This window comes from Bradyrhizobium sp. 62, assembly GCF_023073035.1.
GTDB lineage: Bacteria > Pseudomonadota > Alphaproteobacteria > Rhizobiales > Xanthobacteraceae > Bradyrhizobium.
Genome location: NZ_JADPIT010000015.1, coordinates 1 through 45,835, shown reverse-complemented (window position 1 = coordinate 45,835; position 45,835 = coordinate 1). Strand labels below are relative to the sequence as shown.

Below are 45,835 nucleotides of genomic sequence, written 5' to 3'. Positions count from 1 at the left end.
CGCCAGCCAGTTGTCGATGCGATTGGCAACAGCCGGCGCGACGCTACGCGGGAATACGATGGTCGAAACCAGGCTGGCGCAGATGATGCCGAGCGAGATTTCCTCGAGCCTTGCCACCGCGGTGTCGAAGATGGCGCCCGGCTCGGACACCGAAGGAAAGCCGATCAGCGCCACCGTATACCCGGCCAGCATGAAGACATAGCTGCGCGGTGTGCCGTCGAGCAGCGAAAGGTAAAGACAGAGCCCGACCCAGAGCGCGATTGCCAGGCACAGCAGCTCGGGTGCATCGATCAGGTTCGGAACGAGCGCCACCGTCATGACCGCGCCGACCAACGTGCCCATCACGCGGAAGAAAGCCTTCGAGCTGGTTGCGCCCGCCAGCGGCTGCGAAGTGATGTAGACGGTCGCCATCGCCCAATAGGGCCGCGGCAGATCCATTGCCAGCGCGATGACGAGCGCCAGGATTGACGCGGCGAACGTCTTCAAAGCGAAAATGAGGTCCGCGTGGCGGACCAGGAAGGGCTCATCTGCGCGCATGGCTATTTCGCTTTGGCGTCGGTCTTCATGGCTCGCAGGCGGCTTACCCGCGGTCCTATGCGCTGGAGAGTCGCGAAGGTGACCGCAAGTTCCTCGGAGCCGGCATCAGCAAGCTGGCCCGCACCCGGCAGGGCCCGAGGGCGGCGCGGGTTCCCGACGGCCTGCTGACATCTCGGCGGGCCGCTTGCGCGCGGTCCCTCTGGCGGCGACAGCCCTCGCCTCAGTTCGCTACGTAGACATCGGGATCGAAGCTGGAGCTCGGCTTCTTGAAGGCGTTGCGCAAGGCCGGCGACATCGGGACGTTGTAGTTGAGGCCGCTCGGCGGCGTCGGCGATTCCAGCCACTTCTTGTAGAGGACCTCGATCTCCTGGCTGGCGTACAGCTCCGCGGTCGCGCGGTCGGCGAGCGCTTTGAACGGCGCGTCCTCCCGCCGCAGCATGATCCCGTAAGGCTCGGGCTTCGAGAACGTCTCCTCGCTGATCATGAAGAGCTGTGGTTCCTTCGAGCGCGCGATCGCGACCGCGAGCTGCACGTCGTCAAGCGCGTAAGCCTGGGCGCGATCGGTTTCCAGCAGCAGGAAGGCCTCGGCCTGGTCCTTGGCCGGCATCACATTGATGCCGAGATTGCGCTCGGTGTTGACCTTGGCGAGCTGCGTCAGGTTGACCGAGCCGGCCACCGCCGTCACCGCTTTGCCCTTGAGATCGTCGATGGTGTTGATCTTTGCGGCTTTCTTGGCTGCAAATCGCGTGGCGCTGAGGAAGTGCGTGTTGGTGAAGGCGACCTGCTTCTGGCGATCGGCATTGTTGGTGGTCGCCGAGCAATGCAAGTCGAGCGTCCCGTTGACCATCAGCGGAATCCGGTTCGACGACGTCACCGCGAGGGTGTCGACGGCGATGTCGGGCATGCCGAGCTGCTTCTTCACCGCATCCACGATTCTAAGGCAGATATCCATGGCAAAGCCAACCGGCTTCTGGTTGCCGTCGAGATAGCTGAACGGGACCGACGCCTCCTGATAGCCCAGCGTGATCTTCTTCGTCTCCTTCACCTTCTGAAGCGTACCCGACAGGTCTTCGGCGGAGGCGGCAGTTGCAAGGCATGTGAGGGCCAGGACAACAGTGGGTAAACGCATCGGGAACTCCTCGAGGAGGCTCGCGCCTCCATGCCGGGCGCAGCGATCGCATCGGTGATAGCGCAGGCGCGCAGCAGCCGCCAGACGAGCTTGCTTCTATCAGCTATCGCGGCTTGCGATATGGTGACCGGCCTTTTGTCCGCCTGGAGTCGAGGCGCCTCAAGCGCCAGGATGGCTGTTACGCGTCGATGCCGCGCTGGACCAGGATCCGCTCGGCGCTGTCGTTCCAGACGTCCATCTTGGTGATCTGGCCATTCCGCACCACGAAGCGGTCGACGTAGCGGTTGCCCTCGAACGCGGTCCCATCCATCCATTCGCCGTAGAGCGTGCCGACGCTATAGACCACGGTCTCGCCGTCGCCGGGGCAGACGTCGAACCGATCCATCTTCTTCTTGACCCAGCGGTAGCGCTTGGCGTTGAACCCGGTCGGGCCCCGCGGATGATCGAACTCGCGCCCGCCGGTAAAGGTGATCACCGTGCCCGGCGCCATATAGGCCGCCGCGGCGTCTGGATCGGGGATCATCGACGCCGTGAGATAGGCTTCAACGATCTCGGCGTCGGACGACGGACCGGCTTCGGCTTTTGCGGCAGCGGATATGGCTCAATCTCCCGGGCTTGCGGAATACTAACGCCACTCTCGGGGAATACGTGCATATATTTTGAACATTTCCGTCGCTACACTGCCGACAATCTGGAGCCGCCAAACGCGGCCGAATGCACTAAATTCCTTCCGCAAGAGCCATGACCGCGCAACCCGCCTTTGACCTCATCTTTCGCAACGCCTTGCTGCGTGGTGCCGCCGACCCGATGGACATCGGCGTCACGCGCGGCCGGATCACCGCCATCGAACCGACGCTCGCCTGCGAGGCCGTCGAGGTCGATGTCGGCGGGCGTCTCGCCCTGCCCGGCTTCGTCGACAGCCACATCCATCTCGACAAGGCCTGCCTGCTCGGCCGCTGCGGGCATGATCACGGCAGCGTCTCCGAAGCGATCCGCGCCGTCTCCGGGATGAAGAAGGATTTCTCGGTCGAGGACGTCTACGCGCGCGGCGCCCGGGTGCTCGAACGTGCCATCGTCCACGGCACCACGCGCATGCGAACCCACGTCGAGATCGATCCGCGCATCGGCTTGCGCGGCTTCGAGGCGGTGAAGGCGCTGAAGCGTGACTATGCCTGGGCGATCGACCTGTCGCTCTGTGCCTTTCCGCAGGAAGGCCTCACCAACGATCCCGGCAGCGAGGAGCTTCTGGTCCAGGCGCTGCGCGACGGGGGCGAGGTGATCGGCGGCTGTCCTTACACGGACACCGATCCGAACGCCCATCTCGCACGCATCTTCGATCTCGCCGAGGCGTTCGATGTAGACGTCGATCTCCATCTCGATTTCGATCTCGATCCCTCCTGGTGGCACCTCGACGAGGTCTGCCGGCAGACCGAGCGACGCAACTACGGGGGGCGCGTGGCAATCGGCCATGCGACGAAACTCTCCGCCCTGCCACCGGAGCGGCTGAAGGCCGCCACCGCGCAACTGGCGAAGGCCGGCGTTGCCGTCACCGTGCTGCCAGCAACCGATCTCTATCTGATGGGGCGCGAAGCGACCCACAACGCGCCGCGCGGGCTGACGCTCGCCCACAAGCTCGTCGGCGACGGCGTGGTGTGCTCGATTGCGACCAACAACGTGCTCAATCCGTTCACGCCGTTCGGTGATGCCTCACTGCTGCGAATGGCGAATTTCTACGCCAACGTCGCGCATGCCTCGGTCAACGACTTCGATACCTGCCTTGATCTCGTGACCGAGCTGCCGGCGCGGCTGATGAACCTTCTGGATTACGGGATCGAGGTTGGGAATCCAGCCGATCTCGTCGTGCTCGACACACAAGACAGCCGCTTCGCCATCGCCGAGCTGCCGGATATCGTGATGGGCTTCAAGAGCGGCCGGCAGACTTTTGCGCGTCAACGGCCCACTCTGTTCAATTCCGGCTGATCCGCTCTCGATGCATATCTGCATTGAAGGGCGGCCTATTTCCGAGCAGCTTCCGTTCGATGTTACCGCTGATCGTTCCGCAATTCCGAATCCGGTAGATTCCCGGATAGTAGATTCTAGCTGATTCTCGATAGCTGCGCGCATTGCAAGTCCCGCAGTGCCGGTCATAGTAGGACCGGCACTGATGTCTGCATTCAACGGGGAAGCATCGACATGTTCAGCGCATTCAGCGGCATCGACACTCACTCCATTCGAGCGAGAACGCCCAGCGAGGCCGCCCTGAAGCGGCTCGACGGCATCGGGCACGTCCTGTCGGACCTCGATCTGGCGGGCGTCCGGACACAGGATGACCTGACGCGCATGCTCCTGACGCTCGATACCGCCGACAAGTGTATTCGATCGATCCGCGCAGAATTCCGGACCGAAGTCGCGAACGATCGGCTGGCCCACAAGGCCGAAGACCTGATGGCGTCGATCGAACGCACCCGCGACGATCTCACCGGCTGTCGCACGCCAAAGTCCTGAGCAGGAGCCACCCTATTTCTCGCGATTGATCTTCGCCAGGATTAGATCCGCCTCGGTGCGCCAATCAGCGCTGCGGGCGAACTCCTTGGTGCCTTTCGTTCCGAACAGGCCCTCATCGGCAAGGTCCGCCACCCAGGCCTGCCGCTCGGCGGTGCCCTGCGCGGACCACGGCGTCAGCCCCGCTTCACGCACGGTCTCGGCGACCTCCCGGACTTCCTCGGCGCGGCGGCGGCCATGCTCGATCACGCGCTGGAAGCAATAAGCGCCCTGCTTCTCCCAATCGATCGTGGGAAAGGTTTCCGCCAGCGAAGCCAGTACCGCATCCTCGACGCCATAGGCGCGCGCGGTGGTGAAGCTTTCGATGACCATGGCCTCCAGGCCCTTGATCATGATGCTGCGACACATCTTCACCGCCGAGGAAACACCGAGCTCGTCGCTCGCAACCTTTGCCGCAAAACCGATCGCGTTCAAGAGCGGCTCAAGCTCCCTGGCACCGGGACCACCGAGCAGCAGCGGCACCTTGATGCGACAAGGCGGTACCGATGTCATCACCGCGCCCTCGACATAGCGTCCGGCGGCGCCATCGATCAGCGCGGCGGCGCGCTGCTTGGCGCCGGGAGACGCCGAATTGAAATCCAGGAACCAGGTGCCCTGATTGATCGCGGCCGCGCAGGCCTTTGCCACCGGCACGGCCTGGCTCGCCGTGACCACGGAGATGATGAAATCGGATTTGGCGGTCAGCTCAGTGTGCGAGGCTGCGAGCCCGACACCGAATTTCGCCGCATGCTCCACCAGCGGTGCGCCCTGCTCGCCACCGAGCTTGATGTCAAAGGCTGAGACCTTGATGCTCTGCTGGCGCAAATCCTCGGCCAGGATCCTGCCGACCTCGCCGTAACCGACCAGTCCGATCTGCCATCGCTTGGGATCGCCCGCCATCAGTTCAGTCCTCGCGTTGTCTCGTCGAACAGCTCCTCGACCGCATAACGGCGCGGGATCAGCGCCTGCTGGAAGGCGTAGTCGACGATCAGCTCCAGCGGCTTCCTGTTGGCGTCGATCCCGAACGGCACAAGATCGGGCGTTGCCGCCGATCCCGCCTGCGCCTTGCTTTGCTTGAGGAGATCATAAATGCCCGATACCACGTCAGGACGCGATTTCGCCAACTGTTCGGTCACGACCACGAGATGGTTGACCGGCACGACGCCGCGACGGGCGTACCATTTGGCGGCTTCCGCGGCCGGATCGGAGAACAGCGTCTTCAGCTTGGGATCGGTCGAGGTCTCGCCGAGGACGGCGTCGAGCTCGCCGTCGATCAGCATCTGCAATATCTTCTTGCCGTTCGGCGCGCGCTCAGTGGTGTCGACATATTCGGCGACGTGCGGATCCTCGAACGTGACCCAGCGGATGTTGTCGAGATTGACGCCATAGTCGTTGGCGAGGATGCCTCTGATCCAGGCCCCGGTGGTGGTCGTGAAGGAGCGGATGCCGACGCGCTTGCCTTCGAGATCCGACGGTCCGAGCATTCCATGCGCAGGGTTATAGAGCGCGTAGGAATGCTGGAAGCGACCGAGCATGGTGGCAGGCAGTAGCACGAGCGGCTTGCCATGCGCCTTCGCCATTAGATAGGTGACGATCGCCATCTCGCAGACATCGAAGGCCTGCTCGCGCACCATCGGCTTGAACGCGGTGTTGGTCGGCGTGTACGCGATGAAATCGAGATCGAAGAGATCAGAGCGGAGCTCACCGCTCCTCACCGCCTGGACATGGGGGTGACTGCCGAGCACGGCCTTCAGCTTGAGACGATCCATCGGCCCGCTCCACTTCTCTTCAGACATCCTCGGGATTGTCGACATAGACGAGCCCGGCCTTCGCCAAGGCCTCACGCATGCCGTACATGTCGAGGCCCAGTTCGCCCGAAGCCAGCCGCGTGCGTTTGCCGGCTTCGTCCGCGTTGCGCTTCTTCGCCTTCTCGGCGACTTCGGCCGCATGGCGCCTCGGCACCACTACGACGCCGTCGTCATCGGCCACGATGATGTCGCCGGGATCAACATTGACGCCGGCGCAGACCACGGGGACATTGACCGCGCCGAGCGTCGCCTTCACCGTCCCCTTGGCCGAGACCGCGCGCGACCACACCGGAAACTCCATCTCGTGCAGCGCCCTGACGTCGCGGCAGCCGGCATCGATGATCAGCCCCTGCACGCCGCGCGCCTGCAGCGAGGTCGCGAGCAGCTCACCGAACATGCCGTCGGTGTTGTCGGCGGTACAGCCGACGACGAGGATGTCGCCCTTCCTGCACTGCTCGACCGCGACATGGATCATCCAGTTGTCGCCCGGCTGCGCCAGCACGGTCACGGCGGGACCGGCGATCGCCGCGCCCGGCCAGACCGGCCGCAGATACGGCTTCATCAGGCCGATGCGGCCATAGGCCTCGTGCACGGTCGAGACGCCGTACTCCGCCATCCCGGCGGGATCGGCACGCCTGATGTTGCGAACGACGACCGGCTTCATGCCAGCTCCTCCGCAACCGTCGGGAACAGGCGCTGATAAGCCTCGCCATACGTCATCGGCACGCCGGTGTTGCGGCTGCCCTGAATGCCGCGATTGAGCGCGACGCGCTCGTAATAGCCCCACAGGTGCTTCTGCGCGGCGAGGATCTGGAATGCCTCGTACTTCTCCTTCCAGACCTCGTCGATCTTGAGCAGCAGGTCCGGCTTGTAATTGCATTGCTCGGGCTGGTGTGGCTCGAACAGGAACACCGGAGGCGCCGAATATTTGTACTGCGCACCCGGCTTGTGGCCCATGGCCTGCGCGACCACGCGCGTTTCCTGCGCGAAATGCGCCGCGTTCGGATGGTCGAAATTATAGGGGTCTTCCAGCGCGTGCGTCAGCACGAAGCTCGGGTTGAGCTCGCGGTAGATGTCGACCATACGGTCGAAATGCGCTTCCGTCAGCTTCAGCGGATAGTCGCCGCAATCGAAGAACTCGATCTCGGCGCCGAGCAGTTTTGCAGCGCGCTCCGCCTCATCTTTGCGGCCGGCCTTGACCGATTCCAGCGTCGCGCCCTTTTCCTTCCAGGCGAACTGGCTCTCGCCGCGCTCGCCGTAGGACAAGCAGACGATCTTCATGCGATAGCCCTTTTTCGCATGCAGCGCGATGGCGCCGCCAGCCCGCCAGACGAAATCGCCCGGATGGGCCGTGATCACGAGACCTGTTTTCATGGGACAAACTCCCCTCTTCTGTTCGCAAGCGTCATAAGTTCGTCAAGCCGCGGCGGCGGGCTCCTCGCCGTCGAGCACGCGCTTCAGGCGGTCGCCATCGAGCGCGCCTTCCCATTTGGCAATCGCGATGGTCGCGACCGCGTTCCCGATCAGATTGGTCGGCGTCAGTCCCTGGGACATCAGGCGGTGGATGCCGAGCACGAGCGCCACGCTCGTCACGGGAATGCTGCCGGTGGCGGACAGCGTTGCCGCCAACACGACGAAGGCGGCCCCCGCGATGCCCGCCGCGCCCTTGGAGGTCACGAGCAGGATCAAGAGCAGCTCGATCTGCTCGGCGAGACCGAACGGCGTGTTGGTCGCCTGCGCCAGGAACACTGAGGCGGCGGCAAGGTAGAGGCAGGTGCCGTCGAGATTGAAGGAATAGCCGGTCGGGATCACGAGCCCGACCACGCTCTTCTCGCAGCCGGCCTTCTCAAGCTTGGTCAGCATCCGCGGCAGCACCGTCTCGGACGATGTCGTGGCAATGCAGATTAGGAGCTCTTCCCAGATGTAGCGGATCAGCTTGAGCAGCGAGAAGCCGCACAGCCGCGCGACCGGGCCGAGCGCCACGATGATAAAGATCACGCAGGTGAGATAGAAGCCTCCCAGCAGCTTGCCGAGCGAGGCCAGCGAGCCGACGCCGAACTTGCCGACCGTGAAGGCGATGGCGCCGAACGCCCCGATCGGCGCCGCCCACATCACGAAGCCGACCACGGTGAATACCATCTTGGCGGCGATGTCGATGAGATTGACCAGCGGCGCGGCGCGCTCGCCGAGCTGCACCAGCGCAAATCCGCACAGTACGGCGATGAAGAGCACCTGGAGGATGTTGCCCTCGGCAAAGGCGCCGATGAACGTCGCAGGCACGATGTTCATCAGGAACGGCACGAAGCCGATCACGCCGGTCTGCTTGACATAGGGCTCGATCGCGCTGGCATTGATGCTGGCTGGATCGATGTTCATGCCGACGCCGGGCTTGAGCACGTTCACCGCGATGAGGCCGATGATCAGCGCGATCGTAGTCATGATCTCGAAATAGACAATTGCCTTGACGGCGACCAGCCCCACCCGCGCCATGTCGGCCATATGCGCGATGCCATGGACGACCGTGCAGAAGATGATCGGCGCGATCAGCATCCGGATCGCCTTGATGAAGGCGTCGCCAAGCGGCTGCATCCTGGCGCCAACCTCGGGATTGACGATCCCAAGCGCGATGCCTGCCGCCATGGCGACGAGCACCTGGATCCAGAGCTCCTTCCACCAGGCGCGAACGCGCGGCTTGTCGATCGCAAGCGCCGTCATCGCTCGAACTCGAACAGCCGCGCTGGATTGTCGACGAGGATCTTCTGCTGATACTCCGGCTCCGGCGCAAACACCGGGATAAGGTCGACGAGATCGCCGTCGTTCGGCATCGCCTTGACGTTGGGATGTGGCCAATCGGTGCCCCAGATGACCCGGTCGGGCGCAGTGTCGACGATCTTTCGCGCGAACGGCACGGCGTCGGTGAACGGCGGACCGGCCGATGACACTCGCTCCGAGCCGCAGATCTTGACCCAGCACTTCTCGTCGCGCTGCATCAGCTCAACCAGGATCTTGAACGGCAATTGATCGAGCCCCTCGGACGCCTTCACCCGGCCCATATGGTCGATCGTGTAGCTCAGCGGCAGCCTTGTCAGCGTGTCGGCATATTCGGGCAGGTCGATCGCGTCGAAATGCAGGTCGATGTGCCAGCCGAGCGGCGCGACCATCGCGACGATGCGGTCGAACACCCGCTTGTCGGGAACGCCGCCGAGATGGCGAACGAAATTGAAGCGGCAGCCGCGGAATCCGCCCTCATGCAGCACGCGGAGCCCACGCTCCGTGATGGTGTCGTCGATATTGGCAACCGCGCGATAGGCGCCGTTGCTCTGCGCGATGGCGTCAAGCGCCACCGTGTTGTCGGTGCCATGCACACTGGCATTGACGATGACGGCTCGCCCGACTCCGAGCTTGGCATGTAGCGTACGGAAATCGGCGAGCGGCGCATCCGGCGGCGTGTAGGAACGGTCCGGCGCGTAAGGGTATTTCGCGCCGGGCCCGAAGATGTGGCAATGCGCATCGCATGACAGCTTCGGCAGCTTGAACTTCGGCGTGCGCGTGTTCGGGTTGGGCGGCGGAATGGTCGGCGTGTACATCATTGCCATCAGATAAACCGCCGAACCAGATCGTGTCTTCAAGTCTTGCTGCTGACGACCGGCCCTCGCCGTGCTGGCGCCTGATCCAGCGCCGGCGCCTGGAACGCGGCCACGGTGGCTTGCACCAATTGCTCGATGGCACTTGCGGCATCGCTACCGTCGGCCTCGCCGCGCGACAGGCGCGAGACGCGATCCGGCGTCACCAGCGAATAATAGAGTGCGCCAAGCAGGAAGTGGCTGCGCCAGACGATATCGGTGCGCGGAACGTGCGGCAGGCTTTCGTGAACAGCATCGATGAAGGCGTGGCTGGTGTCGTCAAAAGTCTGTGCGATGATCTTTCGCGCGACTTCATTGCCCTCCGCGGACATCACCGCGCGCAGCCGCGTGAACCGCGCCCCGCCCCCGGCAAGATCACTGCCCGAGGTGAAGGCCGGCACGACATAGGCCCGCACCACCGCTTCGAGCCGATCCTGGAGATCGCGCACGCGCTTGGCGGCCGCGAGCAGCTCGGAACGGCGCAAATTCATTGGCCCGCAATGGCGCCGGTAGATCTCCAACAGCAGGCCGTCCTTGGTCTTGAAATGATAGGTGACGCTGCCGGGGTTGGCGCCGGCGGCCTGTGCAATATCGCGCACCGACACGGCGTTGAAGCCGTTGGTGGCGAACAGCTCCTCGGCCGCGGCGAGAATTGCCTCGCGCATGTTCGGCTTGCGGGCCGTTTCCTTGCTGGCGGGGTTGCGCGTCATGTGATTTGTACTATCGTACAAAAGATCAGGTCTCGTCAACAAGAACCATGGGCGGCGTCCGGACGGCTCGAAAGACCGACGGTCCACACGCAATGCTCGCAAGGAGTGCTGGAAAATGCTGGGTTTGAACAAGAAGATCGGCGGCTTGATGCTGGGTGTCGGTCTGCTGCTGGGAGGCGGCGCCGCGCAGGCCGCCGACAGCTATCCGAGCAAACCGGTTCACATCCTGGTGCCCTACGCTGCCGGCGGCGCGGTCGACGTGCTCGCGCGCACGCTCGGACAGGCATTGGCGAAAACCTGGGGCCAGCAGCCGGTGATCGACAACCGTCCCGGCGCCGGCGGCATCGTCGCCTCGCAGGCACTGACGCAAGCCGCTCCCGACGGCTACACGCTGATCCTGGTCGCGAGCGGTCATCCCCTCAACCAGTTCATCTATCCGAGCGTGCCTTATGACACGTTCAAGGACTTTACCGCGATCACCGAAATCGCCTCCTCGCCGCTCGCGATCGTCGTCGCCAAGGACAGCCCCTACAAGACGCTCGGCGATCTCCTCGCTGCGGCGAAGAAGGACCCTGACAAGCTCTCTTACGGTATGTCCGGCAACGGCACCTCGGCGCATCTCGCCGGTGAGCTGTTGAAATACATGTCCGGCACCAAGATCGTCGCGATCCCCTACAAGGGCGGCGCGCCCGCGCTGACCGCTGTGATCGCCGGCGACATCCCGCTCAGCATCAATCCACTTGCGGAAGCCATCAGCCAGATCGAAGGCGGCTCGGTGCGCGCGCTCGCGGTGACGTCGGCCGAACGCTCGAAGGCGCTACCCAATGTTCCGACCGTCGCCGAGTCGGGCGTGCCTGGTTACGACGTCTCCGTCTGGTGGGGCGTGCTTGGCCCGGCAAAAATGCCGCCGGAGATCGTGGCGAAGCTCGAAACCGGTCTGAAGGCGGCGCTGCAGGACCCGAACGTGCTGTCGACGCTCGGCAAGATCGGCGCAGCCGCGGTCGGTTCGTCGTCGAGGGAATTCGACGCCTACATGCATTCCGAGGCGACCAAATGGGAGCCGGTGCTGAAGGCCGCCGACATCCGAGCGCAATGAGGTGCTTCGCATGAGGACCGGCGCGCTGGACACGATCCAGCGCCAGACCGGCTTGCGCGGCGCCACGAAGGCGACGTAGGTCAATTGCGTGCGCTCGCCCGCATCTTCTCCGGCGGCGCGGGACGCCGCACGAAATCGGCGTCATCGTCGCCTCCTCCCGACGGGATCAGGATCGCGCGCTCGCGCGGCAGCGCTTCCGGCATCTCGTCGCGGATGAAGGCGATGAGCTTCTCTCTCATCTCGCAGCGCAGGTCCCAGGACTGCGGCGCGTTCCTGGCGCTGACGAGGGCGCGAAGCTCGATGGTGCGAGCATCCGCGTCGATTACCTGGAGATTGACCACCTCGCCGTCCCAGAGCTTGGATTCCTTCACTGCTTCTTCCAGCCAGCGCCGGATCCGCGGCACGTCGGCACGATAGTCGACATGGAACGCAATCACGCCGATCAGGGACGCGGTGTCGCGGGTCCAGTTCTGGAATGGCTTTTCGATGAAATAGGACAGCGGCACCACCATGCGGCGCCAGTCCCACAGCCGAATCACCACATACGTCGAGGCGATGTCCTCGACCCATCCCCATTCGTTCTCGATGATGACGGCATCCTCGATGCGGATCGGCTGGGTGATCGCGATCTGCATGCCCGCGATCAGATTGCTCAGCAGCGGCCGGGCAGCAAGACCAACGATGATACCCGCGGCACCGGCGGAGGCGAACAGGCTGACGCCATATTGCCTGACCGAGTCGAACGTCATCAGCGCGGTCGACACCGTGATGATGACGATGATGATATCGGTGACGCGCTTGAAGACGCGGACCTGGGTGACGTGCTTGCGCGCGACAAAATTCTCGGTGACGTCGCGAAAGTTCAGGAGATACCGTGCCGCGCTCATATCCACGATCCGGATCGAGATCCAGCCGATCAGCGCGATGAAGGCGACGACGAACAGGCGCGTCAGCGGCGTGCGGAAAGCGTCGTCCAGCGGCGCGAGCGGCAGCACCAATGCTACGGCGGCAAGGCTGAGGGCCAACTGAGCAGGGCCAGCCGTGCGCGCGATGAACACGCTGATGAGCGGGAGGCGGGTTCCGAAGGCGCGGTTGAACAGCCAAACCGAGAGATGATACATCGATAGGGCAATCAGGATCGCGCCAGCGACCAGGCAGAGGCCGACGAACCACGACGGTATCCACCCGAACATCCTGTCGATGTCGGCCAAAAGGGTCTGCCGATTCATTAAAGTCCCCGCATTTTGGTTCGCGCTTGCCGTTCAACGCATTGCAGCGCGGTTCGCTCCCCTGATCGGTGCAATGCAGCATCCCTCTGGTGCATTCATCGCCGAACTGCGCTATTTCTGGTCGATCATGACTCGACGGACCGGCAGCGCCGACCTTCCCCTTCACACCGGCCGGGTTCCACCCTGGCTGGCGAACCGCATGTCGTCGCTGGGCGCGATCGTCACGCAGGCGATCGTGCATCACTACGGACGGGATGCATTCCTGCAGCGGCTCTCGCACCCGTTCTGGTTCCAGTCGTTCGGCGCCGTGATGGGGATGGACTGGCACTCCTCCGGCATCACGACCTCGGTGATAGGCGCGTTGAAGCGGGGGTTAGGCCCGCTCCAGGATGAGCTCGGAATCTACGTCTGCGGCGGTCGCGGCCAGCATTCGCGCAAGACCCCGGACGAGTTGATGCAGCTCGGCGATCGCGTCGGATTCGACGGCGCAAAGCTCACGCGTGCGAGTCGCCTCGTTGCGAAGGTTGACAGCGCCGCGGTCCAGGATGGCTTTGACCTTTACCTCCACGGCTTCTTTGTCACCGCCGACGCCAAATGGACCGTGGTGCAGCAGGGCATGAACGGCGACAAGCGGCAGGCCCGCCGCTATCACTGGCATTCCGAGGCGCTGAAGAGTTTTGTCGATACGCCGCACAGCGCGATCGACGGGCCGCTGCAAGGCGAGATCGTCAATCTCACCGACCATCGCGCCGATATCTCCCGCACCGCGCAGCTCGAGCTTCTGAGCGATCTCGGGCCGGATCGCATCGTCTGCGAATTCGAGCGACTCACCGGGACTGCGTCCGCGCCAGCGCAGGCGATGCTGCCGCACCTGATCATGCCGGCACATCACGACGTGCGGTCGAAGGACGTGTTTGCGCGCCGCCTGCACGGCACACTCGCGGCGGCGGCCGAGCGCGGCCCGGTCGACTTTCCGGAGCTGCTGCTGACGCCCGGCGTTGGCGCTCGCACGGTGCGTTCGCTGGCGATGGTCGCCGAAATCGTGCACGGCGCGCCCTACCGCTTCAACGATCCCGCCCGCTTCTCGCTTGCCCACGGCGGCAAGGACCGGCATCCCTACCCTGTTCCAATCAAGGTCTATGACGAAACCATTCGCGTGCTAAAGGGGGCGATTCAGAACGCAAAGCTCGGGCGCGAGGAAGAGATGCAGGCCATCAAGCGCCTCGACGACCAGGCGCGGCGGCTGGAGCGCACTGCGCGTGGGCCGTCTGTCGAGGCCTATATCGCCGGAGAGCGTGCGGCCTCGCCCGATCTCGACGGCCGCTCAGTGTTTGGCTGGGAACGCGACCTGGCACCGACAAAAAAGCGGACCGGCTGAACACCGGTCCGCGAGTTGGTCGGGAGGAACGCCTCTCTCAGGTCTCGTCGGTGCCCGGCTCCTCGTCGAGCCGGTTGGCCGAGTGGTCCTGATACTGGTCGGTCTGGATCGCCTTGCCGTCCATGCCGCGAATGTCCGAGTGCTGCGCCTTGTCGCGGTTTGACAGCACCATGTTGTCGCCGATCTTGTCCTTGGGCACGTCCGTCATGGCGCCGGTGCCGTCGCCCTTGCCGTGCATGCCCGATCTGAAATGCGTCTTGCTGCCATGACCACCTGGCATCTTTTTCTCCTCTTGCTTTGATCGCCCGTGAAGCTCAGTGCTTCTGCTGTGCCGGCGTCGGTTTCGGGGGCTTGTGACCGCTTTGGCCGGGATCGTTGTGCTTGTTGTGGTCGCTTTCCTGGTTGAGGCCGCCCCGGCTCACCGGAAATTCACTCTGCCGCGCCTCAGGTCGCGCGCGGTGGACGGCCGTGTCCTCCGGATTGTGGCCGATCGCTTGGTCAAGCTCTCGCGCGTCTGGAACATCCGGCTTGCGCTCGAGGATGCGAACCTGTTGCTCGTGGGTCTTCTTGCCTTGCATGCTCGTCCTCCGGAGCTATCGGTCTCGTCGGCGCGCGCCGCTGCGCGCGACGTCCTTGTCGATGCCGCCAGCGGCGTTTACGTCGTTCTCGACATCGCCTTCGATCGTGTTCTCGCCCAGGGCGTCCTCGAGGTCGTCAGGCGAGATACCAGCCATCGTTGCGCCCTTCGATCCGCCAATCATGGGATTTTCGTGCAGATCCTTTTCGGTCGGTGCGTAGAGTTTGGGTTGCTTATTGGTCATGCCTCACCTGACTCCGCCTTTTCCGGCCTCGTCATGCCTGTGGTGTGAATCGTGCTCGCCACCCCCGCCAGAGACGCGGCTGTGGTTGCGCTGCGGGTCGTCCGCCGGTGGCTTCTTCACTTCGAGCGGTGCCTTCGCATTCTCATGCGATGCGCCAGGTCCGCCCTGACGGATGCTGTTCGGTGTCTTGGTGGATGTCGACATGTCACCTCCTCAGCGATCTTGCTGATGGCCTTGGTTGGTGGTGTTCTGCTTGATGTTGCCCTGCTGCCCCTGCTGGTCCGGATTTTGCGCACGCTGCTGGCCGTGCGGGGCAGTCGAGGACACTTGCTTGCCGTCGCCGGTTCCCTTCGGGCTTTGGTTCTCGGCGGGAACAGGTGGCATCTTGCCGGTCATGATGCTGTCTCCTGTTGTTGGTCTGCGACATCGACCGAGGAACTCATCGCGGCCTCCGATGTCCGAAAAACAACGAGAGAAACGACATGCCGTTCCTACCGACGAGTGCAGAGAAAATTATTCGCAAGGTGTAAGTCTCAGCAGGCCGCTCGCTGGGAACGAACCATCATCGATCCAGCTGCTCCGTGGCCGTCGCGCACGACGGGGAGATTCGCGATCGCACGCATGCCCGGTCGCTTGCGCCAGTGGATCTGAGACACGTCCACAGCAAAGCCAAGTTTCGTCCATCGCACAAACAGCGCTTCCAAGGCACACGCTGCCTCGATCCGGGCAAGTTGATGGCCGAGGCAGAAATGGATGCCCGTTCCGAAGGACAAGTGACGGTTCGGCTTGCGCGCGGGATCGAGGCTCTCGGGACGCTCATGCACCGCCGGGTCCATGTTCGCGGCCGCGAGCATCACCATGACGCGATCGCCCTTCTTGAGACGCACGCCCGCGAGCTCGATATCCCGCCTCACATAGCGCGGCTTGGAGAACTGCACCGGCGATACGAAGCGCAGGAATTCCTCCACCGCAAGCCCGACGCGGTTCCAGTCCTGTGCCAGCCAGTCGCGGACGCCAGGATTTCTGAGGAGCTCGTAGACGGAACCGCTGATGAGATGCGTGGTGGTCTCGGAGCCCGCCGCGAGCAGCAGGAACACCATCGACACCATTTCATCCGGCGTGATCTGGCCGCCCGCGCGCTCGACCTGGACCAGCTCCGCGATCAAGCCGTCGCCGCCCCGCACGCGCGCAATCTGCAACTGCCGTTCGAGGTAGGCTCGCATCTTTCGGAACGCGAACAGCAGGCGGAAGAAGCTGGCGACATTCGTGAGCGAGGACATCGTATTGGCCCACGCGATAGAGGGCGATCGGCCAACGGCAACCCAAGCAGCTCGGAGATCACCGCGAGCGGCAGGATGCGGGCATAGCGCTGGACGAGATCGGCCGGGTTTCCTGCCGAGAATAGCTCGTCGGCGAGACCGTCCGCGATGGCGCGGATACGCGGCTCCATCGCGACAATCGCGCGGCGGCGGAAAGCCTCGTCCACGATGCTGCGCAGCCTTGTGTGGTCCGGCTCGTCCATCGTCAGCATGTTGTTGGCGATGGTTCTGACGTAGTTCGGCATCCACCAGCGCAGACCTGCGACGTCGCCATCCTCCTTGCGCAGCGTGAAATTGGTGCCGTCCTTCAGGACTTGCGCCGTCGCCTCGTGGGTCGTGGTGATCCAGACATCACCGACGAGAGGAAATCGGATCGCGACCACAGGACCGGACATGCGCAACGTTGCGATCGCCTTGGGCGGATCGCGAAAGAAGGCCTCGCTGGTGAAATCGAGGCGTGGTGCCATGTGTTCACCGCAGCGGTTGACGGGGTCTCACCGAGATGGTGCACGACGCCACCCGCGCAAGGGGTGCGGAACCTCCGCCGTCATCGGTTCAGGCGTGAGAGTCGCTACCCCCGCCCGGGCGAACGCGGGCCGATCTTGCGCTGCTGCTGATTGGTGTAGGCGTCCCAATTGCTCCAGCTGCCGTTGCTGAGGCTTCGCAGGTCGGTGGTGAGCGGACGGCGCGTGCGCTTGTCGTGATCGGCGATCACGCGCTCGGATTGCACGATCTTGCGCTTGAGTTCCCCGACCGCCTTCTGTGTTTGGCCGTTCCGCTTCGAAGACGCGATCTCGCCCATCGTGAAGCGCGCGGTCTCGAGCGCCTTCAACTCGGCGCGGTTCTTCTTCAACTGAACCCGGTGCCAGGCGATGTTGCTGTCGCTGTCCGCAACCATGTGGGAACTCCGCTGATTCGTTCCCACAGTGTATCGCGTGCCGAATCGGCGCCGCAACGGGCGCGCGGCGGCGAAAATACGGTCTTATTGCGCGGGAGTTCCGCGCCTAGCGCTCGGCGAAGGCCTTTTCGACCACGAATTGGGCCGGCTCGCCGTGATTGCCCTCGACAAGCCCCCGCTCGCCGAGGAGCACGCGGGTGTCCGCCACCAGAGCCGGGCTGCCGCAGATCATGACGCGATCGTGGGCGGCTTCCAGTACCGGCAGGCCGATGTCGGAAAACAGCTTGCCCGAGGTGATGAGGTCGGTGATGCGGCCGCGATTGCGGAAGGGATCACGCGTCACGGTCGGATAGTAGATCAACTGGTTGCGGATGTACTCGCCGATCAGTTCGTCCTTGGGCAGCGTCTCGGTGATCATCTCGCCATAGGCGAGCTCCTTGACGTGCCGGCAACCGTGCAGCAGCACGACCTTCTCGAACCGCTCATAGGTCTCGGGGTCCTTGATCACGCTCAGGAACGGCGCAAGGCCCGTACCTGTGCCGATGAGGTAGAGGTTGCGGCCGTCCTCCAGATTGTCGATCACCAGCGTGCCGGTGGCTTTGCGGCTGACGATGATCTCGTCGCCTTCCTTCAGATGCTGGAGCCGTGAGGTGAGTGGGCCGTCCGGCACCTTGATCGAGAAGAACTCCAGCGTGTCCTCGTAATTGGCGCTGGCGACGCTGTAGGCCCGCAGCAGCGGCTTCTCGCCGACCTTGAGCCCGATCATGGTGAATTCGCCGTTGCGGAAGCGGAAGGTCGGGCTGCGGGTGGTCTTGAAGGAGAACAGCGTGTCGGTCCAGTGGTGGACGCTCAAAACGGCTTCCTGATTGAAATTGCTCATCTCACCCTTCCGTGGCGCGTCGTGGCGGTTTTCAAGGCGGCAGCTATGCGTCGTTTGTACACGATCATTTGTATACTAATGAATAATCCGGCTTGATCCCGCGGTCAAGGCTGCCCAAGATCGGAAGCGTTGCAGTTAAGGATAAGGACCCATTCCATGGCGCATGACGCACCCCAGGCCACCGGACCCTCGAAGCTCGTGATCCGCAATATCGGCCTGATCCTGTCCGGCGCGCTGGAGAAGCCGATCCTGGACGGCGACACCATCGTCGCCGAGAACGGCAAGATCACCGCGATCGGCCGCTTCAAGGACCTCGACACCGAAGGCGCGACCACCATCGTCGAGGCCAACGGCACCACGGTGGCACCCGGCCTGATCGACAGCCATGTCCACCCTGTTGCGGGCGACTGGACGCCTCGCCAGAACCAGATCGGCTGGATCGACAGCAATTTGCATGGCGGCGTTACCACGATGATTTCCGCCGGCGAGGTGCATATGCCCGGCCGCCCGCGCGACGTCGTCGGGTTGAAGGCGATGGCCATCTTCGCACAGCGCGCATTCTGGAATCTGCGGCCTGGCGGCGTGAAGGTTCACGCCGGCGCGCCTGTGATCGAATGCGAGATGGTCGAGGAGGACTTCAAGGAGCTGGCCGCAGCCGGTGTCAAGCTGCTCGGCGAAGTGGGCCTGGGCGGCGTCAAGGATGGCCCGACCGCGCGAAAAATGGTCGGCTGGGCCCGCAAATACGGCATCCAGAGCACGATCCACACCGGCGGGCCCTCGATCCCCGGCTCCGGCCTGATCGACAAGGACGTGGTGCTGGAGGCCGACACCGACGTGGTTGGCCACATCAATGGTGGCCACACCGCGCTTCCCGACGACCAGATCCGCTGCATCTGCGAGGGCTGCAAGCGAGGCCTCGAGCTGGTGCACAACGGCAATGAGCGCTCGGCGCTGTTCACGTTGCGCATCGCGCGCGAGATGGGCGATCTGCACCGCGTCATCCTCGGCACCGACGCGCCGGCCGGCTCCGGCGTGCAGCCGCTCGGCATTCTCCGCATGGTGTCGATGCTGTCCTCGCTTGGCGACCTGCCGGCAGAGGTCGCGTTTTGCCTGGCCACCGGCAACACGGCGCGGATGCGCGAATTGGATTGCGGCCTGATCGAAGTCGGCCGTTCCGCCGACTTCGTCATCATGGACAAGGCGCAGCATTCGGCCGGCAAGAACATTTTGGACAGCGTCCAACTCGGTGACCTCCCCGGCATCGGCATGACCATCATCGACGGTATCGTACGCACCCAGCGCAGCCGCAACACCCCGCCGGCCGGCAGGGTGCCGGAGGTGGTGGCGAAGTGACGCAGCCGGAGCGGCTCGCGCTCCGCGCGGACCCTCGGGAAAAGCTGATCACCCAATCAGTGGCGCTTAGCGATCTCACAACGCACATAGGTCTGGCGCTTGCCTTGCCCGACCGGGCTGTTGTCCATCACCAGCTTGCCATCCGCGGCAATGGAAACCCGGGGACTGGAGCGATACTTCTCGCCCTCGCCTTCGCAGGCGAGCTTCATTTTCCAGCTGAGCTTTCCGTCGGCGGTGATCTCGCTGGCGCGGCAACGGGTCTCATACCAATAGAGACGGTTGCCGCCCTCGATGCTCATGCGGTTGGCGCTGTCCTGGTCGCGGCAATCCTTTTTGGTTGACGCCCAGAACCCCTCATAGGCTTGCGCCGCGAGGGCGGGAGCACACTGGCCCGCCAGCACCGCACTCAGACTCAGAGCCATCGCAAAACGGGTCGCCGCTCTCATACCGAAAGACCTCGATAAGACCTTCATCGAGGTTAGTCGCGCCTCACCGCAGCTTGTTCAACAGCGCCATCAGCATCTCGCGCTCCTTTGCCTCGAGCGGCGCCAGCGTCTCCCGGGTGATCGCGAGCGCATTCGGCGCGACCTTTTCCGCCAGCTGCTGGCCCGCGCGCGTCAGGCTGACCAGAAGCCGTCGTCCGTCCTCGGGATCCTGGCTGGTCTCGGTGAGGCCGCGCGCCGTCAAACGATCGATCACGCCCTTGATGGTCGCCACATCCATCGCCGTCAGGCGCCCGAGCTGGTTCTGCGAGCATGGCCCGGCCTCAGCGAGCTTCGACAGCGCCGCCCATTGCGTCGGCGTAATGTTGGTGCCGATCTCGCGAGAGAAGATCGCGCTGTGGCGCTGCCAGACCTGGCGAAGGATGAACCCAACCTGCTCGTCGAGCACGTAAGGCGGCTTTGCCGGTTTGACGCTTTTCTTCGCCGCGACGCTTCTCGCCATCCGCTCGATACCCTTGCCCTTTGCCTTCACAACGACAGATGCGCGTCGCGGATATCCGGACGCGCGTCGAGCTCGGCCATGGTGCCGCCGAAACAGATGCGGCCGCGCTCGATGATATAGGCGCGATCGGAGATCAGCCGCGCAAAATGCAGATTCTGCTCGGAGACGACGATGCTGACGCCCTCCTTCTTCATGGTCAGGATGGCATCGACCATCTGCTCCACGATCTTCGGCGACAGGCCTTCCGAGGGCTCGTCCAGCAGCACCAGCGACGGATTGCCCATAAGCGTGCGGGCGATGGTGAGCATCTGCTGCTCGCCGCCGCTCATGCGGCCGCCCGGGCGATTTTTCATCTCGCCGAGGTTAGGGAACAGCGAAAACAGCTTGTCGCGGGTCCAGTGCGGCGCGTTCGGGCGCTTCGGCTGGCGGCCGACCTCGAGATTTTCTTCCACCGTCAGGTCGGTGAAGATACGCCGCTCCTCCGGCACGTAACCAAGCCCATCCCGCACGATCTCATGTGTCGGACGCGCCGAGACATCCTTGCCTTCGAACATGATCCGTCCCGAGCGCTGCGCGACGAGCCCGACGATCGAGCGGAACGTCGTCGACTTGCCGGCGCCGTTGCGGCCGAGCAACGCCACGACTTCCCCCTCGCCGACCTCGAAGCCGATGTCGAACAGGATATGCGCCGGGCCGTAATGACTATTGAGATCTTGCACCGTGAGCTTCATACCGATGCTCCCTCGCGATGCCCGGCCTCGTAAAGGAGGCCCTCGCCGAGGTAGACCGCCTGCACCTGCGGATTGCCGCGCACCTCCGCCGGCGAGCCCTCGGCAATCAACGTGCCGCGGTTGAGCACGATGATGCGATCGGCGTGCTCGAACACCACGTCCATGTCGTGCTCGGTGAAGAGAACGCCAATCGATTTTTCCCGGGCGATCTGCGCGGTCAGCCGCATCAAATCGACGCGCTCGCGCGGCGCCATGCCGGCGGTCGGCTCGTCCATCAGCAGCAGCTTTGGCTGGTTGGCGAGCGCGACGGCGAGCTCGAGCCGCTTGAGATCGCCATAGGCAAGCTCGCCACAGGGGCGATCCGCGTAACCGCCCATACCGACCAGCTCGAGCAGTCGCCCGGCTTCGCCGCGGTCGAAGTTCGGCGCCGAGCCCCAAAGATTGTACAATTGCTTGCCGTGCGAGATCAGCGCGACCTGCACATTCTCGCGCACGGTCATGGTCGCGAAGGTCGCGGTGATCTGGAAGGTGCGGCCCACGCCCATCCGCCAGATCTCGCGCGGCTTCCTGCCGGTTGTGTCTTCGCCGAGCAGGCGGACGTGGCCGCTATCAGGCTTGTTCTGGCCGTTGAGCATGTCGAAACAGGTGCTCTTGCCCGCGCCGTTCGGTCCGATCAACGCCAGGATCTCGCCTGATCGCAGCGAGAACGAGACGCCGCGCGCGGCGTGAACGCCGCCATAGGATTTGGTCAGGCTTTCGACCGCGAGAAGTGGGGGGGCGACGCTCATTCGGCGGACTCGATCGGCTTTGCAAGCAAGGGGGAGCCCGGCGGCGATGCCTTCCTGCGGCGCTGCGCCAGCATCTCCAGCATGCCGACGATGCCCTTGGGGAAGACGACGACGATCAGAACGATGAAGCCGCCGAGCACGAGCTTTGACAGGTCGGTCTGGCTGACCAGCCAGATGTTCAAGGCCTTGTAGACGATGGCGCCGATCACCGCGCCCGACACCGTCTCGACGCCGCCGAGCAGCACCATCACAAGCGCATCGACCGAGAGCGAGATGCCGAGATTGTCCGGGAAGACGCTGCCCTTGAGGTAGGCGAACAGCGCGCCGCCGATGCCCGCGGTCGTGCCCGCGATCACGAAGGCGGTCCACTGGATGCGCTTGGCGTTGATGCCGACCGCTTCGCTGCGCAGCAGCGAGTCGCGCGTCGCCCTCAGCGCATAACCGAACGGCGAGAACACCATGGCCCGCAACGCGATCGTCACGAGCGCCGCAACGCCGAGCGACAACCAATAGAAATGCGATGGGCTCGCCGCCCAGCTCGCGGGCCAGACGCCCAGGATGCCGTTGTCGCCGCCGGTGACGCTCACCCACTGGAACGCGATCGACCAGACGATCTGCGCGAAGGCGAGCGTCAGCATTGCAAAATAGACGCCAGAGAGCTGCACCGCGAAGAAGCCGAACACGGCAGCGCCCATGCAGCCGAGCAGCGGCCCGAGCAACAGGCAGACGATCATCGGCAGTCCCGCCATCTTGGCGAGGAAAGCGACGCCGTAAGCGCCGAGGCCGAAATAGGCGGCGTGACCAAAGGAGGCGAGCCCGCCGACCGACATCAGGAAGTGCAGGCTGACGGCGAAGATTACGGAGATCGCGATCTCCGACCCGACGGTCAGTGCATAGTTGCCGGCGAACAGCGGCAGCGTCGCTGCGATGACGAGCGCTGCAAGCGCGGCCAGCCGCTCGTTCGACGTCAGCGGTCGCCAGGGATTGACCGTGAGACCCGGCGTCTTGCGCGCGGGGGCCTCGGGTCTGCCGAACAGGCCCCAGGGCCGCACGATCAGCACTGCCGCCATCACCAGGAAAACCAGGATGATGGAGATTTTTGGAAAGATCAGGATGCCGAAGGCGTTGAGTTCGGAGACCAGCACCGCCGCGACGAAAGCGCCGATGATGCTGCCGAGGCCTCCGATCACGACGACGACGAAGACCTCGACGATGATACGCAAATCCATCGCATGATGCACGGCATCGCGCGGAATCTGGAGCGCACCGCCTAGAGCGGCGAGGAAAACACCGACCGCAAACACGCTCGTGAACAGCCATTTCTGGTTGACGCCGAGCGCTGCGACCATGTCGCGGTCTTGCGTCGCTGCGCGCACCAGCACGCCCCAGCGCGTGCGCTGGAACAAGAGCCAGAGGATGCCGAGCACGACCGGGCTGAGCACGATCAGGAACAAATCATAGCTCGGGATGTTTTGGCCGAAGAAGTCGATCGCCCCCTTGAAGCCGGGTGCACGGCGCCCGACGAGATCGTCCGGGCCCCAGATCAGGACGACGAGGTCCTCGACCATCAAGGTCAGGCCGAAGGTCGCAAGCAGCTGGAACAGCTCGGGCGCGTGATAGATGCGCCGGAGCAGCACCATCTCGACAATGACGCCGATCACTGCCACGGCAAGCGCTGCGATGACGATCCCGCCCCAGAAGCCGAACGTCCCCGATAGGCGCTCGGTGAGCGTGAAGGCGATATAGGCACCGATCATGTAGAAGGCGCCGTGCGCGAAATTCACGATCCGCGTCACGCCAAAGATGATCGACAGGCCCGACGCCACCAGGAACAGCGACGCTGCACTGGCGAGGCCGGTCAGAAACTGTACGACGTAAAAGGCCATCAGCGGTCCGGGTTAGTGTTGCATCACCTCTCCCCGCTTGCGGGGAGAGAGAGCTTCGTAGGGTGGGTTAGCGCAGCGTAACCCACCTGTTCTGGTTCTGCGGGTACAGACCGTGGTGGGTTACGCCTTCGGCTAACCCACCTACGGCAGCGGAGATCAATCCTTCGGACGCAGCTTCTCGACTTCGGCATCACTTGGCAGATAGTCCGCGCCCTTCTTGTAAGACGAGTCCACCATCACGCCCTTGCCGTCCTTCAGCGCGGTCTTGCCGACATAGGCACCGAGCGTCGACTGGTGATCGATCTTGCGGAAGGTGATCTCGCCGAGCGGCGACGGCATCGACAGTCCCTCCGCCGCGCTGATCAGCTTCTCCGGATCGGTCGAATTGGCCTTCGCCAGGATCGCCGCCGCCGACTTGATGGTCTGATAGCCGACGATCGAGCCGAGGCGCGGATAGTCGTTGTACTTGGCCTGATAGGCCTTCAGGAACGCGTCGTGCTCGGGCGTCTTGATCGAGTACCAGGGATAGCCCGTGACGATCCAGCCCTCGGGCGTCTCCTCCTTGAGCGGGTCGAGATATTCGGGCTCGCCGGTGAGGAACGAGACGACCTCGCGTCCCTTGAACAGACCGCGGGTGTTGCCTTCACGCACGAGCTTCACGAGATCCGCGCCGAAAGTGACGTTGAGGATCGCTTCGGGATTGGCCGCGGCAACCGCCTGCACCACCGGACCCGCGTCGATCTTGCCCTGCGGCGGCCACTGCTCATCGACCCACTGGATGTCCGGCCGCTTCTCCGACATCAGCTTCTTGAACACTGCGACTGCGGACTGGCCGTATTCATAGTTCGGCGCGATCGTCGCCCAGCGCTTTGCCGGCAGCTTGCTGGCTGCCTCCACCAGCATCGCCGCCTGCATGTAATTGGAGGGGCGCAGTCGGAAGGTGTACTTGTTGCCCTTGGACCAGGTGATGGCGTCCGTCAGCGGCTCGGCTGCCAGGAAGAACACCTTCTTCTGGTTGGCGAAGTCGCTGACCGCAAGACCGATGTTCGACAGGAACGTACCCGTCAGCATCGCCACGCCCTCGCTCGACACCAGCTCGTTGGCCGCGGTTTGCGCATCCGCCGGCTTGCCGCCGTCGTCCTTGGAGACGACGATGAGCTTCTTGCCGTTGATGCCGCCGGCTGCGTTGATCTCTTCGACCGCGAGCTGCCAGCCCTTGCGATAGGGCTCGGTGAACGCCGGAAGCAACGAATAACTGTTGATCTCGCCGATCTTGATGTCCTGCGCCAGAGCCGAATGAGCCATGCCGCTCGCCAGCAGCGCAAATGCCGCGCCGGCGAAATAGTTCTTTGCTCGCATCCCAACCTCCACTTTTCTGAAAAGATTAACGCAGGCCGTCTTCGCCCTTGATCTCCGCAGCCGTCAGCCCGCCGACGCGCGGCAAAGGACGGCCGCTGTCGGTGACGGCGACCGCGACCATGATCTCGTTGGCGCGCGGCGCGTCGTTGATCTGCACTTCCATGCCGTCGAAGTGACTGCGCACGAAGGCTGCATCCTTGTGGCCCAGCGGAATGTCCAGCGTCGTGCCGGGTCCACTGCGCTTCTTCGACGACGGGATCAGCGCAGCGCCCTTGCTCAGCACTTTGCGAACCGGCGCGCCCATTTTCGGGTGAAGGATGGCAGCGGCATGCTCCAGCTCGCCGTTCTCGCCGACGGCCGCGGCCTTGCCATAGCTCTGAGCCTTCGATCCTTCGATGCCGAGCGCCGCCACCGCGCGCTTCGAGAGCAGTTCGCCGAGCTCCTCGCCAATCGCGATCAGGGGCGAGAGATCCTCGACATACTTTCCGGCAAACGGATTCTCGATCACGGCGATTGCCGCCGCACGCCGCGTCGGCGGCGAGACCTGGCGGCCCATCTCCATATGCGTCTCTTCGACGACGGTGACGATCTTGCGGATGATCGCGCTCATGATTGTTTCCTCAAGCCGCTTCCCTGTTCAGGCATGAACCGCGTTCTCTTGTACAAGCGGACGCGATCGTTGCCGTTCAATATCCTTGGTCCCGATGACAAGCATATCACCACAAAGCTGCAACACGGCCCCCTCGATCATTCCGCGATTGAATAATTGCCGTGCACATTCCGCGCCAGATTCGAGTGCGGTCGTGATCTCATCCTGTGACAAACCACTGACGCCACGGGTCACGAGCCGCGCGCCGAGATCGCTGTCGGGCTGAAGTTCGTTCGCTGGCTTTCGGATGATGGCGGGATGCCCCGGCAGGTCGACGGCATTCGCAATGATCGTCGCGGCGGCATCGGCTTGCGAGGCCGTTCCGGCCAACACGGTCACCGCATCGGCAATCCCGAGCGAAAAGCTGCGGCCGTGCCTTCCGCTGGTAGCGATGCCGCGCACAGGGTCATCCGAATCGATTCTCATCGTACGCATCATGCCGTCGCCGTCAGGGCGATCCATCAGGCCGACGGAGAAGTGCTCGTCCTCGCCGAGGTGAAGCGCAATGTCGCCGCCATTGTTGACATAGGCCCGATCGAGCGCCGCAGCGTTCAGCATTGCGCCCAACACCTCCTCCGCCACGCTGCCGGCCACAGCGGCCATCGGCGTGATGAAGCCATCACCGGCATAGGGCGCCACCGCGGCGTGCATGCGACGCGCCACAACGCCTCTCAACGAGGTCCGCTCCTCGACAGCGGTCCGCAGTTCCGGCAGTTCCGCGCAGAGCTCCTCGAGAAGCCCGGTGAACCGTTCGGCCGCAGCCTCATAGGCCTCGCGCACTGCGTCGGTGGCCCCCCTCGCCTCGACGATCAGATCAATCGGTCCATCCTGCAAATGCAGCCGCCGGCCATCAGACAGCAACGCGATTTGCGGGAGCCTAGTCATGCCCGAGGTCCCGGAATCGGGTTCTGCCAGGGCAATTGGCGGACATCGTCGCCGCCCTGCACCTCGGACAGCGGTTTCACATAATCCATGTGCCCGCCGAGCGCCGCATAGTCCGACAGCTTCATCGTGAATTCGATCGGCGCGACCAGCGCGGGCGTCGGCACGTAACCGAATGCGCCCGCCGGCATCTGCGTCACGTCGACCATGTAGGTAATGCCGCCGCCCGGCCAGACATAGACCGGTGCGCCGCCACTGGTGACGCGCGTCAGCGCGTCCTTGACCGAGCGCGTCAGCCGCACCGGATTGTCGGTCACACCCGCCCGCAAGGAACCACCGGCACCGGCCATGAACAGCACCGTACACAGCGCCGGCTCGCAATTCTCCTGAATGCGCTCGACCGAAAACTTGAGGTCATCCGGCATCTCGGTCTCGACCGGCTTCAAGGCCTCGTCGAGCACGTAATAGGACGAGTGCTCGCCGGTCGTGGAGACCATCAGCATGGAAAGACCGGCCCTGGCTTCCTTGGCGTCGAACGGTCCCAGGATTGCGAGAGGATCGGAGATATTGGTGCCGCCCCAACCCGTGCCGGGATCAGCGACCTGGAAATAGCGGCCGGGCGTCGAGCGGCGCCCCTTCATCTTGATGCCGGTGTCGGCGATGTCGAGCAGCTTGCCGGCCTGGTGTTCCGAGAGCACGCCGGTGATATGGTCGTCGACCACGACGACTTCATCGACCTTGCCGTGCCATTGCTTGGCGAACATGCCGATCGTCGCCGAGCCGCAGCCGACGCGCATGCGCTCCTCTTTCATGCTGTTGACGATCGGCGGCTGGCCGGCCTGCACCACCACGCTCGCGCCGCCGTCGATGGTGAGTTCGACCGCCTTGCAGTTTGCGAGGTCCATCAGCGTGTCGCAGGTGACGCGGCCTTCCTTCTTGGAGCCGCCGGTCAGATGATGCACGCCGCCGAGCGACAGCATCTGCGAACCGTATTCGCTGGTGGTGACGTGACCGACCGCCTCGCCTTGTGCGCGGACGGTCGCGGTCTCCGGCCCGAGATAGCGGTCGGTGTCGATCTTCACCTTGATGCCGCAATAGGAGAAGATGCCCTCGGTGACGACAGTCACCATGTCGACGCCGTCGACCTCCGCCGAGACGATGAACGGCGCCGGCTTGTAGTCGGGATAGGTCGTCCCCGCGCCGATCGCCGTTACAAAGGTGGAAGGCTCGTGGACGATCTTGCCGTCCCAATCTTCGGTGCGGCTGAACGGAACGAGCTTGCCGCCATGCGACACGGTGCGCTCCAGGATCACATGCGGATCGACGCGGACGAGCTTGCCCTCGTGATTGGCATAGCGGTCGCAGGCGCCCGCCGCGCCCGGCTTGATGTAGCACATCACCGGACACGCATCGCAGCGGATCTTGTCGATGGCGGCGCTCGTAGGTTCAGTCACCATGTCAAAGCCAGCCGACAGTGCAGTTATCATTTGTACACGAACGATGTTGCGCGCCCTCCCGATGGCTGTCAAGCGGCGGTGCGGCGCAAAACATACGCCTGCCGCATAAAACCTCATTTGCCTATCCGCTCTGTCCACAAAGAAGGCATTCGCGCTGCACTGCGGCATGCACGGCTTGCACGTTTGTGTACAAACGGTATCGTCGCAACGTAGATTTTGAGCGGACTTGGAATTTTCGCGAAGCTTTGGCCGCGGCGCTCAACGAGTCGACTTGGGAACGAGATGACGCAGACACCGATCCGCATCACCGTGAACGGCAGGATCCACGAGATCACTGCGGCGCGCGATACGCCGCTGCTCTACGTGCTGCGCAACGATCTCGCGCTCAACGGTCCGAAATACGGTTGCGGCCTCGGTGAATGCGGCACCTGCACTGTCCTGATCGATGGCGCGGCGGCGCGCTCCTGCGTCATTCCGATCAGCGGCTGCGGCGGCCGCGACATCGTGACGCTCGAGGGGCTCGGCACCCGCGACAAACCTGATGTGGTGCAGCAGGCTTTCATCGACGAGCAGGCCGCGCAATGCGGCTACTGCCTCAACGGCATGATCATGACCACCAAGGCGCTGCTTGCGATCAACCCGCGGCCCACCGAACAGGAGGCGCTAGCGGCGCTGCGCTACAATCTCTGTCGCTGCGGCACGCATATCGAAATCCTGCGAGCCGTGATGCGTGCGTCTGGCCAGCTCGCCGAGGCCGGTGATTGATGGCCTCCCCGCATCCGAACGGAGCTGAGCTGCAATCCGGCTCGCTCGTCGTCGTCCGCACTGTGGACGAGTGCACATCCGAGACCTTCGTCCGCATCACCGCGAACGGCTCGGTCACAGCCTACAACGGACATGTCGATCTCGGCACCGGCATCCGCACGGCGCTGGGCCAGATCGTGGCCGAGGAGTTGGATGTGTCCTTTGCCCGCGTCGTCGTCGTGCTCGGCGACACCGCGGTGGTGCCGAACCAAGGCGCGACGATCGCGAGCGAGACCATCCAGATCACCGCCGTTCCCCTGCGCAAAGCCGCCGCGCAGGCGCGACACTTTCTGATCGCACGTGCGGCCGAGCGCCTGGAGCTGCCGGTAGCCGATCTCAGGATCGAAGACGGCCTTGTGCGCGGCCACGACAATCGCAGCGTCAGCTATGGCGAGTTGATCGGCGGAGAGACCATTCGTCTCGAGCTTGCCGACGACGTCGCCGTCAAGCCGGTCGGCGATTACGCCATTGTCGGCCAATCGATGCCCCGCGTCGACCTGCCGGCCAAAGCCACGGGTGAGCTGACCTTCGTGCACGACATCCGTGTATCAGGCATGCTGCACGGCCGCGTGGTGCGACCGCCCTATGCCGGCGTCGACGCCGGCCCGTTTGTCGGCACCAGCCTGATTTCGGTCGATGAATCCTCGGTGCGCGGCATTCCCGGCATCATAGCCGTCGTGCGCATCGGCGATTTCGTCGGAATCGTCGCGGAGCGCGAGGAGAACGCGATCCGCGCGGCGGAGCAGCTTGCGGTGAGCTGGCGACCGACGCCTGAACTGACCGATCTCGCCGACGTCGAGAACGCGCTGCGCGCCAATCCATCGACGCCGCGCACCCTGATCGACAAGGGCGACGTCGATGCCGCCGTTGCCCGCGCGGCCAGGACGATGCAGCGCACTTACGTCTGGCCATATCAGATGCATGCCTCGATCGGCCCGTCCTGCGCGGTTGCCGACTTCCAGGACGGCAACATCCGCGTCTGGTCGGGCACGCAAAATCCGCACCTGCTGCGCGCAGACCTGTCGCTGCTGATTGAACGTCCCGAGAGCGACATCGAGGTCATCAGGTTGGAGGCGGCCGGCTGCTACGGCCGCAACTGCGCCGACGATGTCACGGCGGACGCGCTGTTGCTCTCGCGCGCGGTCGGCCGGCCCGTGCGCGTGCAGCTGACGCGCGAGCAGGAGCACGCCTGGGAGCCCAAGGGCGCCGCGCAGCTCATCGACGTCAATGGCGGCCTGAACGCGGAAGGCGGCGTCGCTGCTTACGATCTTGCCACGCGGTATCCGTCGAATGCCGCGCCGACATTGGCGCTGTTGCTGACGGGGCGGATATCGCCGAAGGCGGACGTCCTCCAGATGGGCGACCGGACCGCGATCCCGCCTTACGATTACGACCACATGCGCGTCGTCGCACACGACATGGCGCCGATCGTGCGCGCGTCCTGGTTTCGCGGCGTCTCGGCCCTGCCGAACACATTTGCGCATGAATCCTATATCGACGAGGCCGCGACCGAGGCCGGCGTTGACCCGATCGAATATCGCTTGCGTTACCTTAGGGATCAGCGCGCCGTCGATCTCGTCCATGCGGTCGCCGAACGCGCGGGCTGGACGCCGCGGCCGGTGCGACAAGAGAAAGACGGCGAGATCGTGCATGGGCGCGGTTTTGCCTATGCGCTCTACGTCCACAGCAAATTCCCCGGCTATGGCGCCGCGTGGTCGGCCTGGGTCACCGACGTTGCCGTCAACAAGTCGACCGGGGACGTCAGCGTGACGCGCGTGGTCGCCGGGCAGGACTCCGGATTGATGATCAACCCGGACGGTGTGCGCCACCAGATCCATGGCAACGTCATCCAGTCCACCAGCCGCGCGCTGATGGAGGAGGTCTCGTTCGAGCGCGGCGCAGTCGCGGCGCGGGAATGGGGCGCCTATCCGATCATCCCGTTCCCTGACGTGCCCAAGATCGACGTGTTGTTGCTGCCGCGACCGGACCAGCCGCCGCTCGGCGTCGGCGAATCCGCCGCGGTCCCGAGCGCGGCTGCGATTGCGAACGCGATTTTCGACGCCACCGGCGTGCGCTTTCGCGAGCCGCCGTTCACGCCCGAGCGCATCCTGAAAGGATTGCACGGCGGCGCGCCGGCCACGCCGCAGGCGCTGCCCGCTCCCGCTACGCCACAGCCATCCCGCATCTGGGAAAATCCGTTCGCCAAACGCGCCGGCATCTTCGCGACGATCGCGGCGGTCTGCACCGCGGCGATCGGCATCGGTGCGGCGCTTTTGCCTGGCCGTGCCATCGCGCCGATCGCGCGGCCTGACCCATCGGTCTATTCCGCAGCGACGATCGCGCGCGGGCAACAACTGGCCGCACTCGGCAATTGCGCGGAGTGCCACACCATGATCGGCGGGGCGCTCAACGCCGGTGGCCGCGCCCTGGAGACGCCGTTCGGTACGATCTATGCAACCAACATCACGCCAGACGTCGAGACCGGCATCGGCGCCTGGTCCTATCCCGCGTTCGAGCGCGCGATGCGCGACGGGCTGCATCGCGACGGACGGCAGCTCTATCCCGCCTTCCCCTACACGCACTTTGCGAATACTTGCGATGCCGACATGCAGGCGCTTTATGCCTACCTGATGGCGCAGCCGCCGGTGCGCGCACCGGCAGCGGCGAATGCGCTCGCCTTCCCGTTCAATCTCCGCCCGCTACTTGCCGGATGGAATGCGCTGTTCCACCAGACGCGCGAGTTCAAGCCCGATCCCGCCAAATCCGACGTCTGGAATCGCGGCGCATATCTCGTCGAGGGACTCGGCCATTGCAGCGGCTGCCATTCGCCGCGCAACGCACTCGGCGCCGAACAGCGTGGCGCCTATCTCGCCGGCGGCTTTGCCGAGGGCTGGGAGGCGCCGCCGCTGACCTCACTCTCGCACGCGCCGATCCCATGGAGCGAGGACGAGCTGTTCGCCTATTTGCGCACCGGCCACTCGCGATATCACGGCGTCGCCGCCGGACCGATGGCGCCTGTTGTCAGGGATCTCAAAGCCCTGCCCGACCAGGACATCCGCGCCATGGCGGTCTATCTCAACTCATTCAACGACACCGCAACCGAAGCACCGGACGCGCTTGCGGCACGTCTCGAAAGCGCGACGCAAGTTACAATTGCGTCCTCCACCGGCGCACGGCTCTATCAGGGCGCCTGCGCCGTCTGCCACGAGGTCGGCGGCCTGCCGCTGTTCGGCAGCCGGCCTTCGCTGGCACTCAACAGCAATCTGCACAGCGTCACATCGGACAATCTCGTGCAGATCATCCTGCACGGCATCGCCGAGCCGGTGTCGAGCGATCTCGGCTACATGCCGGCCTTCAAGAACAGCATGAGCGATGCGCAGGTCGAGGAACTGGTCACCTTCCTGCGCAAGCAGTTCGCCCCGGACAGGCCGGCATGGACCGGCGTGAAGGAGACGATTGCGCGTGTGAGAGCCGCCACGAATTGAGCGCTACTTCTTGTGCTCCACCGGCGGCGTGCCGTGCGTATGGAACGATTCGATCGTCTTCAGGCCCCACGCCTGCCCCTTCCTGCGCTCCTCTTCCGTCCACACGATCGGCTTCCAGTCGGGCGCGAGGATGAGGCGCGCGCCGGCATTGGCGACTTCGACGCGGTTGCCGCCGGGCTCGTAGACGTAGAGGAAGAAGGTCTGCTGGATCGCATGCTTATGCGGCCCGGTCTCGATGTGAATACCGTTCTCCAGGAAGATATCTGCAGCGCGAAGAATCTCTTCGCGGCTGTCGAGCGCGTAGGTGACGTGGTGGAAGCGGCCGGGCGTGCCGGAATGGTCGAGCGAATAGGCGAAATCGTAGCTCTTGTTCGACATGGTCAGCCACATCGCCGCTTCGCGGCCGTCGTTGAGCACGATCTGCTCGGTGAGGCGGCAGCCGAGATAATTCTCGAAAAACTCGCGATTCGCCTTGATGTCGGTGGCGAGGCAATTCAGATGATCGAGGCGCCGGACGTTGACGCCACGCGCGGGAAAGCGCTGCGCCTGGTTCTTCAGTGCGGGTTTCAGCTCGGGCGGCGCCTGATACCATTCGGTCTCGTAATAGAGCTCGACGATGTGTCCGTCGGGATCGCGACAGCGGAAGGTCGGCCCCTGCCCCATATCGCCGTCGATCCAGCCGATGTCGAAGCCGGACCCCTTCAGCGCCGCGACGCGGCGCTCCAGCGCCTGCTGGCTGCGCGCGCGCAACGCCATGTGCTCCATGCCCGATGTCTTCGACGCCGTCAGTTTGAGCGAATAGCGCTCGTAATCGTCCCAGCCGCGCAAATAGACCGACTCGCCCTTTTGTCCGCTGACGGTCATGCCCATAACGTCGACGAAGAATTTCAGGCTCTCGTCCGGCTTCGGTGTCAACAGCTCCATGTGGCCGAGATGAGCGAGATCGAGGATCGGTTCGGGTTGCATGGTGTCCTCCAAGACGTGGCTTGCGATCCGCTGGACCGGATCCCGCGATCTGGCGCAGGCGGCAATCCGCTCACGCGCCGGTGGGCGGCACAAGGCCGCCGGTTCATTTGTACCAATGTACAAATGATTAGGTCCCGTCAACAAATCAAGCAAGACCGCCGAGGGTGGATGACGAACCGTCTAGGATGACCAACCCGTCCCGGAACCGCGGACCGACTGCCCGAATGGTAAAGTCTCTCTTAAGCGCTCTCAGGCCCGTCGGCCGGGAAAAAGCAGCATTTTCCGGGCGCTTCTGCCAGGGAATATGCATTGGGAACAAACTTCGCACCCGAATTGTCGCGGATTTAACGAAGCGCCGGCGCCTGCCGTTTAACCGTTTGTCCAGCGACGGCCGTGCATAGTCCGGGCAACCCGTTGCTCTTGCCAGGTTCATTCATTGTGACATCCTTTGGACGCGTGATTTCGGTTCGCGGATCGCTCGCCCGGGTCGGGCTACTGCCTGAAAGCCGGATGCCGGTCTCGGAAGTGCGGGCAACCGTCGGCCGCTTCGTCAGTATCCGCTGCGCCAGCTCGGTCATCGTCGCCATGATCACCGAGGTGTCCTGCGAGAACCTCTCGAGCAACGACGATTTGATCGCCATCGCCTCGGTCGACCTGCTCGGGGAAATTCTCAACGCCACCGGCAAGGCCAAATTCCAGCGCGGCGTCACCAACTATCCGACCATCGGCGATTCCGTCGACCTGATCACGAGCCAGGAGCTGCGCACGATCTACGCGCCCACCGGCTCCGACCAGATCAATGTCGGCTTCCTTCAGCAGGACAGCTCCGTCGTCGCCTATGTCGACATCGAGGAAATGCTCTCCAAACACTTTGCGGTGCTGGGATCGACCGGCGTCGGCAAATCGACCGGCGTGTCGCTGTTGCTCAACGAGATCCTCAAGGCACGCCCGAACCTGCGCATCTTCCTGCTCGATGTGCACAACGAATATGGCCGCTGCTTCGGCGACCGCGCGCTGGTGCTCAACCCGCGCAATTTGAAGCTGCCATTCTGGCTGTTCAATTTCGAGGAAATCGTCGACGTGCTGTTCGGCGGCCGCGCCGGCGTGCCCGAGGAGCTCGACGTCCTCGCCGAAGTCATTCCCCTCGCCAAGGGCGTCTACACCCAGTACCAGAACGCCGACCGCATTGGCCTGAAGCGCATCGATCCCAAGCAGATCGGCTACACCGTCGATACGCCGGTGCCCTATCGCCTGGTCGATCTGATGTCGCTGATCGACGAGCGCATGGGCAAGCTCGAGAACCGCTCCTCGCGCATCATCTATCACAAGCTGATCTCCCGCATCGAGGCGGTCCGCAACGACCCGCGCTACGCCTTCATGTTCGACAACGCCAATGTCGGCGGTGACACCATGGCCGAGGTGATCAGCCATCTGTTCCGCCTGCCGGCCAACGGCAAGCCGATGACGGTGATGCAGCTCGCCGGCTTCCCGGCCGAAGTCATCGATTCCGTCGTCTCGGTGCTCTGCCGCATGGCCTTCGACTTCGGCCTGTGGAGCGACGGCGTTTCGCCGATGCTGTTCGTCTGCGAAGAGGCTCACCGCTACGCCTCCGCCGATCGCAATGTCGGCTTCGGGCCGACCCGCAAGGCGGTGTCGCGCATCGCCAAGGAAGGCCGCAAATACGGCGTCTATCTTGGCCTCATCACCCAGCGTCCGGCCGAGCTCGACGCGACCATCATCTCCCAGTGCAACACGCTGTTCACGATGCGTCTTGCCAACGAGCGCGACCAGGCGCTGCTGCGCGCCGCGGTGTCGGATGCGGCCGCGAATCTGCTCTCGTTCGTGCCCTCGCTCGGCACCCGCGAAGTGCTGGCATTCGGCGAAGGTGTCGCGCTGCCGACGCGGCTGCGCTTCAAGGAGGTGCCGCCGCATCAATTGCCGCGCGGCGAAGCCACCATCAGCAGCGTGCCGTCCGTCACCTCCGGTCACGACATGCATTTCGTCGGCGCCGTGCTCGAGCGCTGGCGCGGTGCCACCTCGCAGCGCGACGTGCCGAACGATCCGGTGTTCTCGGCGCCGCCCGCGAAGACGCTCTCCAACGTCGAAGCCCCGATGCTGCAACCGTCAATGGGGCTGGATCCGGACCGCTTCTCGCTGCTGAAGAAGCCGCTGCGGTAAAGCAACGCTCGTTTTCCAGCTCCGGCATTGCGAGCCTGGCGTCACGTTGAGCATGGCGCCGGCATCGACTATGGTTGCCGGCCCCAAGCCGGAATCCATGCCCATGACAAAGCCTGCGCAACGCTTCGCCGCTCCCGCCCTCGATGCGCTCCCTGACGACATCCGCACACGTCTCCTCGCCGTGCAGGAGAAGAGCGGCTTCGTGCCGAACGTGTTCTTGACGCTGGCCTACCGCCCGGACGAGTTCCGCGCCTTCTTCGCCTATCACGACGCGCTGATGGAGAAGGACGGCGGCCTCACCAAGGCCGAGCGCGAGATGATCGTGGTCGCGACCTCGGCAGCCAATCAGTGCCAGTATTGCGTGATCGCGCACGGCGCGATCCTGCGTATCCGCGCCAAGAACCCGCTGATCGCCGACCAGATCGCCACGAACTACCGCAAGGCCGACATCACGCCGCGGCAAAAGGCGATGCTCGACTTCGCGATGAAGGTCTCGGCCGATGCGCAGCGGATTTCCGAGGACGATTTCACCGCGCTCGCGCCGCATGGCTTCAGCGACGACGACATCTGGGACATCGCCGCAATCTCCGCCTTCTTCGCACTGTCGAACCGGCTGGCGAATTTCACCGGTATGCGGCCGAATGACGAATTCTATCTGATGGGACGGCTGCCAAAGAAATGACCGACTGCCGCGAACGCGGAAGGAACGCATAGCCGACAAACGCACTGGATGAGTTCCCGTTTGACGGGAACTCTGCGTTTTCGCAATCGCACACGTTTAATTAAGAATCTCACCCTCAACTAGCACAAACGCTTTGGCACAACTTGCGCAGTTTCCATCACCGGAGACGCGGATGAATCGTGCCTGTCGAGGGGCTTCTCATGAACGTGCGGGCATTTGTTGTCGCGACCTGTATCGGCACGGCTTTCTTCGCGGCTGGGTACGCATGGAATTATCAGCCGGAGATCATCAACGCGAACGAGATATGGAGCATGTTCGAATCGGAGCATGGCAAGGCGCGGGCTGCCGTGTTGCGCGTCCTGGTTGCGCCGAATTCAGCTCACTTCAACGGCCTGCGAACGATCGATGCAGACCAGGCAAGATACGTATGCGGCTCCGTAAAGGCGATGGACAAGGAGAGGCAGTATGTCGAGGCCGCGTTCGTTTACACCGTCGCGATCGATTTTGCCCGTATCGACGACGACGGCCGGATGACGTCGCAGCGCTCTCCTTACAAGCCCTGCCCGGGCGAGGCCGACGACAAAATTGCCGACCAGAACACGCTGATATCGCCAGGCGCGCTGTCGATGATCAAGACCGTCGAAAAAATCATCCCCAAGTCCAGCGGCGGAACGATGGAACAACAGCTTGGCCAGCTCGCCGGACAGACAGCGGCGGTCGCGCCAGGTTCGGCGGTCCCGCGGAGATCGGCCGGCTCATCGGGTTCGGCAGCCTCAGCAGGGGCAGGATGGGCGCCAGCAGCGCAGCATTCAGGTTCGGGCGTGGAGGCACGACAAGCAGATGAACTGACGTGGCGTGTCGACCAGCCGCCGGCCGCATGGCCGAATTTTCCCTCGGACCACCCGCTGGCGAAATCGGCGCAGAAGCGGACGAGCGCCGAGGCCCTGGCTTTTGCAAGAGATGTCGAGGCTCGCTGGGAAGACGCCAAATCATCCGGGGTTCCGGCCAAGCGTCCTCCGCCTGAGGAGATCAAGGAAGCATGCCGCGCGCTACTTGCGATCGATCCCACGGACGAGGATTATCCGCGGGCCTGGGCCGCCTTTGTGCGGCTGCGCAAAATCGATCGCGACGCTGCTGGTTGAACTGGCGGGGATGTGTGCTAGCGCTTCGCCATCAGCTCGAGCGCCGGGGCAAAGCGCTCGGAAAACGTCAACGTCTTGGCATGGTGTACTGCGGCAAACGATGCCGAGATCCCGGCTGAAGCGACCACGAGCAGGGCAATGGCGAAAACCAGACGGCGCATTTCGGCCTCCTGTGTGAGCTCGACAACCCACAGATGGCACGGCTTTGTTTCAGCACCGCTTCGTGCGGACGGAAGATGGTTTCGCTCAAGAGGCTGTGATCAGATCCGGTTTGCGGAGCCGCATGCCGTACTGACGTGAGCGTTGCGCCTAATCATCGTCAGCCGGACCGCACCAGCCGGGCAGATAGATCGCGTCCTTGCTCTTGGCTGAGGACATCGCCTTCTCGAGCGCCTTGTCAAAATTGGCGTCCACAGCCTTGCGCGACAGCTTTCGGCGCAGATAATCCGCCCACAGGAATTCGGAGAACGGCGTGGTGTCCTTGGCGAAGCCGCCCATGCGGCGCAGCTCGCCGGCAAGGCTCCGGAAGGGATCGTCCTTGAGAGCGACGACGGATTTCGGCAAATCGCGGAACGGGCGCCGTTCGCCCTTGGCGTCGTAAGGGTAAACCCAGCGCTTGTTGTCCATCACGCCCCAGAACGCTTCGCGCTCCACCATCCTGAGGTCGCCGACGATGGTGACCAGCACCTCCTTGACGCCCTCGTCGTGCAGAGCGCGACCGAGATGATGATGGTCAATCACGTAATAGCGCTCGTCGGGGCCATGCACGACGGGGATCATATGCTTGCCGAGCAGATCGGCCTGCTTTTTCTTGTCGTGCTCGCGCCAGCGCTTGCGCTTCTCCCTGACCTCGCGCATCCCGACCGTCATCTGCGTCGGCCGTAGCGACAGGATCGACACCGGATGCACTCTCGGTTCGCGCGTATTGGTCATGGTTGGAGAGCCCTTCACATGGTTGCAGCTGCGTGATCAGGTTCCCTGGACTATGCCATGGGCATTGCGCCGGCAATGCATTCGGCTGGGCGGAGATTATTGCATTGCACCCTCTGCAGGCCCGGAACGACCACGGTTCCACGGTCCTTCGTTCGCAACCCTGCTAGATAGTGCGAACGCGCAATGCACGTGCGCGTTGAGAAGATTTTCTGCAACGTGTTCACCACGTATGCTATCTAAAAATCGCTGCTTCGGAGTGATCCCTGCACCATGACAACCCAGCGGCCCATAAGCTCGGATGACGAGCACCGGGTGCTCCAGTTCAGGCCGCGCACCTCGCCTTCCCCGACGGGCTACCGCGGCAACGCTAGCGTGCAGCAGTTGCGCGTCGCGCCCGAGCCGCTCGACCTGTCGCGCTACGAGCAGCCCCGCACTGAACCGGACGATTTCCGCCATCGCATGCTCGCGAATATCGCGGCGCTGGCCTTCACCATCGCACTGACCGCGATCGGGATCTGGCTCGCGGTGAGCATCGCCGACCTGCGCCGGACCCAGGATTGCGTGCTGATGGGCCGCCGCGACTGCGTCAAGATCACGACGCCGCACATCTAAGGCAAGACGTCGGGCGAGGCCCGCCGACGGTCCTTCGGCCGAAGCGGCTCAGCCGGGGCGTCCCCAGCCCTGTCCCCACACCCGCCGGCTCCATTGAACTCAGGGCGGCGCTCCGATATACGGGCTTTCGACCCGGCCAGAGGGGGGTTGAGGGCGTCATCGGGGCGCGATGCCCACCCACCGTTCCACTCTGGAAAATCTGACAAACATCTGCAATATATCAAAGGCTTAGTGATGTCCTCCACATTCGATCAGGTCGCTACGATCATCGCTGAAACCTGCGACATCCCGCGCGACACGATCACGCCGGATAGCCATGCCATCGATGACCTCGGCATCGACAGCCTCGATTTCCTGGACATCGCGTTCGCGATCGACAAGCAGTTCGGTATCAAGCTGCCGCTGGAAAAGTGGACCCAAGAGGTCAACGACGGCAAAGCCACCACCGAGCAGTATTTCGTGCTGAAAAACCTGTGCGCCCGCATCGACGAACTGGTTGCGGCCAAGGGCGCGAGCGCCTAAGCGCGCGGTCATGCAACTCGAATACTTCCACATGATAGATCGCGTCGTCGACCTCAACGTCGACGCGAAGACGATTGTCGTCGAGGCTCAGGTCCCGATGGAGAGCACCATCTTCGAGGGGCACTTCCCGGGCTATCCCCTGATGCCCGGCGTGCTCCTGATCGAATCGATGGCGCAGGCCTCTGGCTGGCTTCAGCTTGGCGTGCTCAAATTCGAGCGCATGCCGATCCTGGCTGCCGTCAAGGAGGCCAAGGTCCGCGGCTCGGTCTTCCCCGGCGATCTCATGAGCATCGAGGCGAGCCTGGCCCATCAGGGCTCGGGCTACGCCGTGACCGAAGCCAAGATCAAGGTCGGCGGCAAGCTGCGCGCGAATTCGACGCTGACCTTCACGCAGATTCCCTTTCCCCATGCGGATATGCGCGCCCACATGGACGCGGTCGCCAAACGCGTCGGCTTTCCGCAACAGGCCGTATCGCCATGACCGAGACTGCTTCGAAGCCCGCCCAGACGGAAGTCTGGATCACCGGCATTGGCCTGGCCACCTCGCTCGGCGAGGGCCTGGACGCCAACTGGGCCGCGCTTCAGGAGAAGCGCATCAATGTCGACGAGAAGGGCTTTGCGCCCTACATCGTGCACCCCCTGACGCCGGTTACCTTCGACAGCCAGATCCCGAAGAAGGGCGACCAGCGCCAGATGGAAGCCTGGCAGCGCATCGGCACCTATGCGGCCGGGCTTGCGCTCGACTCCGCCGGGATCAAGGGCAACAAGGATATCCTGTCGAAGATCGACATGGTCGTCGCCGCCGGCGGCGGCGAGCGCGATCTCAACGTCGACACCGGCGTGCTCACGGCCGAGGCCAAGGGTGCCAACGCGCCCGGCTTCCTCAACGAGCGGCTGATGAGCGATCTCAGGCCGACGCTGTTCCTGGCCCAGCTCTCCAACCTGCTCGCCGGCAACATCGCCATCGTGCATGGCATTGGCGGCACCTCGCGCACCTTCATGGGTGAAGAGGTTGCCGGCGCCGATGCCGCCCGCATTGCATTGTCGCGCATCGCCTCCGGCGAGAGCGACATCGCGCTGATCGGCGGCTCGCACAATGGCGAGCGCAAGGACCTGATGGTCCTCTACGAATTCGGCGACTTCAATCTCAAGGACAAGTTCGCACCCGTGTGGGCGCGCAAGGACCACGCCGGCTTCGCGCTCGGCTCGGCTGGCGCGTTTCTGGTGCTGGAGTCCAAGGCGCATGCGGAGGCGCGCGGTGCCAAGCCGTTCGCGAAGCTGTCGAGCGTCGTTGCCGACCTCGCCCGGCGCAAGACCCCCGGCGACATGGCCGCGACGCTGGAGAAGCTTTGGGCAAAGTTGCCGAAGCGCGACGGCAAGGGCGCGATCATATCCGGTGCGACCGGCGCTGAGCCGGCGACATCGGAAGAGCGCGGCTTCCTGAAGGGCCACGCCGAGTTCCCGGTGCGCTCGACCGGCACGATGTTCGGCCACACCATGGAGACGCAATTCCCGCTCGGTATCGCGCTCGCCGCGCTGTCGATCTCTCGCGGCGCGCTGTTTCCGCCGAACGATTCCACGGGCACCGAGATTGAAATGCAGGGAGCGCCCACCCAGATTGTGGTGGTGGGGGCCGGACACTGGCGCGGCGAAGGCATGGCGCTGGTCGAGGCAGTAAGCTAGAGCGCGTTGCGCTTTGGCAGGTTATTGTTTGGGCATGATCTTCTCGGAAAATCGCGTCACGCTTTTTCGGATCATGCTCCAGCTCAAGCGGGGATCGACATGACTGCACCACGCGACAAACTCGGGCGTCCCGTCGTCGTCGTCACCGGCATGGGCATCATGACCTCGCTCGGCAACGGCAAGACCGACAATTGGGCGAAGCTTGTCGCCGGCGAATCCGGCATCCGCACCATCACGCGCTTTCCAGTCGACGGCCTGAAAACCACGATGGCCGGCACGGTGGATTTCGTCAGCGTCGATCCGTTCTCCTCCACCGGCCTGTCCGAGCGGATGGCCGAACTGGTGACGCAGGAAGCGCTGGACCAGGCCGGCATCGGCGCCAAGGCGGATTTCCCGGGCCCTCTCTTCCTTGCGGTCGCACCTGTCGAAGTCGAATGGCCGCAGCGCCGCGAACTTGGCCGCGCGGTCGGTAAGCTCGACTTCAATTACGACGATCTGCTGCGCATCTCCGGTGGCGGCAAGTACAGCGCCTATCACCACCGCTTCATGTTCGGTTCGGTCGCGGCCTACCTCGCCGAGACCTTCGGCACCAAGGGCTCGCCGATCTCGTTGTCGACGGCCTGCGCCTCGGGCGCGACCTCGATCCAGCTCGGTGTCGAGGCGATCCGCCGCGGCGAAACCGATGCCGCGCTGTGCGTGGCGACCGACGGCACCGTAAATCCGGAGGCGCTGGTGCGCTTCTCGCTGCTCTCGGCGCTGTCGACCCAGAACGATCCGCCGCAGGCGGCCTCCCGTCCCTTCTCCAAGAACCGCGACGGTTTTGTCATGGCCGAAGGCGCAGGTGCGCTGGTGCTCGAAAGCTATGAAGCCGCCACCGCGCGCGGCGCAAAAATTCTCGGCGTGATCGCCGGCTGCGGCGAGCTCACCGATTCCTTCCATCGCACCCGCTCCTCGCCCGACGGCAAGCCGATCATCGGCTGCATGAACAAGACGCTGGCCGATGCCGGCATGACGCCGGACCAGATCGACCACATCAACGCGCACGGCACCGCGACGCCCGAGAACGACAAGATGGAGTACAATACGACATCGGCCGTGTTCGGCGATCTCGTCTCGAAGATTCCGGTCACCTCCAACAAGTCGATGGTCGGCCACACCATCTCGGCCGCCGGCGCGGTCGAGGCAATCTTCTCGCTGCTCACGCTCGAACATCAGCGCATCCCGCCGACGATCAACTACGACAATCCGGATCCCACGATCCTGTTCGACGTCGTCGGCAACAAGGCACGCGATGCCCGCGTCACCGCGGTGATGTCGAACTCGTTCGGCTTCGGCGGCCAGAACGCCTCGCTGATCCTGACCCGCGAACCGGCCTGACCGGACGCATGGCGCTGCTTCCTGCGAGGACGAAGGCCCGCGCGCGGGCGACGGCCAAGTCGATCGGTGGAGGGCTGATCGGCGCCGCCACCGTCGGCATGTTGCGCACCACGCGCTATTTCGATCCGGTCAAGACCTCGGACTTTTTCGCGCGCGTCACCAAGACGATCGGTCCGCGCCTGCGCGAGCACCGCATCGGCCGCGCCAACCTCAGCGCGGCCTTTCCGGAGAAATCGCCCGAAGAGATCGAAAGCATCCTGATGGGCGTGTGGGACAATCTCGGTCGCGTCGGCGCCGAATTCGCCCATATGGACCACGTCTGGGACTACGACCGCGCCCATCCGGAAAACAGCCGGATCGAACTGCCCAGCCGCAGCATCGAGCTGTTCGACCGGATCCGCGACGACGGCAAGCCGGCGCTGATCTTCGCCGCGCATCTCGCCAACTGGGAATTGCCGGCGCTCGCCGCGGTCGCGCATGGGCTGGATACGGCGATCCTCTACCGCCGCCCCAATATCGCCTCCGCCGACCGCATCATCCAGGAGATGCGCCAGGTCAACATGGGCACGCTGATCCCGGCGGGGCGCGACGCGCCGCTGCGGCTCGCGCAGGCGCTCAAGGACGGCAAGCACGTCGCGATGCTGATCGACCAGTATCTGACCGGCGGCGTCGAGGTCACCTTCTTCGGCCGCAAGACCCGCGCCAATCCGATGCTGGCACGCCTGTTGCGCCAGGTCGAATGCCCGATCCACGGCGTCCGCGTCATCCGCCTGCCCGGCGGCCGCTTCACCGCCGAGATCACCGAAGAGGTCCAGCCGGTGCGCGACGCCGACGGCAAGATCGACATCCAGGGCACCACCCAGGCGATCACGAGCGTGGTGGAAGGCTGGGTCCGCGAGCATCCCGAGCAGTGGCTGTGGCTGCACCGCAGGTGGCGGTAATCTTGTTCCGTCATTGCGAGCGACTTGTCCGCCGTAGCTCGAAGAGCGAAGGCGGAAGCGAGCAATCCAGAATCCTCCCGCGGAAAGATTCTGATTGGTTCGTCGCTTCGCTCCTCGCAATGATGGGCGCGATTACCTTCCCGTCTTCACCCTGGTCCACAGCCGATTGATGACCCGCTGGGTCGCCGGCTCACGCGCCGTGATGACGAACAGCTTTGCGAGCATCGCCTCGTCCGGATAGATGTTCTTGTCGTTCAGAATTTTCGGGTCGACCAGCTTCTGGCTGGCGAGGTTGCCGTTGGCGTAGGACAGGAAGTCCGTATTCTTGGCGGCCACGTCCGGACGGTAGAGATAGTTGATCAGCTCGTAGGCTTCCTTGACGTTCCTGGCATCCGCAGGGATTGCGAGATTGTCGAAGAACATCTGCGCGCCCTCCTTCGGGATGGCGTAGCCGATCTCGATGCCGCTTTTGACTTCGGCAGCGCGGGCGCGGGCCTGCATGATGTCGCCGGACCAGCCGACCACGAAACAGATCTCGCCGGTGGCGAGCGCGCTTAGATATTCGGACGAATGAAACTTGCGCACGGCAGGCCGCACCTTGGCCACGACATCGGCGGCCTTGTCGAGGTCGGCCTGCTTGGTCGAGTTCGGATCGAGCCCGAGATAGTTCAACGCCGCCGGGAAGATGTCGTCGGCGGAATCCAGCATGTGGACGCCGCAGTCTTTGAATTTCGCGAGATTCTCCGGCTTGAACACGATGTCCCAGCTGTCGATTTTCGCATCAGCTCCGAGAATCTGCTTCAGCTTGGCGACGTTGTAGCCGATGCCCGTCGTGCCCCACATGTAATTGGCGGCGTAGACATTGCCGGGGTCGTAGATCGCGAGACGTTCAGTCACCACCGGCCAGGCATTGGCCAGGTTCGGCAGCTTCGACTTGTCGAGCTTCTGGAAGATGCTGGCCTTGATCTGGCGCTGAAGGAAATAGGCCGTCGGCACCACGACGTCATAGCCGGACTTGCCGGCCATCAAGCGCGTCTCCAGCGTCTCGTTGGCGTCAAACGTGTCGTAGACCACCTTGATACCGGTCTCCCTGGTGAAGGCCTCGAGGACGTCGGGCGCCACGTAGTTCGACCAATTGTAGAAGTTGACGACCCGCTCCTCGGCCCCGGCGGGAGCGGAGAGCAACGTCAGCGCGGCGGCGATCGCGAGGCCAAAACCAAAGCGGCTGACGATCGTCATCTGCTACCTCTTGCGCCCGCGCACCGCGTCCGACAGCCGCTCCAGCGCGGTGTCGAGCGTCTCGTCCTTCTTGGCAAAGCAGAAGCGCACCACCGAGGTCACAGGGTCCTGCTCGTAGAAGGCCGACACCGGGATTGCCGCGACCTTGTAGTCCTTCACGATCCGCCAGCAGAACTCGGTGTCGCTCTCGTTCAGCCCGAGCGGGGACAGGTCGACGGTGAGGAAGTAGGTTCCCTGCGACTTCAGCACCGGGAAGCCGAGGCTCTCCAGTCCCTTGGCAAGGCGGTCCCTGCTCCGCGCCAGGTCCTTGCGCATCGACAGGAAATACTCGTCCGGCTTGCCGAGCCCGTAGGCGACGGCGGCCTGGAGGTTCGGCGCGGTGGTAAAGGTCAGGAACTGGTGCACCTTGGCGGCAACGCGCAGCAACGGCGGCGCGGCGCAGACGAAGCCGATCTTCCAGCCCGTCAGCGAGAAGATCTTGCCGGCCGAGCCGACCTTGATGGTGCGGTCGCGCATGCCGGGGATGGTGATCAGCGGGATGTGCTTGTGCTCGTCGAAGGTGACGTGCTCCCAGACCTCGTCGCAGATCGCGATCACGTCGAACTCCTGGCAGTAGCGCGCCAAAAGCTCGAGGTCCTCGCGCGGAAACACCACCGCGGACGGATTCAGGGGATTGTTGAAGAGCACCGCCTTGGTCTTTGAATTGAAGACGCTTTTCAGCATGTCCTCATTCAGCCGCCAATGCGGCGGCTCGAGCCGGACCAGGCGCGGAATGCCGCCGGCCTGACGGATGATCGGCAGGTAGGAATCGTACACCGGCTGGAAGCACACCACCTCGTCACCGGGCTGGACGACGGCGAGGATCGCCGAGGTCAGGGCCTCGGTGCCGCCGGAGGTCACCATCACCTCGCTCATCGGATCTAGCTCGAGCCCATGCCAGTGGCCGTAATGGCTCGCGATCGCCTGGCGCAGCTCCGGCAGGCCCATCATCGACGGGTACTGGTTGTAGCCGTTCAGCGAGGCCTCGGCCGCGGCGCGGCGGATGTCTTCGGGGCCGGGATCGTCGGGAAAGCCCTGGCCAAGATTGATGGCGGCATTGTCGCGCGCGGCCTGCGACATCGCCTCGAAGATGGTGACGGGAAGGTCCGCGAAGACCTTGTTGAGGGACGAGCTCTTGGACATCGGCGGGGTCAGCCGCCGACCTTGCTGGGAAGACCCGCCGCCTTCCAGCCCAGAAAGATGAGAGAGTTAA

48 protein-coding genes and 1 pseudogene are annotated in these 45,835 nt (G+C 64.0%); 16 read left to right on the top strand and 33 right to left on the bottom strand.

Features of this window, described 5'->3' with window-relative positions; translation table 11 throughout:
• From IVB47_RS10530 to IVB47_RS10520, 3 genes are all read right to left on the bottom strand, one after another.
• Nucleotides 1-537 (bottom strand): FUSC family protein (locus tag IVB47_RS10530; protein WP_247461429.1); only part of this gene is annotated, 537 nt, incomplete at its 3' end.
• A gap of 220 nt (nucleotides 538-757) precedes the next feature.
• Nucleotides 758-1,666 (bottom strand): amino acid ABC transporter substrate-binding protein, encoded by a 909-nt coding sequence (locus IVB47_RS10525; protein ID WP_247461427.1) that lies wholly within the window; start codon nucleotides 1,664-1,666, stop codon nucleotides 758-760.
• Nucleotides 1,667-1,844: 178 nt separating this feature from the next.
• Nucleotides 1,845-2,264: a nuclear transport factor 2 family protein gene (locus IVB47_RS10520; protein ID WP_247360432.1), complete on the bottom strand. Its 420-nt coding sequence runs from the start codon at nucleotides 2,262-2,264 to the stop codon at nucleotides 1,845-1,847.
• Nucleotides 2,265-2,407: 143 nt separating this feature from the next.
• Between IVB47_RS10520 and IVB47_RS10515 the strand changes: the two genes are divergently transcribed.
• Nucleotides 2,408-3,646, top strand: coding sequence for an amidohydrolase family protein (locus tag IVB47_RS10515; RefSeq protein WP_247461426.1), 1,239 nt, complete (start codon nucleotides 2,408-2,410; stop codon nucleotides 3,644-3,646).
• A gap of 213 nt (nucleotides 3,647-3,859) precedes the next feature.
• Entirely contained in the window at nucleotides 3,860-4,171 is a 312-nt protein-coding gene (locus IVB47_RS10510) for a hypothetical protein (protein WP_247461424.1), read from the top strand.
• Between the two features lie 12 nt (nucleotides 4,172-4,183).
• Here IVB47_RS10510 and IVB47_RS10505 read toward each other — a convergent pair whose 3' ends face one another.
• From IVB47_RS10505 to IVB47_RS10475, 7 genes are read right to left on the bottom strand one after another with little or no spacing between them, the layout of a single operon-like run.
• Nucleotides 4,184-5,107, bottom strand: coding sequence for an NAD(P)-dependent oxidoreductase (locus IVB47_RS10505; protein WP_247461422.1), 924 nt, complete (start codon nucleotides 5,105-5,107; stop codon nucleotides 4,184-4,186).
• Nucleotides 5,107-5,976: a hypothetical protein gene (locus IVB47_RS10500; protein WP_247461419.1), complete on the bottom strand. Its 870-nt coding sequence runs from the start codon at nucleotides 5,974-5,976 to the stop codon at nucleotides 5,107-5,109. Before IVB47_RS10500 ends, IVB47_RS10505 begins: the two co-directional genes overlap by 1 nt.
• Before the next feature lie 19 nt (nucleotides 5,977-5,995).
• Nucleotides 5,996-6,679, bottom strand: coding sequence for a 4-carboxy-4-hydroxy-2-oxoadipate aldolase/oxaloacetate decarboxylase (locus IVB47_RS10495; RefSeq protein ID WP_247461416.1), 684 nt, complete (start codon nucleotides 6,677-6,679; stop codon nucleotides 5,996-5,998).
• On the bottom strand, nucleotides 6,676-7,389 hold the full coding sequence (locus tag IVB47_RS10490) for a PIG-L deacetylase family protein (RefSeq protein WP_247286630.1): 714 nt from the start codon (nucleotides 7,387-7,389) through the stop codon (nucleotides 6,676-6,678). Before IVB47_RS10490 ends, IVB47_RS10495 begins: the two co-directional genes overlap by 4 nt.
• A gap of 42 nt (nucleotides 7,390-7,431) precedes the next feature.
• A complete protein-coding gene (dctA, locus tag IVB47_RS10485; RefSeq protein ID WP_247461414.1) occupies nucleotides 7,432-8,730 on the bottom strand; it encodes a C4-dicarboxylate transporter DctA in 1,299 nt (432 codons plus the stop codon).
• Nucleotides 8,727-9,611: an amidohydrolase family protein gene (locus IVB47_RS10480; RefSeq protein WP_247463116.1), complete on the bottom strand. Its 885-nt coding sequence runs from the start codon at nucleotides 9,609-9,611 to the stop codon at nucleotides 8,727-8,729. Before IVB47_RS10480 ends, dctA begins: the two co-directional genes overlap by 4 nt.
• 29 nt (nucleotides 9,612-9,640) lie before the next feature.
• Nucleotides 9,641-10,348, bottom strand: coding sequence for a TetR family transcriptional regulator (locus IVB47_RS10475; RefSeq protein WP_247461412.1), 708 nt, complete (start codon nucleotides 10,346-10,348; stop codon nucleotides 9,641-9,643).
• 115 nt (nucleotides 10,349-10,463) lie between these two features.
• Between IVB47_RS10475 and IVB47_RS10470 the strand changes: the two genes are divergently transcribed.
• Nucleotides 10,464-11,444 carry a tripartite tricarboxylate transporter substrate binding protein gene (locus tag IVB47_RS10470; protein WP_247461411.1) on the top strand — a complete coding sequence of 327 codons (981 nt, stop codon included), beginning with the start codon at nucleotides 10,464-10,466 and terminating at the stop codon, nucleotides 11,442-11,444.
• 80 nt (nucleotides 11,445-11,524) lie between these two features.
• Here IVB47_RS10470 and IVB47_RS10465 read toward each other — a convergent pair whose 3' ends face one another.
• Nucleotides 11,525-12,673 (bottom strand): mechanosensitive ion channel domain-containing protein, encoded by a 1,149-nt coding sequence (locus IVB47_RS10465; protein ID WP_247461409.1) that lies wholly within the window; start codon nucleotides 12,671-12,673, stop codon nucleotides 11,525-11,527.
• 127 nt (nucleotides 12,674-12,800) lie between these two features.
• Between IVB47_RS10465 and IVB47_RS10460 the strand changes: the two genes are divergently transcribed.
• Nucleotides 12,801-14,051 (top strand): DUF763 domain-containing protein, encoded by a 1,251-nt coding sequence (locus IVB47_RS10460; RefSeq protein ID WP_247463114.1) that lies wholly within the window; start codon nucleotides 12,801-12,803, stop codon nucleotides 14,049-14,051.
• Nucleotides 14,052-14,088: 37 nt separating this feature from the next.
• On the opposite strand, the gene IVB47_RS10455 is transcribed toward IVB47_RS10460, so the two are convergent.
• The 8 genes and pseudogenes from IVB47_RS10455 to IVB47_RS10420 all read right to left on the bottom strand — a co-directional run bounded on the left by IVB47_RS10455 (nucleotide 14,089) and on the right by IVB47_RS10420 (nucleotide 17,969).
• Nucleotides 14,089-14,331 (bottom strand): hypothetical protein, encoded by a 243-nt coding sequence (locus IVB47_RS10455; protein WP_027569471.1) that lies wholly within the window; start codon nucleotides 14,329-14,331, stop codon nucleotides 14,089-14,091.
• Between the two features lie 34 nt (nucleotides 14,332-14,365).
• Nucleotides 14,366-14,629 (bottom strand): hypothetical protein, encoded by a 264-nt coding sequence (locus tag IVB47_RS10450; protein ID WP_247286637.1) that lies wholly within the window; start codon nucleotides 14,627-14,629, stop codon nucleotides 14,366-14,368.
• A 15-nt stretch (nucleotides 14,630-14,644) separates the two neighbouring features.
• Complete coding sequence (locus IVB47_RS10445; RefSeq protein WP_027517322.1) at nucleotides 14,645-14,872, bottom strand: hypothetical protein; 228 nt, start codon at nucleotides 14,870-14,872, stop codon at nucleotides 14,645-14,647.
• Between the two features lie 3 nt (nucleotides 14,873-14,875).
• Nucleotides 14,876-15,076 (bottom strand): hypothetical protein, encoded by a 201-nt coding sequence (locus IVB47_RS10440; RefSeq protein ID WP_247461406.1) that lies wholly within the window; start codon nucleotides 15,074-15,076, stop codon nucleotides 14,876-14,878.
• Between the two features lie 9 nt (nucleotides 15,077-15,085).
• On the bottom strand, nucleotides 15,086-15,268 hold the full coding sequence (locus IVB47_RS10435; protein ID WP_247461404.1) for a hypothetical protein: 183 nt from the start codon (nucleotides 15,266-15,268) through the stop codon (nucleotides 15,086-15,088).
• Between the two features lie 137 nt (nucleotides 15,269-15,405).
• A pseudogene (locus IVB47_RS10430) lies at nucleotides 15,406-16,658 on the bottom strand (cytochrome P450).
• A 104-nt stretch (nucleotides 16,659-16,762) separates the two neighbouring features.
• Nucleotides 16,763-17,089: a hypothetical protein gene (locus IVB47_RS10425; RefSeq protein WP_027517320.1), complete on the bottom strand. Its 327-nt coding sequence runs from the start codon at nucleotides 17,087-17,089 to the stop codon at nucleotides 16,763-16,765.
• A gap of 106 nt (nucleotides 17,090-17,195) precedes the next feature.
• Nucleotides 17,196-17,969: a ferredoxin--NADP reductase gene (locus IVB47_RS10420; RefSeq protein WP_247286639.1), complete on the bottom strand. Its 774-nt coding sequence runs from the start codon at nucleotides 17,967-17,969 to the stop codon at nucleotides 17,196-17,198.
• Nucleotides 17,970-18,125: 156 nt separating this feature from the next.
• On the opposite strand from IVB47_RS10420, the gene IVB47_RS10415 reads away from it, so the two are divergent.
• Nucleotides 18,126-19,322, top strand: a complete 1,197-nt coding sequence (locus IVB47_RS10415) for an amidohydrolase family protein (RefSeq protein WP_027569467.1) — start codon at nucleotides 18,126-18,128, stop codon at nucleotides 19,320-19,322.
• A 56-nt stretch (nucleotides 19,323-19,378) separates the two neighbouring features.
• Here the strand turns inward: IVB47_RS10415 and IVB47_RS10410 are convergent, their stop codons facing one another.
• From IVB47_RS10410 to IVB47_RS10370, 9 genes are all read right to left on the bottom strand, one after another.
• Nucleotides 19,379-19,768: a hypothetical protein gene (locus IVB47_RS10410; RefSeq protein WP_247408148.1), complete on the bottom strand. Its 390-nt coding sequence runs from the start codon at nucleotides 19,766-19,768 to the stop codon at nucleotides 19,379-19,381.
• A gap of 43 nt (nucleotides 19,769-19,811) precedes the next feature.
• Nucleotides 19,812-20,267 (bottom strand): MarR family transcriptional regulator, encoded by a 456-nt coding sequence (locus tag IVB47_RS10405; protein ID WP_007592445.1) that lies wholly within the window; start codon nucleotides 20,265-20,267, stop codon nucleotides 19,812-19,814.
• A 26-nt stretch (nucleotides 20,268-20,293) separates the two neighbouring features.
• Complete coding sequence (locus IVB47_RS10400) at nucleotides 20,294-20,998, bottom strand: ABC transporter ATP-binding protein (RefSeq protein WP_027569464.1); 705 nt, start codon at nucleotides 20,996-20,998, stop codon at nucleotides 20,294-20,296.
• Nucleotides 20,995-21,786: an ABC transporter ATP-binding protein gene (locus tag IVB47_RS10395; protein ID WP_247461401.1), complete on the bottom strand. Its 792-nt coding sequence runs from the start codon at nucleotides 21,784-21,786 to the stop codon at nucleotides 20,995-20,997. The genes IVB47_RS10400 and IVB47_RS10395 overlap by 4 nt, the downstream gene beginning before the upstream one ends.
• Complete coding sequence (locus IVB47_RS10390) at nucleotides 21,783-23,672, bottom strand: ABC transporter permease (protein WP_247360681.1); 1,890 nt, start codon at nucleotides 23,670-23,672, stop codon at nucleotides 21,783-21,785. The genes IVB47_RS10395 and IVB47_RS10390 overlap by 4 nt, the downstream gene beginning before the upstream one ends.
• A gap of 156 nt (nucleotides 23,673-23,828) precedes the next feature.
• On the bottom strand, nucleotides 23,829-25,031 hold the full coding sequence (locus IVB47_RS10385; RefSeq protein WP_247433725.1) for an ABC transporter substrate-binding protein: 1,203 nt from the start codon (nucleotides 25,029-25,031) through the stop codon (nucleotides 23,829-23,831).
• Between the two features lie 25 nt (nucleotides 25,032-25,056).
• Nucleotides 25,057-25,641, bottom strand: coding sequence for an amino acid synthesis family protein (locus IVB47_RS10380; RefSeq protein ID WP_247286650.1), 585 nt, complete (start codon nucleotides 25,639-25,641; stop codon nucleotides 25,057-25,059).
• A 27-nt stretch (nucleotides 25,642-25,668) separates the two neighbouring features.
• On the bottom strand, nucleotides 25,669-26,565 hold the full coding sequence (locus IVB47_RS10375) for a UPF0280 family protein (RefSeq protein WP_247461399.1): 897 nt from the start codon (nucleotides 26,563-26,565) through the stop codon (nucleotides 25,669-25,671).
• Nucleotides 26,562-28,019: a 6-hydroxynicotinate reductase gene (locus IVB47_RS10370; protein ID WP_247461397.1), complete on the bottom strand. Its 1,458-nt coding sequence runs from the start codon at nucleotides 28,017-28,019 to the stop codon at nucleotides 26,562-26,564. The genes IVB47_RS10375 and IVB47_RS10370 overlap by 4 nt, the downstream gene beginning before the upstream one ends.
• A gap of 282 nt (nucleotides 28,020-28,301) precedes the next feature.
• Here IVB47_RS10370 and IVB47_RS10365 point away from each other — a divergent pair, with 282 nt between their 5' ends.
• Both IVB47_RS10365 and IVB47_RS10360 read left to right on the top strand, forming a co-directional pair.
• Nucleotides 28,302-28,784: a (2Fe-2S)-binding protein gene (locus IVB47_RS10365; RefSeq protein ID WP_027569457.1), complete on the top strand. Its 483-nt coding sequence runs from the start codon at nucleotides 28,302-28,304 to the stop codon at nucleotides 28,782-28,784.
• The gene (locus IVB47_RS10360; protein ID WP_247461396.1) at nucleotides 28,784-32,308 is read left to right on the top strand and encodes a molybdopterin cofactor-binding domain-containing protein; all 3,525 of its coding nucleotides are present in this window, start codon (nucleotides 28,784-28,786) and stop codon (nucleotides 32,306-32,308) included. Before IVB47_RS10365 ends, IVB47_RS10360 begins: the two co-directional genes overlap by 1 nt.
• Before the next feature lie 3 nt (nucleotides 32,309-32,311).
• Here IVB47_RS10360 and IVB47_RS10355 read toward each other — a convergent pair whose 3' ends face one another.
• Nucleotides 32,312-33,274 (bottom strand): catechol 2,3-dioxygenase, encoded by a 963-nt coding sequence (locus tag IVB47_RS10355; protein WP_247461394.1) that lies wholly within the window; start codon nucleotides 33,272-33,274, stop codon nucleotides 32,312-32,314.
• Between the two features lie 438 nt (nucleotides 33,275-33,712).
• Here IVB47_RS10355 and IVB47_RS10350 point away from each other — a divergent pair, with 438 nt between their 5' ends.
• The 3 genes from IVB47_RS10350 (at nucleotide 33,713) to IVB47_RS10340 (ending at nucleotide 37,276) form a co-directional block, all read left to right on the top strand.
• Entirely contained in the window at nucleotides 33,713-35,452 is a 1,740-nt protein-coding gene (locus tag IVB47_RS10350) for an ATP-binding protein (protein ID WP_247286654.1), read from the top strand.
• Nucleotides 35,453-35,555: 103 nt separating this feature from the next.
• Nucleotides 35,556-36,134 (top strand): peroxidase-related enzyme, encoded by a 579-nt coding sequence (locus IVB47_RS10345; protein ID WP_027569453.1) that lies wholly within the window; start codon nucleotides 35,556-35,558, stop codon nucleotides 36,132-36,134.
• A gap of 200 nt (nucleotides 36,135-36,334) precedes the next feature.
• A complete protein-coding gene (locus IVB47_RS10340) occupies nucleotides 36,335-37,276 on the top strand; it encodes a hypothetical protein (RefSeq protein ID WP_247461392.1) in 942 nt (313 codons plus the stop codon).
• A gap of 17 nt (nucleotides 37,277-37,293) precedes the next feature.
• Here the strand turns inward: IVB47_RS10340 and IVB47_RS10335 are convergent, their stop codons facing one another.
• Both IVB47_RS10335 and IVB47_RS10330 read right to left on the bottom strand, forming a co-directional pair.
• Complete coding sequence (locus tag IVB47_RS10335; protein ID WP_247461390.1) at nucleotides 37,294-37,437, bottom strand: hypothetical protein; 144 nt, start codon at nucleotides 37,435-37,437, stop codon at nucleotides 37,294-37,296.
• Between the two features lie 148 nt (nucleotides 37,438-37,585).
• Nucleotides 37,586-38,209, bottom strand: coding sequence for a ParB-like protein (locus IVB47_RS10330; RefSeq protein ID WP_247461388.1), 624 nt, complete (start codon nucleotides 38,207-38,209; stop codon nucleotides 37,586-37,588).
• Between the two features lie 270 nt (nucleotides 38,210-38,479).
• Here IVB47_RS10330 and IVB47_RS10325 point away from each other — a divergent pair, with 270 nt between their 5' ends.
• The 6 genes from IVB47_RS10325 to IVB47_RS10300 all read left to right on the top strand — a co-directional run bounded on the left by IVB47_RS10325 (nucleotide 38,480) and on the right by IVB47_RS10300 (nucleotide 43,344).
• On the top strand, nucleotides 38,480-38,821 hold the full coding sequence (locus IVB47_RS10325) for a hypothetical protein (protein WP_247360403.1): 342 nt from the start codon (nucleotides 38,480-38,482) through the stop codon (nucleotides 38,819-38,821).
• 234 nt (nucleotides 38,822-39,055) lie between these two features.
• Nucleotides 39,056-39,343: an acyl carrier protein gene (locus IVB47_RS10320; RefSeq protein WP_007592476.1), complete on the top strand. Its 288-nt coding sequence runs from the start codon at nucleotides 39,056-39,058 to the stop codon at nucleotides 39,341-39,343.
• 10 nt (nucleotides 39,344-39,353) lie between these two features.
• A complete protein-coding gene (locus IVB47_RS10315; protein ID WP_007608856.1) occupies nucleotides 39,354-39,824 on the top strand; it encodes a 3-hydroxyacyl-ACP dehydratase FabZ family protein in 471 nt (156 codons plus the stop codon).
• Complete coding sequence (locus tag IVB47_RS10310) at nucleotides 39,821-41,026, top strand: beta-ketoacyl-ACP synthase (RefSeq protein WP_247461386.1); 1,206 nt, start codon at nucleotides 39,821-39,823, stop codon at nucleotides 41,024-41,026. The genes IVB47_RS10315 and IVB47_RS10310 overlap by 4 nt, the downstream gene beginning before the upstream one ends.
• A 99-nt stretch (nucleotides 41,027-41,125) precedes the next feature.
• On the top strand, nucleotides 41,126-42,403 hold the full coding sequence (locus IVB47_RS10305; RefSeq protein ID WP_027569448.1) for a beta-ketoacyl-ACP synthase: 1,278 nt from the start codon (nucleotides 41,126-41,128) through the stop codon (nucleotides 42,401-42,403).
• Between the two features lie 8 nt (nucleotides 42,404-42,411).
• Entirely contained in the window at nucleotides 42,412-43,344 is a 933-nt protein-coding gene (locus IVB47_RS10300; protein WP_247461384.1) for a lipid A biosynthesis lauroyl acyltransferase, read from the top strand.
• Between the two features lie 132 nt (nucleotides 43,345-43,476).
• On the opposite strand, the gene IVB47_RS10295 is transcribed toward IVB47_RS10300, so the two are convergent.
• Complete coding sequence (locus tag IVB47_RS10295; RefSeq protein WP_247461382.1) at nucleotides 43,477-44,583, bottom strand: polyamine ABC transporter substrate-binding protein; 1,107 nt, start codon at nucleotides 44,581-44,583, stop codon at nucleotides 43,477-43,479.
• A gap of 3 nt (nucleotides 44,584-44,586) precedes the next feature.
• Nucleotides 44,587-45,765, bottom strand: coding sequence for an aminotransferase (locus IVB47_RS10290; RefSeq protein ID WP_027569445.1), 1,179 nt, complete (start codon nucleotides 45,763-45,765; stop codon nucleotides 44,587-44,589).
• Nucleotides 45,766-45,835 lie beyond the last annotated feature (70 nt).

Coding starts and splice junctions, on each gene's coding strand:
- IVB47_RS10525 (WP_247461427.1), bottom strand. CDS start 1,666: ATGCGTTTACCCACTGTTGTCCTGGCCCTCACATGCCTTGCAACTGCC.
- IVB47_RS10515 (WP_247461426.1), top strand. CDS start 2,408: ATGACCGCGCAACCCGCCTTTGACCTCATCTTTCGCAACGCCTTGCTG.
- IVB47_RS10510 (WP_247461424.1), top strand. CDS start 3,860: ATGTTCAGCGCATTCAGCGGCATCGACACTCACTCCATTCGAGCGAGA.
- IVB47_RS10505 (WP_247461422.1), bottom strand. CDS start 5,107: ATGGCGGGCGATCCCAAGCGATGGCAGATCGGACTGGTCGGTTACGGC.
- IVB47_RS10500 (WP_247461419.1), bottom strand. CDS start 5,976: ATGGATCGTCTCAAGCTGAAGGCCGTGCTCGGCAGTCACCCCCATGTC.
- IVB47_RS10495 (WP_247461416.1), bottom strand. CDS start 6,679: ATGAAGCCGGTCGTCGTTCGCAACATCAGGCGTGCCGATCCCGCCGGG.
- IVB47_RS10490 (WP_247286630.1), bottom strand. CDS start 7,389: ATGAAAACAGGTCTCGTGATCACGGCCCATCCGGGCGATTTCGTCTGG.
- dctA (WP_247461414.1), bottom strand. CDS start 8,730: ATGACGGCGCTTGCGATCGACAAGCCGCGCGTTCGCGCCTGGTGGAAG.
- IVB47_RS10480 (WP_247463116.1), bottom strand. CDS start 9,611: ATGGCAATGATGTACACGCCGACCATTCCGCCGCCCAACCCGAACACG.
- IVB47_RS10475 (WP_247461412.1), bottom strand. CDS start 10,348: ATGACGCGCAACCCCGCCAGCAAGGAAACGGCCCGCAAGCCGAACATG.
- IVB47_RS10470 (WP_247461411.1), top strand. CDS start 10,464: ATGCTGGGTTTGAACAAGAAGATCGGCGGCTTGATGCTGGGTGTCGGT.
- IVB47_RS10465 (WP_247461409.1), bottom strand. CDS start 12,673: ATGAATCGGCAGACCCTTTTGGCCGACATCGACAGGATGTTCGGGTGG.
- IVB47_RS10460 (WP_247463114.1), top strand. CDS start 12,801: ATGACTCGACGGACCGGCAGCGCCGACCTTCCCCTTCACACCGGCCGG.
- IVB47_RS10455 (WP_027569471.1), bottom strand. CDS start 14,331: ATGCCAGGTGGTCATGGCAGCAAGACGCATTTCAGATCGGGCATGCAC.
- IVB47_RS10450 (WP_247286637.1), bottom strand. CDS start 14,629: ATGCAAGGCAAGAAGACCCACGAGCAACAGGTTCGCATCCTCGAGCGC.
- IVB47_RS10445 (WP_027517322.1), bottom strand. CDS start 14,872: ATGACCAATAAGCAACCCAAACTCTACGCACCGACCGAAAAGGATCTG.
- IVB47_RS10440 (WP_247461406.1), bottom strand. CDS start 15,076: ATGTCGACATCCACCAAGACACCGAACAGCATCCGTCAGGGCGGACCT.
- IVB47_RS10435 (WP_247461404.1), bottom strand. CDS start 15,268: ATGACCGGCAAGATGCCACCTGTTCCCGCCGAGAACCAAAGCCCGAAG.
- IVB47_RS10425 (WP_027517320.1), bottom strand. CDS start 17,089: ATGGTTGCGGACAGCGACAGCAACATCGCCTGGCACCGGGTTCAGTTG.
- IVB47_RS10420 (WP_247286639.1), bottom strand. CDS start 17,969: ATGAGCAATTTCAATCAGGAAGCCGTTTTGAGCGTCCACCACTGGACC.
- IVB47_RS10415 (WP_027569467.1), top strand. CDS start 18,126: ATGGCGCATGACGCACCCCAGGCCACCGGACCCTCGAAGCTCGTGATC.
- IVB47_RS10410 (WP_247408148.1), bottom strand. CDS start 19,768: ATGAGAGCGGCGACCCGTTTTGCGATGGCTCTGAGTCTGAGTGCGGTG.
- IVB47_RS10405 (WP_007592445.1), bottom strand. CDS start 20,267: ATGGCGAGAAGCGTCGCGGCGAAGAAAAGCGTCAAACCGGCAAAGCCG.
- IVB47_RS10400 (WP_027569464.1), bottom strand. CDS start 20,998: ATGAAGCTCACGGTGCAAGATCTCAATAGTCATTACGGCCCGGCGCAT.
- IVB47_RS10395 (WP_247461401.1), bottom strand. CDS start 21,786: ATGAGCGTCGCCCCCCCACTTCTCGCGGTCGAAAGCCTGACCAAATCC.
- IVB47_RS10390 (WP_247360681.1), bottom strand. CDS start 23,672: ATGGCCTTTTACGTCGTACAGTTTCTGACCGGCCTCGCCAGTGCAGCG.
- IVB47_RS10385 (WP_247433725.1), bottom strand. CDS start 25,031: ATGCGAGCAAAGAACTATTTCGCCGGCGCGGCATTTGCGCTGCTGGCG.
- IVB47_RS10380 (WP_247286650.1), bottom strand. CDS start 25,641: ATGAGCGCGATCATCCGCAAGATCGTCACCGTCGTCGAAGAGACGCAT.
- IVB47_RS10375 (WP_247461399.1), bottom strand. CDS start 26,565: ATGACTAGGCTCCCGCAAATCGCGTTGCTGTCTGATGGCCGGCGGCTG.
- IVB47_RS10370 (WP_247461397.1), bottom strand. CDS start 28,019: ATGGTGACTGAACCTACGAGCGCCGCCATCGACAAGATCCGCTGCGAT.
- IVB47_RS10365 (WP_027569457.1), top strand. CDS start 28,302: ATGACGCAGACACCGATCCGCATCACCGTGAACGGCAGGATCCACGAG.
- IVB47_RS10360 (WP_247461396.1), top strand. CDS start 28,784: ATGGCCTCCCCGCATCCGAACGGAGCTGAGCTGCAATCCGGCTCGCTC.
- IVB47_RS10355 (WP_247461394.1), bottom strand. CDS start 33,274: ATGCAACCCGAACCGATCCTCGATCTCGCTCATCTCGGCCACATGGAG.
- IVB47_RS10345 (WP_027569453.1), top strand. CDS start 35,556: ATGACAAAGCCTGCGCAACGCTTCGCCGCTCCCGCCCTCGATGCGCTC.
- IVB47_RS10340 (WP_247461392.1), top strand. CDS start 36,335: ATGAACGTGCGGGCATTTGTTGTCGCGACCTGTATCGGCACGGCTTTC.
- IVB47_RS10335 (WP_247461390.1), bottom strand. CDS start 37,437: ATGCGCCGTCTGGTTTTCGCCATTGCCCTGCTCGTGGTCGCTTCAGCC.
- IVB47_RS10330 (WP_247461388.1), bottom strand. CDS start 38,209: ATGACCAATACGCGCGAACCGAGAGTGCATCCGGTGTCGATCCTGTCG.
- IVB47_RS10325 (WP_247360403.1), top strand. CDS start 38,480: ATGACAACCCAGCGGCCCATAAGCTCGGATGACGAGCACCGGGTGCTC.
- IVB47_RS10320 (WP_007592476.1), top strand. CDS start 39,056: ATGTCCTCCACATTCGATCAGGTCGCTACGATCATCGCTGAAACCTGC.
- IVB47_RS10315 (WP_007608856.1), top strand. CDS start 39,354: ATGCAACTCGAATACTTCCACATGATAGATCGCGTCGTCGACCTCAAC.
- IVB47_RS10310 (WP_247461386.1), top strand. CDS start 39,821: ATGACCGAGACTGCTTCGAAGCCCGCCCAGACGGAAGTCTGGATCACC.
- IVB47_RS10305 (WP_027569448.1), top strand. CDS start 41,126: ATGACTGCACCACGCGACAAACTCGGGCGTCCCGTCGTCGTCGTCACC.
- IVB47_RS10300 (WP_247461384.1), top strand. CDS start 42,412: ATGGCGCTGCTTCCTGCGAGGACGAAGGCCCGCGCGCGGGCGACGGCC.
- IVB47_RS10295 (WP_247461382.1), bottom strand. CDS start 44,583: ATGACGATCGTCAGCCGCTTTGGTTTTGGCCTCGCGATCGCCGCCGCG.
- IVB47_RS10290 (WP_027569445.1), bottom strand. CDS start 45,765: ATGTCCAAGAGCTCGTCCCTCAACAAGGTCTTCGCGGACCTTCCCGTC.